Source organism: Streptomyces sp. A0592 (genome assembly GCF_004795115.1).
GTDB lineage: Bacteria > Actinomycetota > Actinomycetes > Streptomycetales > Streptomycetaceae > Streptomyces > Streptomyces erythrochromogenes.
Map to the genome: position 1 here is coordinate 114,980 of NZ_SSBM01000015.1, position 56,660 is coordinate 171,639.

The window sequence follows — 56,660 nt, forward strand, 5'->3', positions numbered from 1 at the left end:
AGGCGAACATCCTCAACTGCGAGTTCCGCACCCTGGGCGTCGGCGCCCACTTCGCCGCCGGCGGCCCCTGGTGGACCCAGGACTTCGGCTTCTGACGGCAGGGGTCAGACGGACGCGGGCGCCAGCGCCGCGCGGCCCGCGACGACGATGCGGGTGTGCTCGGCCACGCGGCGGCCCAGGTGCTCCGCGGTCGCGATGTCGGCCTTGTGGACGGCGTCCGCGCCCTCGTCGGAGTTGGACTGGGCGGCCGCGCCGGAGAAGAAGCCCAGCCGGTTGAGGTCGTTCTCGGAGGCCGTGCTGGAGTTCCAGCCCGGCTTCAGGCCGAGGTTGACCCAGTTCATGCCGTGCTGCGCGGCCAGCACCTGGAAGAACTGCAGCGTGTGCAGCTTGTCGCCGCTCTTCGAGGCGGAGTTGGTGAAGCCCGCCGCGACCTTGTCCTGCCAGGCGTCGCCGAACCAGCGCTTCGAGGAGGCCTCGGCGAAGACGTGGAAGGCGCCCGAGGCGGTGCCCATGTACGTCGGAGAGCCGAAGACGATCGCGTCGGAGGCGTCCAGCAGCTCCCACTGCGCGTCGTCGATCTCGTCGACCTTGATCAGGTGGACGGTCGCCCCGGCGTCGACCGCGCCGCTGCGGACCGCGTCGGCGACGACGGCGGTGTGGCCGTAGCCGGAGTGGTAGGCGATCGAGACGACGGGGGTGTGCGTGATACCGGACAAGACTGATCTCTCCCTCGGGAAGGCTCCCGTCGCAGCACGGGGCGTGGCGCGACAACCAGAAGAGAATCACTAACTTTTCGAAAGCGCAAGCTACGAGTTAGCGCTGCCTGCGGGTACGCTTGTTCTATGGAGACCCCTGCCTGTACCGAAGCCGAAACCGAGCACAGCGAGCTGCCGTTCGACGTGTTCGCCCGCTCCTGCCCGTCCCGGGAGACGCTGGAGCACGTCACCGGCCGCTGGGGAAGCCTCACCGTGGGCGCTCTGCGCGAGGGTCCCGTCCGCTTCAACGAGCTGCGCCGCCGGGTGGAGGGCGTGAGCGAGAAAATGCTGTCGCAGACCCTGCACGCGCTGGAGCGCGACGGGATCGTCCACCGCGAGGCGCAGCCGACCAACCCGCCGCGCGTGGACTACGAACTGACCCCCCTCGGCGTCGAGGTGGCGGACCGGCTCCTCGCGCTGATCCACCACCTGGAGGGGAGCATGCCGGCGGTGCTGTCCGCCCGGAACTCCTACGACGCGACCCGCGGCGGCCGCTGACAGCGCGGGCAGAAGTAGCTCGACCTGTTCATCCACGGCCGCCGCCGCATCGGGGTGCCGCAGCGCCGGCAGGGCTCGTCCTCGCGCCCGTAGGCGTCGAGCGAACGGTCGAAGTACCCCGACTCCCCGTTCACGTTGACGTACAGGCTGTCGAAGCTCGTGCCGCCCACGGCGAGGGCCGCGTTCATGACGTCCCGGACATGGCCGAGGAGTTCCGCACTCCGGGGCCGCGTCAGGTTGGCCGTCGGGCGCTCGTAGTGCAGCTTCGAGCGCCACAGCGCCTCGTCCGCGTAGATGTTGCCGACCCCGCTGATCAGCGACTGGTCCAGCAGCGCCCGCTTGACGGTGGTCCGCTTGGCGCGCAGCGAGAGGTGGTAGGCCGCCTCGTCGAACAGCGGGTCCAGGGGGTCGCGCGCGATGTGCGCGATGACGTCGGGCAAGCCCTCGGCGCTGTCGGCCACGGTCTCGTGCAGCGAGAGCCCGCCGAAGGTCCGCTGGTCCACGAAGCGCAGCTCCGTCCCGGCGTCGTCCCCGAAGCGCACCCGGATCCGCAGGTGCTTCTCGTCCGGGGCGTCCTCCGGCTGCACGAGCAGCTGCCCGCTCATGCCCAGGTGCCCGAGCACCGACAGGTCCCGCCCCGCCAGGGGCAGCCACAGGTACTTCCCGCGCCGCTGCGGCACCCCGAGGGTCTCCCCCCGCAGCCGCGCCGCGAAGTCGGCCCCGCCGCCCGGATGGCGCCGCACCGCACGCGGATGCAGGACCTCGACGGCCCCGACGGTCCGGCCGGCGACCCAGCGTTCGAGCCCCCGCCGCACGACTTCGACTTCGGGCAGCTCGGGCACGGGGAACCTCCGGTGGGTGCGGATCTGGGCGCTGCCGCGAGCGTACCGGCCGCCCGGAAACGGCATCGCCCGCCCCTGCAGTGCAGGGGCGGGTGATGGAAATACCCGAAGGAAGGTCAGGCGTCCGGCGCCGGATCGGCGGGCGTCGGCACCCCGCCGTCCACGGTCTCGGCCGAAGCCGGGACCTCTGCCGGAGCGGCGGCCGCTGCCGCCGCGATCCGCTCGTCCGCCGCGGCGCGGATCCCGCGCCATGCGGACTCCGCGGCCTGCTGTTCCGCTTCCTTCTTGCTGCGGCCGGTGCCGGTGCCGTACGAGACACCACCGACGCGGGCGGCAGCAGTGAAGGTCTTCTCGTGGTCCGGACCGGTCTCGGTGACCAGGTATTCCGGTACGCCAAGACCTTCGGCCGCCGTGAGCTCCTGGAGACTGGTCTTCCAGTCCAGGCCGGCCCCGAGGTTCGAGGACTTCTCGATGAGCGGGTCGAAGAGCCGGTGGACCAGCTCCGAGGCCGCGTCGAGGCCCTGGTCGAGGTAGACCGCGCCGATGACCGCTTCAAGCGTGTCGGCGAGGATGGAGGCCTTGTCCCGGCCGCCCGTGCCCTCTTCGCCCCGGCCGAGCCGGATGAAGGAGCCGAGTTCGAGGCCGCGCCCGACCTCCGCCAGTGCGCGCGAGTTGACCACCGCGGCCCGAAGCTTGGCCAGCTGGCCTTCGGGGAGGTCCGGGTGGGTCGTGTACAGCGTGTCCGTGACCACCAGGCCCAGCACGGAGTCCCCGAGGAACTCCAGCCGTTCGTTGGTGGGCAGACCGCCGTTCTCGTACGCGTACGAGCGGTGGGTCAGTGCACGCACCAGAAGGGCGGTCTCGAGTCGGTACCCGAGCCGCCCTTCCAGAAGCGTGTGGGACGAGGCCGCGTTGTTACTGTCTGCCTGCTTCTCAGCGTTGGACAGCTCAGACATTGCGCCTCTCACCAGCCGCTCAGACCTCGAGGACCTGGCGCTTGTTGTAGGTGCCGCAGCTCGGGCACGCGATGTGCTGGAGCTTCGGCTCCTGGCAACGCTCACACGAAACCAGGGTGGGGACCGCAGCCTTCCACTGCGACCGGCGGTGGCGCGTGTTGCTGCGCGACATCTTCCGCTTCGGAACAGCCACGGCTACTTCTCCTGCTTCTCGGCGGCGCTCTGAACTCCGTCAGACGCAGTGCCGCTCATGTTGTCCTTCTCATCGCCCTGATCGGTGACGAGTCCCTGCAATGCCGCCCAACGGATGTCGACGGCGTCGTGGTGGTGGTCCGGGTCGTCGTTCAGGCCGGCCCCGCATTCGGGGCACAGTCCGAGACAGTCCTCCCGGCACACCGGCTGCATCGGCAGTGCGAGCACCACCGCGTCCCGCAGCACGGGTTCGAGGTCGAACAATCCGTCCTCGAGGAAGAGCGTGTCCTCGTCGTCCTCGGCGTCGTCGGCCGGCTCCGCTTTGGCGCGGCCCCGGTCGTCGGCGTCAGGGTACGAGAACATCTCCTGGAAGTCCGCCTTGAGCTCACGCTCGACGGTCTCCAGACACCTTACGCACTCCCCCGTCGCCGATGCACGGACGGTGCCTGTGACAAGCACCCCTTCCATGACCGACTCGAGGCGGAGGTTGAGCTTCACCGGGGCGCCTTCCGGCACTCCGATCACGTCGGCCAGACCGAGGTCGGCCGGTGCGTCGATCTCACGGGACAACCGCTGCATGGCACCAGGACGCCGACCCAGCTCGTGCGTGTCGAACACGAGGGGGTTGCGGTGGTCGAGGCGGGTGTTCAGGGCCGTTCCTGCTTTCACAGATCGCTGAAGATCAAAGATTCCGCCGCTCACGGGCAGCATGGATCGCGACGCATACGCGCGACCGAAGAGCCAGGATACCCGGCCCGGAGCCGTGCGCCCAATCCGGCCTCAGCGGCCCTGTTCGTACTGGCGCAGCTGGTCCAGGTTGATCATGCTCGTGTCGAAGAAACTGGTCTCGTCGAGCGAGGGCTGCTGGCCCTGCTGCGGGTGCTGGGCCTGCTGGGCCTGCTGCGGCTGCTGGTAGGCGGCGTACGGGTCGGGCTGCTGCTGGTAGGCCGAGTACGGGTCCGGCTGCTGCTGGTAGCCCCCGTACGGGTCCTGGTAGGCGTACGCGTCCTGCTGCTGGGCCGCGGGCTGCTGGTAGGCGTACGCGTCGTACAGGGGCTCCGGCTGGGCCGGGATCGGCGCCTGCACGCGCGCGGGCTCCGGTTCCGCGAGGCCCGCCAGGAAGTCCGAGTCGCTCGCGGAGCGGGAGGACTGGCCGGCCGCCGCGTCCTGGGCGGCCATGTGCACGCCCAGGTCGTCCGTCGGCACCCGGCCGAGCAGCTTCTGGCGGCCGCGGCCCACGGCCTCCAGGGTCTTGGAGAGCACCGCCTCGAAGGTCGCGAGCTTGGTGTCGACGTAGGCGTCCGCCTGCTGCCGCTGCGTCTCGGGGTCGTGGCTGCGCTCGGGTGCGTCCGCGTCCGGGTAGCCGTCCTCGTCCAGGCCCGGGCCGCGGCCCAGCAGCTTCTCCCGGCCGCGGTCCACCGAGCCGATCGTCTTGGTCAGCACGACCTCGAAGTTCGCGAGCTTGCTGTCGACGTAGTCGTCGGCCTCGGCCCGGATCTCCTCGGCCTCCCGGCGGGCCTCCTCCACGATGCGGTCCGCCTCGGCCTGGGAGCGCCGCGCGATCTCGGTGTCGGCGATCAGCGAGCCGCGCTGGTTGTGGGCCGCGTCGATGATCCGCTCCGCCTCCCGGCGGGCGTCCTCGACCATCTGCTCCCGGCCGCCGATGAGCTCCTGGGCCTGTGCGAGCGAGCCGGGGAGCGCCTGGCGGACCTCTTCCAGCTGGGCGAGGAGCTCGGCGCGGTTGATCACGCAGGAGGCCGACATGGGCATGGAGCGGGCGCCGCCGACGGCCGCGACGATCTCGTCGAGCTTCTTCTGCACGTCCATGGGGGCTCGCACTCTCTCGGCCTCGGGCGGTTCCTGAGACGGACGGATCGACTGTAAGGCCACCGGGCGGGCCCCCGACACCGACTGACGGCCTGTCAGATGGTCAGCGCTCGCGCAGCCGCTCCATGAGCGCCGTGTGCACGTGCTCCGGCAGCAGGTGGGCGACGTCCCCGCCCCAGGTCGCGACTTCCTTGACCAGCGAGGAGGACAGGAAGCTGTAGGAGGGGATGGTCGGGACGAACAGCGTCTCGACGCCCGACAGGCCCAGGTTCATCTGGGCCATCTGGAGCTCGTAGTCGAAGTCGCTGACCGCGCGCAGGCCCTTGACGATGGCCGGGATGTCCCGCTGCTTGCAGAAGTCGACGAGCAGCCCGCGGAAGGCCTCCACCTGGACGTTGCCGTAGTCCGCCGTCGCCTCGCGGATCAGCTCGATCCGCTCCTCGACGGTGAAGAGGCCCTGCTTCGACTCGTTGATCCCCACAGCGACGTGCACGACGTCGTACAGCCTGGAGGCGCGTCCGATGATGTCGAGGTGTCCGTTGTGGATGGGATCGAAGGACCCCGGACAGACGGCGCGGCGCAACTGAACTCCCTCGTTCATGAGTCTTCGCTGGTGAAAGCGGCGCGGCCGTACCAAAGGGTGCCCTCGCCGTACTTGCGCGACCGGAGCGGCTCGAAGCCCTCGGGCCACGGGAAGGCGCCGCTCCTGGTGCTGCGCTCCACGGTGACGAGCGCGTCGTCCGTGATCCAGCCATTGGACCGGAGTGTGAGGAGGATCTCGCGCAGGTCCGCGCTGTCCACGGCGTACGGCGGGTCCAGGAAGACGACGTCGTACGGGTCCCCGGCCGCGCGGGCCGCCACGATCTGCTCGGCCTTGCCGGCCCGGAACTCGGCGCCCGGCAGGCCCAGCGTCCTGATGTTGTCCCGGATCGCCTTGGCGGCCTTGGGGTCCGCCTCGACCAGGAGGGCGTGGGACGCGCCCCGGGAGAGGGCTTCCAGGCCGACGGCGCCGGAGCCGCCGTACAGGTCGAGCACCCGGGCCCCTTCGACCCCGTGCAGCGACTCCCAGGTGGAGAAGAGGCCTTCGCGCATCCGGTCCGAGGTCGGCCGGGTGCCGGTGCCGGGGGGCACGGCCAGCCGTCGCCCGCCGGCGCTGCCGGCGATCACGCGGGTCATCTGGGGTCCTTCGGTACGGCGGTAGGGGGGCGCGCGGCGGACTGCCGCGGCACTCCAACGATAGGTCGTGCCGCTCAGCCCTTCTCCAGGTACTGCTCGCGCTCGGTGTCGAGCAGGGCGTCCAGCGCGGTCCGCAGGCCCGGCAGCCGCTCCAGCGCGGGGTCCTCGGCCACCACGCGGGTGGCCTCCTCCCGGGCCTGGGCGATGACCTCCTCGTCCTCGATGACGGCGAGCATGCGCAGCGAGGAGCGCACCCCCGACTGGGCCTGGCCCAGGACGTCGCCCTCGCGCCGCTGCTCCAGGTCGATGCGGGAGAGCTCGAAGCCGTCGAGGGTTGCGGCGACGGCGGCGAGCCGGGCCCTGGCGGGGCTCGCCTCGTGCATCTCGCTGACCAGCAGGCACAGGCCGGGGGCGGAGCCGCGGCCGACGCGGCCGCGGAGCTGGTGGAGCTGGGAGACGCCGAAGCGGTCCGCGTCCATGATCACCATGACGGTGGAGTTCGGGACGTTCACACCGACCTCGATGACGGTGGTGGCGACCAGCACCTTCACCTCGCCGGCCGCGAACCGGCGCATGACGTCGTCCTTGTCGGCGGGGTCCATCCGGCCGTGCAGCACCTCGACGCTCAGCCCGGCCAGCGGTCCGCGGCCGAGCTGCTCGGCGATCTCCAGGACCGCGAGCGGCGGCCGCCTGTCGGCCTCCTCGGCGGCCTGCTTCTTCTTGGGGTCGTCCTCCCCGTCGCCGATGCGCGGGCACACCACGTACGCCTGGTGGCCCTTCTCCACCTCCTCGCGGACGCGCTCCCAGGCCCGGGCGAGGAAGTGCGGCTTGTCCTTGGCCGGCACCACGTGGGTGGCGATCGGCGAGCGCCCGGCGGGCAGCTGGTCCAGGACGGAGGTCTCCAGGTCGCCGAAGACGGTCATGGCGACGGTGCGCGGGATCGGGGTGGCCGTCATCACCAGCAGGTGCGGGGGCTGCTTGCCCTTGGACCGGAGCGCGTCGCGCTGCTCCACGCCGAAGCGGTGCTGTTCGTCCACGACGACCAGGCCGAGGTCGTGGAACTGCACCTTGTCCTCGATCAGGGCGTGCGTGCCGATGACGATCCCGGCCTCACCGGTGACCAGGTCGAGCAGGGCCTGGCGGCGCGCCGGCATCCCCATCGACCCGGTGAGCAGCACGACCTTGGTGCCCTGGTCGGAGCCGCCGAGCATGCCGCCCTCGGCCAGTTCGCCCATCATCTCGACGATGGAGCGGTGGTGCTGCTGGGCGAGCACCTCGGTGGGCGCGAGCATCGCCGCCTGCCCGCCGGCGTCCACGACGGCCAGCATGGCCCGCAGGGCCACCATCGTGTTGTGCGTCACGGTGAAGTTGTCGGTCACGTATGCGTGGCTCGGATGCTCGACGCTGATGCACTGGACCGGCTTGGGGCCCACATGCTCCACGGCCCGGATACCGCGCCGGAAGGTGTTGTACTTCGGCCCCGGTCGCATGCGTGCCGCCTTGCGCGGCAGCCGGAACGGCTCGAACTCCTCGGGCAGCGCGACGGAGACGTTGTACGCCGCCCTCCTGGGCGCCACACGAGCGCTCCCACCGAGAGAGCGCACGAGCCAGGCAACGTCCTCCGCCAGCCGCAGGGAAGCCGAGCAGAACGACATGCTCATTCCGTTCGCGTGCAGCGTCCCGTCCGTGTCCATGAGCCCTTGAAGGACCGCCAAGCGGTCCTTGACCGGTGCGTTCTTGTAGACGTCCGGGACGAACTTGTCGTGTGAGGTCGCGCCCCACAGCCCCAGATCCCGCACTGCCTGGATGACGGGATTGCGCCGGGTGCCGCCTCTCGGACCGCGCATCCGAATCGTGTAGTCGCAGGCGGATCCGGGCACGGCTGCCATCTCGCAGTGCGGGGCGACCGCCGCCTCGACCGCAGCCAGGATCTCGTCGTCCACGGTCGACAGTCTCAGGTTGTGCCGGAATGAGCCGTCACCGATGAGCACGCCCATCAGGTAGGGATCGAGCGGTTGGCGGTCACCGTTCCCGAGGTCCACGGGGACGGCCACCGGCAGATACCACTTGGAAGATCCATTGGCCTTGTGGAGGTCTGTCCTGATCTCCCTCGTGGTCAGAACCTCGGGCTCCTGGTCACGATCCCATCCGCGGCTTGTCCCGACGATCCACAGGTGTTCGTCATCGCACTCGACAGCGCTCCCGTCCGAGAGCACGACCCGCCACACATCGCGTTCTCCTTGCGGGAAGACACCCCCCACGAGAGCGATCTCGCCGGACGGCACCACCACCTCGTCCCCCACCTCGATGTCTCCCATGGGTCGGAAACCCGTGGGCGTCAGCACCAGTGAGTCGAGGGGCTGGGCCTTGCCCGAGCCGACCTCGCCCTGGAGGAGGCGGTGCATGGGGTGGCTGGTGGCGAGGTCGTCGAAGATCTCCTTCGAGACCTTCTGCTGGCCCTCGGTGAGGGTGAAGGGGAGTTTGGCGTCGAAGGCGTCGAGCAGGCCGCCGGGGGCGGGGCGGCGCGGAACGGCCGGGAGCTGGGCGTCGGCGTGGCGGCGGCGTGCCAGGGCGACCTGGAGGACGAAGGCCTCGTCCCACTTCAGGCGTTGGCGGGCGTCCTCGATGTCGGCCTTGGTGGACGGCCGGTGGATCTTCAGCAGGGCCTCGGTGAGCGGGACGAGCCCGCGGCCCTCGCGCAGTGCGGGCGGCAGCGGGTCCACGGCCTCCCGGGCGCTGGGCAGTACGGCGTCCACGCACTTGGCGATCTTCCAGGACTCCAGCTTCGCGCAGGCCGGGTAGATCGGGATGAGCTGGTTGGCGAAGGCGGTGGCGGCGTCCCGGTCGGAGGCGTCCGCGCCGAGCGGCTCGTACGCCGGGTGCGCGAGCTGGAGCTTGTGGTTGAACTTGGAGACCTTGCCGGCGAACATCGCGCGGCTGCCGGGGAGCAGTTCCTTGTGCGGCTTGTGGACCCCGGCGCCGAAGAAGACCAGCTGGAGGCGGCCGCTGCCGTCGGTGATGGTCACCTCCAGCCGCTTGCCCCGGCCCCCGTTGAAGGTCAGGATGCGGGCGTCGGCGACCTGCGCGACGACGGTCACGTGCTCGTCGATCTGGTCGGCGAGCTCGGCCAGCGAGGTCAGCTCACCGCGCTCGGCGTACCGCCTCGGGTAGTGGTGGAGCAGGTCCAGGGCCGTGTGCAGGCCGAGCTGCTCGGCCAGCACCTTGGCGGTGGCGGGGCCGAGCGTCTTCTTGAGGTCTTCGTCGAGCGCGGGCACGTGTTCCATTGCACACCATGGCGCTGACAAGCCCGCTATTCCACCCCGATGAGCAGGGGTGCCGAGTACCTGCCGCCCCGGTAGGTGACGGTGTCCACGGCCAGGTGGCCGGACTGCACGTGGGCCTGGAGGCGCTCGGCGACGGCGTCGGGCACCTCCGGCCCGAGGACCAGGGTGACCAGTTCGCCGCCCGAGCCGAGCATCCGGTCCAGCACCGCCTCGGCGGTCTCGGTCAGGCCCGCGCCGATCACGGCGACGTCGCCGTCGATGAGGCCGAGCACGTCGCCCGCCTGGCAGATGCCGGCCGAGGTGAAGGACTGGCGTTCGGCGACTGCCAGTTCCCCGTAGCGGGTGGCGCCGGCGGCCGCGGTCATGGCCACCACGTCCTCGTCGAAGCTGCCGTCCGGGTCGTGCACGGCGAGCGCGGCCAGGCCCTGGACGGCGGAGCGGGTGGGGATCACGGCGACCCGCACGCCCTCGGCCCGGGCCTGTTCGGCCGCGGTGGCCGCCGCCGCGCGCAGTTCGGTGCCGCCCGGCAGGAGCACCACCTCGCGGGCGTGGGCGCGGCGGACGGCGTCGAGGAGTTCGGCGGTGGCCGGGAGCTCGCCGGGGCGCACGAGCACGGTGGTCGCCCCGGCCTCGGCGCACAGGCCCGCCAGTCCCTCGCCGGGGACCACGGCGACCACGGCCCGCTGGGCGCGCTCGCCGCGGCCGCGGCGGCGCTCGTCGCCGAAGTGCGTGATCCGTATCCGGTACGGCCGCCCTGCAACGACCCCCGCCTCCACGGCCGCGCCGGGGTCGTCGACGTGGACGTGGACGTTCCACAGCCCGTCGCCGCCGACCACGACCAGGGAGTCGCCGAGGCCGTCGAGTCGGGCGCGCAGTTCCGCGACCGCCGCCTCCGAGGCCTCCAGCAGGTAGATGACCTCGTACGCGGGCCCGTCCTCGTGCTGCTCGCACGGATCGTCCGGCCGCGCCGCGGGCGGCGCGGTCCGGCCGGCCACGGGATCGGCGGCCGGCTCCTGCCCGGACAGCGCCTGCCAGAGTGCGCCGAGTACGGCGACCAGCCCGCAGCCGCCGGCGTCGACCACCCCGGCCCGGCCCAGCGCGGCGAGCTGCCCAGGGGTCTCGGCGAGCGCGGCGCGGGCGCCGTCGTAGGCGGCGCGGGCCACGTCGGCCGCAGTGCCGGCGGCCGCCGAGGCCGTTTCGCCGGCCCGCGCGGCGGCGCCCGCGACGGTGAGCATGGTGCCCTCCACCGGGTGCGCGACGGCCGCGTACGCCTCCTCCGCGGCCCGGGTGAGCGCGTGCGCCAGCAGCCCGCCGGGGCCGGTCCGCCGGCCTTCGGGCTCGGCGCCGAGTACGTCGGCCACCCCGCGCAGGAGCTGCGCGAGGATCGTCCCGGAGTTCCCGCGGGCCCCGACGAGCGCGCCGTGCGCCCAGGCACGTACGGCCTCGGGCAGGGAGGTCGGTGCCGCGGCGGCGCGGGCGGCGCTGTCGAAGGCCTCGGCCAGCGCGCGGTCGGCCGACTCGGCGGTGAGGTAGAGGTTGGTGCCGGTGTCCGCGTCGGCGACCGGGTATACGTTGATCGCGTCGATGTCCTCGCGGGCCCGGCCCAGTGCGGCCAGGGCGAGCGAGCTCCAGGTGCGCACGGCCTCGGCGTCGAGCTCGTCGGCGGGCTGCGGCTGCGGCTCGTGCGGCACCGGGCGTTCCTCCTTGTGCGGGCCAGGGTTCACCGCAGGGTAACGAAGGACCGCGCCCCCGGGGCCCGGACCGCGGGGCGGGGGCCGCGGCCGTCATGGTAGTTTTCTTGGACGGGCGCAGTCGTTGTATGCTGCTCCGGTTGCCCGATGAGAGTCGGGTCTTTCCCCCGGCAAACCACTTCAGACCTCTGATTCCGGTGCGCCGGATTCACTGTAATTGCATCTGAAGTCTTTGGAGTGACCTGTGGCTGCCAACTGCGACGTTTGCGCCAAGGGGCCGAGCTTCGGCAACAACATCTCCCACTCGCACCGCCGCACCTCGCGTCGCTGGAACCCGAACATCCAGCGCGTTCGTGCCGTGGTCAATGGGACGCCGAAGCGCCTCAACGCCTGCACCTCGTGCATCAAGGCCGGCAAGGTCTCGCGCTGACGCCCGTCGTAGCGCAGCCCCTTCCGGTTGCCAAAAAGGCCGGTTCACCTCTGGTGAACCGGCCTTTTGCCTTGTCCGGGAGCTTCCGGGTGCCGGGATTCCGGCACCCGGGGCGGGGTCAGCGCAGCCGCCAGGCGTGATCCACCGGGCCGATGCCCCCGCCGAGTGCGAAGCCGGCGGCGATGCCGCCCGTCACGTACTCCTTGGCGGCCGTGACGGCCTCCGGGACGGCCAGCCCCCTGGCCAGGCCGGCCGCGATGGCGCTGGCGAGGGTGCAGCCCGTGCCGTGGGTGTGCCGGTTGGAGTGGCGCGGGGCGCGCAGCCACCGCTCCGCGGTGCCGTCGGTGAGCAGGTCCACGGCCTCGTCGCCGTGCGCCGCGAGGTGGCCGCCCTTGATCAGCGCCCAGCGGGGCCCGTGGCCGAGGATCGCGTCGGCGGCCCGGCGCATGTCGTCCTCGGTCTCCACGACGATGCCGGTGAGCTGGGCGACCTCGTCCAGGTTGGGCGTGGCCACGGTGGCCCGCGGCAGCAGTTCCGTGCGCACGGCGTCCAGTGCCGAGGCGGCGAGCAGGGCGTCCCCGTGCTTGGAGACGCCGACGGGGTCCACGACGGCCGGGGCCGCGGTGTCGGCCAGCAGCGCGGCCACCGTCTCCACCAGGACTGCGGAGGAGAGCATGCCGGTCTTCACGGCGTGCACCCCTATGTCGTCCACGACGGCCCGGTACTGGGCCGTGACGGCCTCGGCGGGCAGCTCCCAGGCTCCCCGTACCCCGAGTGAGTTCTGCGCGGTCACGGCGGTCACCACGCTCATGCCATGGACCCCGAGCGCCAGCATGGTCTTGAGGTCGGCCTGGATGCCCGCACCGCCGCCGGAGTCCGATCCGGCGACGGTCAGGCACAGCGGCGGCGCCGTGTTCACGCTGTGCCCTCCTGGGCGGCCGGGTCGGCCCCGAAGTGGTCCCAGCCGCCGGTGCTGGTCCAGGGCGCGCCGTCGACGGTCACCTGGGGCAGCGCGGAGCGGTTGAGGACCTCGCCGATGACCTTCCAGCGGGCGGGGAGCTTCACGTCGGGCGGGAAGGTTGCCACGATCGCGTGGTCCTCTCCCCCGGTGAGCACCCACTGGAGCGGGTCCACGCCGACGGCCTGCCCGATGTCGTGCATCTGCGTCGGGATGTCGACGGCGGCCGAGCGCAGGTCGATCCGCACCTTGCTGGCCTCGGCGATGTGCCCGAGGTCGGCGATCAGGCCGTCGCTGACGTCGGTCATGGCACTGGCGCCGAGCCCGGCGGCCGCGGGGCCGGCGTGGTACGGCGGCTCGGGGCGCCGGTGGGCCTCGACGAAGGCCCGCGGGGAGCGGAAGCCGCGCGAGAGCACGGCGAAGCCGGCCGCCGACCAGCCGAGCCAGCCGGTGACGGCGACGACGTCGCCGGGCTGGGCGCCGGAGCGCAGGACGGGTTCGTGGTTGCGCAGGTCGCCGAGGGCGGTGATGGAGACGGTGATGGTGTCCCCGCGGACCACGTCCCCGCCGACCACGGCGGCGCCGGCGACCTGGCACTCGTCGCGGATGCCGTCCATGAGCTCGGTGGGCCAGGTGACCGGGAGTTCGGCGGGCACGACGAGGCCGAGCAGCAGCGCGGTCGGCACCGCGCCCATGGCCGCGATGTCCGCCAGGTTCTGCGCGGCGGCCTTGCGGCCCACGTCGTAGGCCGTGGACCAGTCGCGCCGGAAGTGCCGGCCTTCCAGCAGGATGTCGGTGCTCGCCACGACCCGCCGGTCGGGGGCCGACACCACGGCGGCGTCGTCGCCGGGTCCGAGCCGGACCGCCGGGGTGGTGGTGAGACGTGAGGTGAGCTCCCTGATCAGCCCGAACTCCCCCAGCTCGCCGACAGTGCCCTTCATCGCTGTGCCCCTTCTTGCCCAGTCCGCTTGCGGTCGCGAGCCGTCACAGCTCTGGGTACCGTCAACAGATACGTCAACTTCTGCTCTCCGTACGCCCCGCTGTGCGTGGCGCCGGGCCCGCAGGTCTCCCCGTGGCGCACGGCGACGCGGTACCGTGGCGTCCCTTCTTCCCCCGGCCCTGTCCATCGTGTGGGGTCCACCCGAAGATTAGGGGAAATGATCCTCGTGGCCGCCCTGGAGGTTCCGTGGTACAGGCGTACATCCTTATCCAGACCGAGGTGGGCAAGGCGTCGTTCGTCGCCGAGTCCATCGGCCAGATCCCGGGGGTGATCCAGGCCGAGGACGTGACAGGTCCGTACGACGTGATCGTGCGCGCCCAGGCCGACACCGTGGACGAGCTCGGCCGCATGGTCGTGGCCAAGGTCCAGCAGGTGGAGGGGATCACCCGCACCCTGACCTGCCCGGTGGTCCATCTGTAGCCCCCGTCTACTCTTGGCCGGTGATGTCCCTCCACCGCCGGCCCGTCCGTGTCCTGGCCATGCCCGTCGCCCTGGCCGTGTCCGCCCTGGCGGCGTGCTCCCCGGGCGGTTCCGAGGCCCGGGTGGACCCACCGCCCGCGCCGCCGACCGACGTCGCGGGGTTCTGTGCGGCACTGCACAAGGAGCTCCCGGAGACGGTGGCCGGCCTGGCCCGGACCCGGACCGAACCGGAGTCCGACCTGACCGCCTCCTGGGGCGGCTCGGCGATCGTACTGCGGTGCGGTATCCCCAGGCCCCCCGAGATGCTGGATCCGAAGCAGGGGGGCGTCGAGGTGAACGGCGTGTCCTGGCTGCTGGAGAAGCGTGGCGACGGCGGATTCCGTTTCACCACCGGGCTGCGGCTGGCTTACACGGAGGTCCTGGTCGACAAGGAGCATGCCACGGACGCGGGGATGCTCGTCGGTCTGTCCGCGGCGATCGCCGCGACCGTGCCCGCGGGCATCGCCTCCTACTGAGCTCCGGCACACCGCCGCCCGCCGGCCGCCCCGTGGAGGGGGCGGCCGGCGGGCGGCGGCCTTACGTGGTGCTAGCGCAGCCCCGTGGAGCGGCGCAGGGCGGCCTGGATCAGGCGGTCCACCAGCTCCGGGTACGCGATGCCGGTCTTCTCCCACATCAGCGGGTACATCGAGATCGGCGTGAAACCGGGCATCGTGTTGATCTCGTTGATGACGAAGTCGCCGTCTTCGGTGAGGAAGAAGTCGGCGCGCACGAGACCCTCGCACGACGCGGCCTCGAAGGCCTCGATCGCGAGCCGCTGCACCTCGGCGGTCTGCTCCGGGGTGAGGGGGGCCGGCACGATCCCGGAGGCGGAGTCGATGTACTTCGCCTCGAAGTCGTAGAAGTCGTGGCTGGACACCGGCGGGATCTCGGCTGGCACGCTCGCGCGCGGGCCGTCCTCGAACTCCAGGACGCCGCACTCGATCTCGCGGCCGCGCAGCAGCGCCTCCACGATGATCTTCGGGTCGTGGCGGCGGGCCTCCTTCACGGCGGCCTCCAGGCCGGAGGCGTCGTCGACCTTGGTGATGCCGATCGAGGAGCCGGCGCGGGCGGGCTTCACGAAGAGCGGCCAGCCGTGCTCGGCGGCGAAGTCCAGGATGCGGGCCGTGGCGGCGTCCCGGTCGGCTTCCCACTCGCGGGGGCGGACGGTCACGTACGGGCCGACGCTCAGCCCGAAGGACGTGAACACCCGCTTCATGTAGTCCTTGTCCTGACCGACGGCGGAGGCGAGGACGCCCGAGCCCACGTACGGGATGCCCGAGAGCTCCAGGAGGCCCTGGAGGGTGCCGTCCTCGCCGTAGGGGCCGTGCAGCACGGGGAAGACGACGTCGACATCGCCCAGGGCCTTCGGGACGGCGCCCGGCTCGGTGTAGACGACCTGGCGGCTGGCCGGGTCGACCGAGAGCACGACGGCGCCGTCCTCGGACTCGGCGAGCTCCTCGACGCTCGGGAGCCTGCGGTCTGCGATGGCCATCCGCGCGGGCTCGTCGGCGGTCAGCGCCCACCGGCCGTCCGTGGTGATGCCGATGGGCAGCACCTCGTACTTGGACCGGTCGATGGAGCGCAGTACGGCGCCCGCCGTGACGACCGAGATGGCGTGTTCCGAGCTGCGGCCGCCGAACACGACGGCCACGCGGGGCTTGCGGCCCTGCTGCTCAGGGGTCTGGGGGAGGTTCTCGCTGCTCATATCGGCATGAGAGTACCCGCTCAAGCGTCCGGAAAGGAGTTAGCGACGTTCCGGTTTGGCGCTGCGGCCCATCAGTTCCTTCAGGGCCACGAGGGTCGGCTTGCCGTGGTGGACGATGTCCACGACCGTCTCGGTGATCGGCATGTCCACCCCGTGGCGGCCCGCCAGATCGGCCACCGACTGGCAGGACTTGACTCCCTCCGCGGTCTGCCGGGTGACCGCGATGGTCTCCTCCAGGGTCATCCCGCGGCCGAGGTTGGTGCCGAAGGTGTGGTTGCGGGAGAGCGGCGAGGAGCAGGTGGCGACCAGGTCGCCGAGGCCCGCGAGGCCGGAGAAGGTGAGCGGATCGGCGCCCATGGCCACGCCCAGGCGGGTCGCTTCGGCCAGTCCGCGGGTGATGAGCGAGCCCTTGGTGTTGTCGCCGAGGCCCATGCCGTCCGCGATGCCGACGGCGAGGCCGATGACGTTCTTGACGGCGCCGCCGAGCTCGCAGCCGATGACGTCGGTGCTGGTGTACGGGCGGAAGTACGCGGTGTGGCAGGCGGCCTGGAGGCGCTGGGCCACGGCCTCGTCCACGCAGGCGACGACGGAGGCGGCGGGCTGGCGGGCGGCGATCTCGGCGGCCAGGTTGGGGCCGGTGACGACGGCGATGCGCTCGGCCGGGACCTTGGCCACCTCCTCGATGACCTCGCTCATCCGCTTGGCGGTGCCGAGTTCGATGCCCTTCATGAGGGAGACGAGCACCGTGTCGGGGGCCAGCAGCGGGGTCCAGGCGGCGAGGTTGTCGCGCAGGGTCTGGGAGGGGACGGCCAGGACGGTGAAGTCGGCGCCCGCGGCGGCCTCGGCCGGGTCGTTGGTGGCCCGGATGTTCGCGGGCAGTTCGACGTCGGGGAAGTAGTCCGGGTTGGTCCGGCCGGTGTTGATGGCGTCGACGACCTCGCTGCGGCGGCCCCACAGGGTCACCTCGCAGCCCGCGTCGGCGAGCACGATGGCGAAGGCCGTGCCCCAGGAGCCTGTTCCGAAGACGGTCGCCTTCATGGGACGTGTCACTTCTTGCCCTCCCCTGCGGCCTTGCGCCGCTGTTCCGCCCTGGCATTGCGATGGTCGTACGGCTGCGCGGGCGCGGTCTCCCCCCGCACCTCCTCCAGGAGGCCGGTGATGGCCGCCATGATGACCTCGGTGACCTCCCTGAGGACCTCCGGGGTGGGCTCCCGGTCGTAGAAGGCCGAGAGGTCCACGGGCGGCCCGGCGAGCACCTGGAGGGTCTTGCGCGGGAACAGGCGGACCTTGTTCTCCTTGGCGTACGGCGGCATCGCGAGGTTCGCGCCCCACTGGGCCACCGGGATGACGGGCGCCCTGGTCATCAGTGCGACACGGGCGGCGCCGGTCTTGCCGGCCATCGGCCACATGTCGGGGTCGCGGGTGAGGGTGCCCTCCGGGTAAAAGGCCACGCATTCACCGCCCTCGATGGCGTCGACGGCGGCCCGGAATGCGTCCAGGGCGTTGGTGCTCTCCCGGTAGACGGGGATCTGCCCGCTGCCGCGCAGGATCGACCCGACAATGGGGACCTTGAAGAGGGCGGCCTTGGCGAGCAATCGGGGGACCCGGCCGGTGTTGTACTGGAAGTGCGCGTAGGAGAGCGGGTCCAGATACGAGTTGTGATTGACGGCGGTGATAAAGCCGCCCTCGGCCGGAATGTGCTCCATTCCCCGCCAGTCCCGCTTGAAGAGCACTACCAGCGGCGGTTTTGCGATGACCGCCGCCAGGCGGTACCAGAAGCCGATTCTGCGGCGGGACACTCGGACACCTTCCTCTAGGACCGGTGCGCGGCTGGGGCACCTCGTCGTCGGCCGGACAAGTGTCACCCCGGGCCCGGTCTCTGTCGAGAACACCGTACGCCCCGCTCACACCGCCGGGCTCCCGGGCTGCCCGGGCGGAGGCGACAATGGGCCGACACATGACCCGGCCATGACCTGGCCTTGGCCCGGGGAGGGGCCGGAGCGAACCGGAGGGAAGGGGTCCGTGACGAACGCCGTCTGGAGTCTGGTGGTTCCGCTGAAGCCTCTGTCGGTGGCCAAGAGTCGTCTCGCGGCAGCGGTGGGGGCCTCCCGTCCGGGGCTCGCCCTGGCCTTCGCCCAGGACACCGTGGCAGGGGCGCTGGCCTGCGCCGCGGTCGCGGATGTGGTGGTGGTCACGGACGACGCCGCGGCCGGTGCGGAACTGGCCAGGCTGGGGGCGCGGATCGTGCCGGACGCCCCGGCGGCCGGACTCAACGCGGCGCTGGCCCACGGCGCGCGGGCGGCGCGGGAGCGGCGGCCCGGCGCCGCGGTCGCGGCGATGAACGCCGACCTGCCGGCGCTGCGGCCCCCCGAATTGCTACGGGTGCTCGAAAGCGCCTCGGTATTTCCGCGGGCATTTCTGGCGGATGCGGCCGGAATCGGGACGACTCTTCTTTCGGCCGCGCCGGACGTGGAATTGGCCCCGTCCTTCGGGGGTCCGTCGCGGGCCAGGCATTCCGCCTCGGGAGCCGTCGAAATCGCACTGGCGGACGTGGACAGCGTGCGGCGGGACGTGGACACCGCGGCGGACCTGCGGACGGCGCTCGCCCTCGGTGTGGGGCGTCACACCGCCCGATACAGTGCGGGTATGCAGGCGACCGCGTACACGTACGACTCCCAGACCCGCAGCGGCAGCGTGCTGCTGGACGACGGCACCCCGGTGTCCTTCGAGGCCCCGGCGTTCGACGCGGGCGGCCTGCGGCTGCTGCGTCCCGGACAGCGGGTCCGCATCGAGACGGACGGCAAGGGCGCGGGCCTGCGGATCACCCTGATCACGCTCCAGACCTTCTGAACCGCTCCGCCGCCACGTCCGCAGGGCGTCCGGCGGCCCCGGAACGCACCGCGGGCCGGCTTCCCCGAAGAGGGGAAGCCGGCCCGGCGTGTGTGACTCGTGCCCCTACTTCTTGCGGGCGGTGGTCTTCTTCGCGGTGGCCTTGCGGGTCGCCGTCTTCTTGGCCGGCGCCTTCGTCGCTGCGGTGACCTTCTTGGCCGCCGGGGCGGTCTTCTTCGCGGCGGCGGTGGTCTTCTTCGCCGTGGCCGTGGCCTTCTTGGCGGTGGTGGCCTTCTTGGCGGCGGCCGTCGCCTTCTTCGCCGTGGCCGTGCTCTTCACCGCCGCCTTCTTGGCGGTCGCGGTGGTCTTCTTCGCCGCGACCTTCTTTGCGACCGTGGTCTTTGCCGCCGCCTTCTTGGCGGTGGTGGCCTTCTTCGCCGCGGCCTTCTTGACCGTGGCGGAGGCACCGCCGGTGAGGCTGCCCTTCGGCGCCTTCTTCACCGACACCTCGCCGCCCTTGGGCAGCTTCTTGGTGCCGCTGACCAGGTCCTTGAAGCCCTGGCCGGCACGGAATCGGGGCACCGAGGTCTTCTTGACCCGGACGCGCTCACCCGTCTGCGGGTTGCGGGCGTAACGGGCCGGACGGTCGACCTTCTCGAACGAGCCGAAGCCCGTGACCGAGACCCGGTCGCCCGCGACGGTAGCGCGGACGATGGCGTCCAGTACCGCGTCGACAGCGTCTGCGGCCTGCTGGCGGCCGCCCAGCTTGTCGGCAATCGCTTCTACGAGCTGCGCCTTGTTCACGTCTTCCCCTTCGGAGACTTCGCCAGAACGAATGTGTTCAAGCTTATTTCGCACGTTAGGCGGATATATACCGCAAATCAAACACGAAACGGGCTAATCACCCTAGTGCCGCAACGCCGGAGGCGGTTACGGAGTTCCTTCGCATCAGTCGCCTTCAGGGAATCGACCCTCGTCGAGGTCCTTCATCAACCTGTCCAGGCGCCTTGCCGCATCGGCGAGATCGTGCTTCGCCGCGGCTGTGACGACCAACAGCTTCCGGGACAGCGCCATCCTTACGCCCTCCGGGACTTGCAGTGAGCGCACCCGTGTGTGTGCTTCTTTCAGCCGGTCCGCGACGAGTTCGTAGAGCTCGAGTTGACTGTCGCGTTCCATGCACAGATTGTGCCATCTGGGGCGAGTTGTCGCCTCACGGGGCCTCAACAAACGGCTGTGCCCCCCGCCGGAGGGCGGGGGGCACAGTGTTGTCGATGTGATCACCCGGGGGTGAATAAGCGCTGATCAGGCAGGAATCAGGCCTGAATCGTGCGCGGCTTGAAGCCCGGGCGAGCGCTTTCGTAGGTGGCGATGTCCGCTTCGTTCTGAAGGGTGAGCGAGATGTCGTCCAGGCCTTCCAGCAGGCGCCAGCGGGCGTTGTCGTCGAGTTCGAACTCGGCCACGACGCCTTCCGCCCGCACCTGGCGGTCGACCAGGTCGACCGTGATCTCGGCGGTGGGGTCGGCCTCGGTCAGCTCCCAGAGCCGGTCGACGGTCTCCTGCGGGAGTACGACGGTCAGCAGGCCGTTCTTCAGCGAGTTCCCGCGGAAGATGTCGGCGAAGCGGGAGGAGATGACCGTCTTGAATCCGAAGTTCTGCAGGGCCCAGACGGCGTGCTCGCGCGAGGAGCCGGTGCCGAAATCGGGGCCGGCGACCAGCACGGTCGCGCCGGCGCGCTCCGGGCGGTTCGTGACGAACTCCGGGTCCTTGCGCCAGGCCTCGAAGAGCCCGTCCTCGAAGCCGTCGCGGGTGATCTTCTTGAGCCAGTGGGCCGGGATGATCTGGTCGGTGTCGACGTTGCTGCGGCGCAGCGGGACGGCCCGGCCGGTGTGGACGGTGAAGGCTTCCATGGTTCAGACTCCGGCGGTCGCGTCGGCGGCGGACAGGTCGGCGGGCGAGGCCAGATGGCCCAGCACCGCAGTGGCGGCGGCCACCTGCGGGGAGACCAGGTGGGTGCGCCCGCCCTTGCCCTGCCGGCCCTCGAAGTTGCGGTTGGAGGTGGACGCGGAGCGTTCACCGGGCGCCAGTTGGTCGGGGTTCATTCCCAGGCACATCGAACAGCCCGCGTGCCGCCATTCGGCGCCGGCCTCCTTGAAGACCTTGTCCAGGCCCTCTTCCACGGCCTGGAGGGCCACGCGGACCGAGCCCGGGACGACCAGCATCCGTACGCCGTCGGCGACTTTGCGGCCCTCGATGATCCCGGCGACGGCGCGCAGGTCCTCGATGCGGCCGTTGGTGCAGGAACCTACGAAGACGGTGTCGACCTTGATGTCGCGCAGCGGCTGCCCGGCGGTCAACCCCATGTACTCCAGGGCCTTTTCTGCCGCGAGGCGCTCCGAAGCGTCCTCGTACGAAGCCGGGTCGGGGACGTCGGCCGACAGCGGCGCGCCCTGGCCCGGGTTGGTGCCCCAGGTGACGAAGGGGGACAGCGCGGCGCCGTCGATGACGACCTCGGCGTCGAAGACCGCGTCCTCGTCGGTGCGCAGGGTCTTCCAGTACGCGACGGCCGCGTCCCAGTCCTCGCCCACGGGGGCGTGGTCGCGGCCCTGGAGGTAGTCGAAGGTGGTCCGGTCGGGGGCGATCATGCCCGCCCGGGCGCCGGCCTCGATCGACATGTTGCAGATGGTCATGCGGGCTTCCATCGAGAGCTGCTCGATGGCCTCGCCGCGGTACTCCAGGATGTAGCCCTGGCCGCCGCCGGTGCCGATCTTGGCGATGATCGCCAGGATCAGGTCCTTCGCGGTGACGCCCTCCGCCAGCGCGCCGGTGACGGTGATCGCCATCGTCTTCGGGCGGGCCAGCGGCAGGGTCTGGGTGGCCAGCACGTGCTCGACCTGGCTGGTGCCGATGCCGAAGGCCAGCGCGCCGAAGGCGCCGTGCGTGGAGGTGTGCGAGTCGCCGCAGACCACGGTGGTGCCGGGCTGGGTCAGGCCCAGCTGCGGTCCCACGACGTGGACCACACCCTGCTCGACGTCGCCCAGCGAGTGCAGGCGCACGCCGAACTCGGCGCAGTTCGCCCGCAGCGTCTCCAGCTGGGCGCGGGACACCGGGTCCGCGATCGGCTTGTCGATGTCGAGGGTGGGGGTGTTGTGGTCCTCGGTCGCGATGGTGAGGTCGAGGCGTCGGACCTTGCGGCCGGCCTGGCGCAGGCCTTCGAAGGCCTGCGGGCTGGTCACCTCGTGCAGCAGGTGCAGATCGATGAAGAGGAGGTCGGGCTCGCCTTCGGCGCGCCGGACGACATGGTCGTCCCAGACCTTCTCCGCGAGTGTCCTACCCATCGCTTTCCCTCCGGCCGGCGGGTTGTGCCGGCGCTTCATAGAGATCTGTGCCACCGGACGCCCGTACCCCACGTCCCGGACGACGGCTCGGACCCAGTGGTTCGTGGACCCGCACATACAGACTCGCTGGTTCTTGGAAAAATTGAACTTGCGTTTCACAGTGTGAGACGCGAATATCGTTTCATGGACAACTCTAGCGGCGTCGGCGTTCTCGACAAGGCAGCTCTGGTATTGAGCGCACTGGAGTCCGGTCCGGCCACCCTCGCCGGGCTGGTCGCGGCGACAGGGCTCGCACGACCCACGGCACATCGCCTTGCCGTGGCACTGGAACACCACCGGATGGTGGCGAGGGACATGCAGGGCCGGTTCATCCTCGGTCCGCGGCTGGCGGAGCTCGCCGCCGCGGCCGGCGAGGACCGTCTGCTGGCCACGGCGGGACCGGTACTGACCCACCTCCGTGACGTGACGGGCGAGAGCGCACAGCTCTACCGCCGTCAGGGAGACATGCGCATCTGCGTGGCGGCGGCGGAACGGCTGTCCGGCCTTCGGGACACCGTCCCCGTGGGCTCGACCCTGCCGATGAAGGCCGGCTCGGCCGCGCAGATCCTGATGGCCTGGGAGGAGCCCGAGCGGCTCCACCGAGGCCTCCAGGGCGCGCGCTTCACGGCGACGGCGCTCTCGGGCGTACGGCGGCGGGGCTGGGCGCAGTCGATCGGCGAGCGGGAGCCCGGCGTGGCGTCCGTCTCGGCACCGGTGCGCGGGCCGTCGAACCGCGTGGTGGCCTCCGTATCGGTCTCCGGGCCGATCGAGCGGCTGACCCGCCACCCGGGCCGGATGCACGCCCAGGCCGTCATCGACGCGGCCGCACGGCTCACGGAGGCGCTGCGCCGCTCCGGCTGACGCCCCGACCCCATCCGTTCACCCCCGGGCCCGGGGGCGCGTTCGACGCCGCACACGTCCGAACACGCGCCTCCGGGCCCGTACTTGTGCCTGCGCCGGCAGGATTCGGCGCAAAGCGAAGAGGCCCTCCGCGATGAACGCGGAGGGCCTCTTCGATGCGTACCCCCGACCGGATTCGAACCGGCGCTACCGCCTTGAGAGGGCGGCGTGCTAGGCCGCTACACAACGGGGGCTTGCTCGTACTGCGCTGGGCTACCAGGACTCGAACCTAGAACAAAGGAACCAGAAACCTTCGTGTTGCCAATTACACCATAGCCCAATGTGGTCTATACCAGACCAGTACCCCCGACCGGATTCGAACCGGCGCTACCGCCTTGAGAGGGCGGCGTGCTAGGCCGCTACACAACGGGGGCCCTAGCGATCCTGCATCAAGACGTCCGGGAGCTACCCAAGAGGAGATCTTGCGGGAAGGATCTGTACCCCCGACCGGATTCGAACCGGCGCTACCGCCTTGAGAGGGCGGCGTGCTAGGCCGCTACACAACGGGGGCAAAGCACTGCGTTACTGCTGCACTGCGCTGGGGTACCAGGACTCGAACCTAGAATAAGGGAACCAGAAACCCTCGTGTTGCCAATTACACTATACCCCACCGAAAGTCAAGCCCCTGGGGGATTTTCTTTCGAGTGGCGCCTCCGTCCGGCCTTTCGGCCCGCTCCGGCGGCGCAGAAAGAACATTACCGGATGCCTGACCGTGCTCCAAAACGGGTATCCCGCGCCAGCAGCTCGGGCAGCCGGTCAAGGCCTTCGATCCGGTGCGCCCCTTCGGGACCGGGTCCCCGGCCGCCGTCCCGGTCGATCCAAATGGCGACCAGCCCGGCGTCACGGGCCCCGCGCGCGTCGATCTCGGGCTGGTCCCCCACGTACGCCACCTCCGCAGGCGGCAGTCCGAGCGCCTCGCACGCGGCGAGGAACGCCTCCGCCTCGGGCTTGCTGACCCCGAGCTCGACGGCGCAGACCAGCACCTCGAAGCGTTCGCGCAGGCCGAGGTGACGCAGTTTGGGGTCCTGGTTGGCCGTGGAGGAGTTGGAGAGCACCCCGTGGCGGTAGCCGGCCGCGAGGGCGTCGAGCGCGGGCACGACGTCGGGGAAGACGGTCCAGGCGGCCTTGTAGTGCTCGACGTAACTGTCGAACCAGGCGTCGGCCTCGGCCGCGGTCATGCCGGGCTGTTCGAGGAACTCCCGTACCCGCTCCTGGCGCTGCCCCTGGAAGGTGCCCACGCCCGCGGCGAAGTTCGCCCAGTGGCGGTCGGTGATCTCCCGCCAGCGCGCGAGCGCCTGCGCGGGGGTCCCGTACCGTTCGGCGAGCCGGACGGCCTCCAGCTGCGCCGCGAGACCGGCCGCGTCGGCACCCGTGTAGTCGAAGAGGGTGTCGTCGATGTCCCACAGCACGGCGCGGATCGGCATGTGCCCGAGCCTATGCCGAAGCGCCCTCCCGCGGGGGCACGACGAAGAAGTCCGTGACGAAGCAGGTGACCCGGACTTCGGCGCGGCAGCGGCCCGGGGCGACGCTCACGGTGAACGGCACGGCGGAGCCTCCGGAGCGCGGGACAGGGCGGTGCCGCCGGCAACGCCGCAGGGGGCGGCGGCCCGGGGTCGGGCGCCGCCCCCTGCGGGACGTGACGGTGCTGCTGCGGTCAGCCGGCCAGCCTGGCCAGGGCCGCGTCGATGCGGGCCAGTGAGCGCTCCTTGCCCAGGATCTCCAGGGACTCGAAGAGCGGCAGGCCGACCGTGCGGCCGGTGACGGCCACGCGGACGGGGGCCTGGGCCTTGCCGAGCTTGAGGCCGTGGGCCTCACCGGCGGTCAGGACGGCCTGCTTGAGGGACTCGGGGTCCGACCAGTCGGCGTCGGCGAGCTTCTCGCGGGCGGTGGTCAGCAGGGCCGCCGGCTCGCCCTTCATCGCCTTGTCCCACGAGGCCTGGTCCTCGACGGGCTCCTTGCGGAACAGGAAGTCGACGTTGGCCGTGATCTCCGACAGGACGCCCACGCGCGTCTGGGCGTACGGCGCGATGCGCTCCCAGGCCTCGGCGTCGAAGTCCTCCGGCGCCCAGTTGGCGTGCGGGGCCTGCAGCCACGGGGCGCAGCGGTCCGCGAAGACCTTCGGGTCGAGCAGGCGGATGTGGTCGCCGTTGATCGACTCGGCCTTCTTCAGGTCGAAGCGCGCCGGGTTGGCGTTCACGCCGTCGATGTCGAACTTCTGGACCATCTCCTCGATCGAGAAGACGTCCTGGTCCTTGGAGAAGGACCAGCCGAGGAGCGAGAGGTAGTTCAGCAGGCCCTCGGGGAGGAAGCCGCGCTCGCGATACAGGTTGAGCGAGGCCTCGGGGTCGCGCTTGGAGAGCTTCTTGTTGCCCTCGCCCATCACGTACGGCAGGTGGCCGAAGGCGGGGGTGCCCTTGGCGACGCCCAGCTCGATCAGCGCCTTGTACAGGGCGATCTGGCGCGGGGTCGAGGAGAGGAGGTCCTCGCCGCGCAGGACGTGCGTGATCTCCATCAGCGCGTCGTCCACCGGGTTGACCAGGGTGTAGAGCGGGGCGCCGTTGGCCCGGACGATGCCGAAGTCCGGCACGTTGTCCGGGGTGAAGGTGAGCTCGCCGCGCACCAGGTCGGTGAAGGTGATGGGCTCGTCGGGCATCCGGAAGCGGACGATCGCGGGGCGGTTCTCGCCCTGGTACGCCTCGATCTGGACGGTGGTGAGCTCGCGGCAGTGGCCGTCGTAGCCGGAGGGCTTGCCGGCGGCGCGGGCGGCGGCGCGGCGGGCGTCGAGCTCCTCGGTGCTGCAGTAGCAGTGGTAGGCGTAGCCGCCGTCCAGCAGCTTCTGGGCGACGTCCTTGTAGATGTCCATGCGCTCGGACTGGCGGTACGGGGCGTGCGGGCCGCCGACCTCGGGGCCCTCGTCCCAGGTGAAGCCGAGCCAGCGCAGCGAGTCGAGCAGCTGGCCGTAGGACTCCTCGGAGTCGCGGGCCGCGTCGGTGTCCTCGATGCGGAAGACGAACGTGCCGCCGTGGTGGCGGGCGAACGCCCAGTTGAAGAGGGCGGTCCGTACCAGGCCCACGTGGGGGTTGCCGGTCGGGGAGGGACAGAAACGTACGCGGACGGGTCCGTTAGCCACGCTTGATCACCTTGTTGGTGAGAGTGCCGATGCCTTCGATGGTGACGGCGACCTCGTCGCCGACGTTGAGGGGGCCGACTCCGGCCGGGGTCCCCGTGAGGATGACGTCGCCGGGGAGCAGCGTCATGGCCTCGGTGATGTGGACGATCAGGTCCTCGATGGAGCGGACCATGTCACTGGTGCGGCCCAGCTGGCGCTGCTGGCCGTTGACCGTGCACTGGATGGTCAGGTCCGCCGGGTCCAGGTCGGTCTCGATCCAGGGGCCGAGGGGGCAGGAGCTGTCGAAGCCCTTGGCCCGGGCCCACTGCTTCTCCCGCTGCTGGACGTCGCGCGCCGTGACGTCGTTGGCGCAGGTGTAGCCGAGGATGACGTCCTTGACTCGCTCCTTGGGGACCTCCCGGCACATGCGGCCGATGACCACGGCGAGCTCCGCCTCGTGGTGGAGGTCCTGGGAGAAGGAGGGGTAGGTGATCGGGTCACCCGGGCCGACCACCGAGGTGGACGGCTTGAAGAAGGTGATGGGGGCGTCCGGACGGCCTTGATCGTCAAAGACGGTGTTGCCGAGCTCCGCCGCGTGCTCCGCGTAGTTGCGGCCGATGGCCACGACCTTGTTCGGGAGCACGGGCGGCAGGAGCCGGACCTTGCTCAGCGGGACCTTCGTACCGGAGAGCTCGAAGTCCGCGAACGGGATGCCCTTGATGATGTCGAGCACGAGCGACGCTTCGTTGCCGGGGGCGGCGTCGCCCTCGACCGCGCCGAACGCGACATTGCCGTCGATCGAGAACCTGGCGATGCGCACGTGTTGCGTCTGCCCCTCTGTATTTCCGCTGGCTGGAGTCTGCGGTCCCCAGGCTAACGCGGCGGGCAGCGGCGGTTCACGTTCAGTGCGGGGCGGCCTACTGCGCGGCGGCGGCGACCGGCGCGTCCATGAGGACCGTGCGCCGGGGGTTGGCGGTCTGCGTCGGCAGCTCGACGGCGTGCTCCTGGGTGGCCGGGGCCGCCTGCAGCTCCTCGGCGTCCTTGAGGTGCGCGAGGGTGGTGCGGCGGGGGTTGGCTATGTTGCGGAACATCGTCGTCGTCTTCATCGGAGTTCGGGGTCCTCGGTTCGGTCTGCGGATGTCGGCCGGCGCGCGCACCAGCCCGTGCGCCAACCCTTCAAGGGGCAAGGCTAAACATCTGAATCCCCCGCCGAACCGGGAAGTAATGGCCATGGCTATGTGAGTTTGCTCACCCGTGACCAGACATTACTTCCATAACGGACAGCCAGCGAGATCCGTCGAAACGGACATTGCGCCACTGAATGCGCCATTCCGCTCCTGATCATCGCGACTGGGACACCTTGCCAGCCATGTTGTTTGGATGGCGTAAGTCCGATTTCAACCGAATGCGGTCGCACATCGCGTAGTGCATCTGTCACGTGCCGTGACCGACTCTCCGGGGGAACACGCGCACCTTGTTGGAGATCCGCCACTGTGCTGGAATTCGCGGGACCGCCGCGGGACTCAGTCCGGCGCGCAGGTGGCGCGACACCGCGCCGAGCGGCGGAAAGAAAGGGAGACGCGCCGGTCACCGACGACCACCATGGGGCCGAAAGTGCCCCACGACTCGACACCGTTCCGCCGGTCGCCCGGCGGGACGCCTGGTCCAGAGGTTGCGACGCTAGTGCAGGGACGATTCAAGAGGGATGGCAGCGCTGCGGCGGAGCAGGAGCCGCGCGGCGGGACCGACCGTGGCTCCTCGCCCCAGCACGCCCAGAACCGCGGGCCGGCTGTCGAGGGCGCACGCCCCGACGCTTCCGCAGCGGTGAAGGCCAAGGGCCGCGTGAAGTCCATGAAGGCCAAGTCCAAGGACAAGGCCGGGTCGACCGAGCAGGACGTGGCGATACCGAAGGCCCCCAGTGGGCCCGGCTCTCGCCTCGCCATGCAGAACTGGCGCATCAGCACGCGACTGGTGTCGCTGCTGACCCTGCCGGTCGTCGCCGCCACCACGCTCGGTGGCTTCCGAATCAACGACTCGCTCAACGACATCGCGCAGCTCGAGCACATGCAGCTGCTGACGACGATGACGCGACAGGCCACCAACCTGGCCGCCATGCTCCAGGAGGAGCGCGACCTCTCCGCAGGTCCGCTCTCGCTCTCCGGGGGCAAGAGCAACAGCAGTGTCGACGGCGCCCGCGCGCAGACCGACACCGCCGCCAAGGCCTTCGCCGCCGCGACCGACAAGGTCGACAGCACGGGCGAGAAGGACGACACCCTCAAGTCGATCCGCAACAACGTGCTGCAGATCGGCCGCCAGCTCACGAACATCGAGACGATCCGCACCAAGGCGTACGCCAACGGCGCCCAGCAGACCGTCAGCGAGTACAACGCGATGATCGTGTCGCTGCTCTCGCTCTCCCAGGACATGGCGCAGGCCACCTCCAACCCGGAGATGATCAAGCGCACGCGTGCCCTGGCCGCGTTCTCCGCCGCCAAGGAGTACGCCTCCATCCAGCGCGCGATCATCGCCGCCTCGCTGCCCGAGACCTCGGACAAGCAGGGCAAGCTGCAGGAGAACGACCGTCTGTACGCCCTCTCCGCCCAGAAGGGCGAGCAGCAGTCGAAGACGACCTTCGAGCTCGTCTACCAGGGCCGCACCGAGGAACTCCTCGCGGGTCTGGGCGACAGCAACTCCGAGATCTCCAGCGCCGACCACTACGCACGCCGCGTGCTGGCCAGCCAGGACGCCTTCCTCCGCGAGAAGAACCGGTCCTGGCTGGACTGGTACGACGCGGACGGCACCAAGCTCCAGGCGATGAAGGTCATCGAGCTGACCCTGCTCGAGGAGATGGAGCAGAAGGCCCGTGAGCTGAAGAACGAGGCCCAGCAGGACGCCATCATCAACGGTGCGCTGATCCTCCTCGTCCTCGGTGTCTCCCTCGTCGGCGCCTTCGTCATGGCCCGCTCGATGATCCGCTCGCTGCGCCGCCTCCAGGACACCGCGACCCGGGTCGCCCAGGACCGTCTGCCCGAGCTCGTCAAGCAGCTCTCCGAGTCCGACCCCCAGGACGTGGACACGTCCGTGGAGTCGGTCGGCGTGCACACGCGGGACGAGATCGGCCAGGTGGCCGCGGCATTCGACGACGTGCACCGCGAGGCCGTCCGCCTCGCCGCCGAGCAGGCCCTCCTGCGAGGCAACGTCAACGCGATGTTCACCAACCTCTCGCGCCGCTCGCAGGGCCTCATCCAGCGTCAGCTCTCGCTCATCTCCGAACTGGAGTCGCGCGAGGCCGACCCGGACCAGCTGTCCTCCCTCTTCAAGCTCGACCACCTCGCGACCCGCATGCGCCGTAACGGCGAAAACCTCCTCGTCCTCGCGGGCGAGGAGCCGGGCCGCCGGTGGACCCGCCCCGTCCCGCTCGTCGACGTGCTCCGCGCCGCCGCGTCCGAGGTGGAGCAGTACGAGCGCGTCGAGCTGGCCTCGGTGCCCGGCACCGACGTCGCCGGCCGCGTCGTCAACGACCTCGTGCACGTGCTCGCAGAGCTGCTGGAGAACGCCACCTCGTTCTCCTCCCCGCAGACCAAGGTCAAGGTCACCGGTCACGCGCTGCCCGACGGCCGCGTGCTCGTCGAGATCCACGACACCGGCATCGGTCTCTCCCCGGAGGACCTCGCCGCGATCAACGAGCGACTCGCGTCGCCGCCCACCGTGGACGTCTCCGTCTCCCGGCGCATGGGTCTGTTCGTGGTCGGCCGCCTGTCCCTGCGACACGGCATCCGCATCCAGCTGCGCCCCTCCGACTCGGGTGGTACGACGGCCCTCGTCATGCTCCCGGTGGACGTCGCCCAGGGCGGCAAGAAGCCGGGTCCGACGCCGGGTCAGGGCGGCCCGGGCGGTGCCCAGGGCGCTCCCGGTGCCCAGGCCTCCGTGCCCGGTCCGGGCGGACGGCCCTCCGTGGGCACGGGCCCGCAGCGCGGTCAGGTCGCGGGGGGTGGCCAGCGCGCCGCCCTTCCGGGACGCGACGGCGCCCCCGGTCAGCAGCGTCCGCAGGGCGGCCGGTCCCCGCAGCAGGGCGGTCCGGGTGCTCCCGGTCCCCGTCCGCAGCAGGGTCAGACCACCGCGGGACAGGGCCAGGGGGGCTTCGGCGTCGGCGGCCCGCTGCCGACGCGCGGTCCGGTCCCCAGCGTCGGCTTCGGCGGTGGCGCGCAGTCCCGTCCGGCTTCCACCGGCGCTGCGGGCTTCCAGCAGGGCAACGGCTTCGAGCGGCCCCAGCCGCAGCAGCCCCAGCCCCAGTCCCAGCAGGCCCAGCAGCAGCCGACCGGTCCCGCGGCTCCGGCCCCGGGCGGCCAGCGGCCGCAGCTGCCGCCGCGCGGCGGCGCCGCAGCCCGTCCGGAACTGCCCAGCCCGCAGACCACCAGCTGGGGCTCCGACCAGGCCCGCGGCCACGACGAGCTCTCGGGCCCCGGCTCGACGGCCGAGTTCGCGCGCCCGGACTTCAACGCGCCGATGCCCCAGGGCGACGGCGCGGCCAGCACCACCGGTCAGTTCGAGCGTCCGGACGTACGGGGCCCCATCGACCCGTCCAGCACCGGCCAGTTCGAGCGCCCGGGCTACCAGCCCCAGCGACCGGGCGGCCCCGGCGTCGGCGGGTTCGCCCGCCAGCCGCAGGCCCCGCAGCAGCCCCAGCCGCAGCACATGCAGCCGCAGGCTCCGCAGCCGGGCGGCGAGTACGCACCCGTACCGCCCGCGCGGCCCGAGGCTCCGCGGCTGCCGCAGGCCCACCGGCCCGAGGCGCTGCCGCCGGCCCAGAGCTCCGGCGACGCCCGCAGCCCGATCTTCGACACGCTGGAGTCGAACTGGTTCCGCGAGGAGGGGCAGCAGCCCCCCGCGCAGGTCCCGGCCGTACCCCAGCAGCCGCAGCAGTCCGCTCCGTCGGCCCCGCAGCAGCACCAGCTGCCGCAGCGCGGCCAGGAGCACGCGGCCGAGCCCGCCCAGACGGCGACCGGCAGCATGCCGACCGTCAGCTGGAAGTCCTCGCCGAACGACGAGCTGATGCGCCAGGCCGAGCGCGTGCGCCAGCCCGCCGCCGGCGGCATCACGACGTCGGGGCTGCCCCGCCGGGTCCCGCGGGCGAACCTCGTGGCCGGCACCGCGCAGCAGCAGGCCGACGCACAGGCGGGTCCGCAGGTCTCGCGGGCGCCGGACGACGTCCGCGGCCGTCTGACCAACCTCCGACGCGGTATCCAGCAGGGCCGTCAGGCTGGCAACAACAGCCAGACGACCGGCAGTTACCACATCGACCCCACTTACCAGCAGGAGCGTTAGTTGAGTTCGATGAGCCAGGCGGCACAGAACCTGAACTGGTTGATCACCAACTTCGTGGACAACACCCCCGGGGTGTCCCACACGGTGGTGGTCTCCGCCGACGGCCTCCTTCTGGCGATGTCCGACGGATTCCCCCGCGACCGCGCGGATCAGCTGGCGGCCGTGGCCTCCGGTCTGACCTCGCTGACCGCCGGTGCCTCCCGCATCTTCGAGGGCGGCGCCGTCAACCAGACCGTGGTGGAGATGGACCGGGGATTCCTCTTCCTCATGTCCGTCTCCGACGGATCCTCGCTGGCCGTACTGGCGCACCCGGAGTGCGACATCGGCCTCGTGGGCTATGAGATGGCTCTTCTGGTGGATCGCGCGGGCAGTGTCCTCACCCCGGACCTGCGCGCCGAACTGCAGGGAAGCCTGCTCGGCTGACTTCCCCTCTCCCGGCCGGACGGTACTACCGGCCGGGAGACCGGGGCCCACGCCCCGGAATCCAGTACCCCCGCCAGGCCGTCATACCGTTCCCCCCACCGGCCGCCCCGTCAGACGGCACGCTGACCACTGCTGTCCAGCCCGGAGGATCCATGACCCCGCCCCCCGCCTACCCCGATGCGTACGGAGATTCGTACTCGGAAGGCGATCAGCCGCTGGTCCGTCCCTATGCGATGACCGGCGGCCGGACCCGGCCCCGCTACCAGCTCGCCATCGAGGCACTGGTCAGCACCACCGCCGATCCGATGCACCTGTCCGGCCTGCTCCCCGAGCACCAGCGCATCTGCACCCTGTGCCGCGAGGTCAAGTCGGTCGCCGAAGTCTCCGCGCTGCTGTCCATGCCGCTCGGTGTGGCTCGCATCCTCGTCGCCGACCTGGCCGAGGCCGGCATGGTGGCCATCCACCAGCCGGGCAATGGAGAGGCCGGCGGCACGCCGGATGTAACGCTGCTCGAAAGGGTGCTCAGTGGCCTTCGGAACATCTAGCGGAGCGGCTCCCCGCTCCACCACCTCCGCGAAGATCGTGGTGGCGGGCGGCTTCGGCGTGGGCAAGACCACGTTCGTCGGAGCCGTGTCCGAGATCAACCCGCTGCGCACCGAAGCCGTCATGACCAGCGCCTCCGCCGGCATCGACGACCTCACGCACACCGGTGACAAGACGACCACCACGGTCGCCATGGACTTCGGCCGCATCACGCTCGACCAGGACCTGATCCTGTACCTCTTCGGTACGCCGGGTCAGGACCGCTTCTGGTTCATGTGGGACGACCTGGTCCGCGGCGCCATCGGTGCGATCGTGCTCGTCGACACGCGCCGTCTCGCCGACTGCTTCCCCGCGGTCGACTACTTCGAGAACAGCGGCCTGCCCTTCGTCGTGGCGCTCAACGGCTTCGAGGGACACCAGCCGTACACGCCCGAGGAGGTGCGCGAGGCCCTGCAGATCGGCCCCGGCGCCCCCATCATCACCACGGACGCCCGCCACCGCGCGGACGCCAAGAGCGCGCTCATCACGCTCGTCGAGCACGCCCTCATGGCGCGGCTCAAGTAGCAGGGCGGCTCCAACTGCCGCACGGGAGGGGCGGGCTGTGTCGTAAGACACGGCCCGCCCCTGTCGTTCATAACGTTTCGACAGAGAATTGAAGCCGGTTGGCAACCGGATGCGTTCGGTCGGTGCCGCTGTGCTCACAACGGGCCCGGCTTTTGCAGCAGGACGCTCTTTATGTCCGGTTTATGTGAGGCATAAGTCTCCAGGACTCACGGATTTCAACTGTTTGGAACAGGGCCGTCAACCGTGCTGGAATTCAACGAACTAGCTAGTAGCACCGCCGAGAGGTTGTTGGTCGAGTGAGGCGAAGCAACGCAAGCCCCGCGGATGAACCCGCGCGCGGCAACTTCACCCCGCCGCCGCGAGCGGCCACGTCGCCCGCCGACGTGCCCGTGGAACCGCCTGTGAAGAGCGGGAGCACCAGCCGGTTCTCTCCCCGCAACTGGCGCGTGCCGACCCGCCTGAACGCCATCCTGCTCGTACCGGCCCTCGTGGGCCTGGTCATGGGCGGGTTCCAGGTGAAGGGCTCCGTCGACACGTGGAACGAGGCCAAGGACGCCGAGCAGATAGCCCGGGTCGTCCAGGCCGCCTCGGAGTACAGCCAGGCACTGCTCAACGAGCGGGACCTGACTGCCGAGCCGCTCCTGAACGGCCTGACCAAGGACGACAAGGTCACCAAGGCCTACGCGGCGACCACCGCGGCCAAGGAGAAGTTCGACAAGGCCGTCCAGGACCTGCCCGAGAACCAGGGCATGGAACGGCGTCTGGAACTCTTCCGCGCCGAGGAGCCCAAGCTGACGGACGTCCGTCAGACGGCGTACCAGGCCGGGATCGAGAGCCCCAAGAAGAACCCGCCCGCTTCGTTCGGCCCCATCCCGACCGAAGAGGGCTACGTCACCGTCCAGCACTACCTGATGCAGTTCGCCAACGAACTCGGTCTCGGCACCGGCAACGTGACCTCGTACGGCCGCATGGTCTACGCGATCCAGCTGGCCAAGGCGGCGAACTCGCTCCAGCGCTCCGTCGGCACGCACCTGCTGGTGCGCCCCAGCAACGACGAGAACACCCGCAAGGCCCAGCTCGTCGCCTTCTCCTCCTACGCCTACCTCGAGGAAATCGCCATCGGCGAGTACGTCGCGGCGGGTACCGAGGAGGACGTGACCCGTCTGAAGACGGTCATGGCGAAGAAGTCCGAGGAGGGCGCCGCCAAGCTCGCCGAGGCGAAGGCCGCCGCCGAGCAGGCCGGGACCCCCTTCAAGTCCCCGCCCGTCTCGCCGATCAACAAGTCGATCCTCACCGGCATGACCGAGGCGATCGCCAGCGGTGAGCCGAAGAAGAAGGTCATCGAGGGCGGCACCACGCCGGCGGCGTGGCAGTTCGCCGCCACCTCCAAGTTCGACGGCTACGACGAGGTCGAGAAGGAACTGCTGGAGAAGGCCGTCAACGACGCCGTCGCGGTTTCCGACGACGCCCGCGCCGACGCCATCACCAACGGCGCCATCGTGGTCGTGGCCCTGCTCGCCGCCTTCATCCTGGCCGGCATGATGGCCCGCCAGATGGGCCGTGCGATGAGCCGCCTGCGCACCGCCGCCTTCGACATCGCCGAGCAGCGCCTGCCGTCGCTCGTCGACCAGCTCTCACGCACCGACCCGGGCAAGGTGGACACCCGTGTCCACCCGATCCCGATCGACTCCCAGGACGAGATCGGCGAGGTCGCCCGCGCCTTCGACCAGGTCCACCGGGAAGCGGTCCGGCTCGCGGCCGAGCAGGCCCTCCTGCGAGGGAACGTCAACGCGATCTTCACCAACCTCTCGATGCGCAACCAGTCGCTGATCGAGGGCCAGCTGACCCTCATCACCGACCTGGAGAACAACGAGGCGGACCCGGACCAGCTGGAGAACCTCTTCCGCCTGGACCACCTGGCCACCCGTATGCGCCGCAACGGCGAGAACCTCCTCATCCTCGCGGGTGAGGAGCCGGGCCGCCGCTGGGACCAGCCGGTGCCCCTCGTGGACGTGCTCCGCGCCGCCTCCTCCGAGGTGGAGCAGTACGAGCGCATCGAGCTCTCGGGTGTCTCCGAGGCCGAGATCCACGGCCAGGCCGTGACCGACCTCGTGCACCTGCTCGCCGAGCTGCTGGAGAACGCCACCACGTTCTCCTCCCCGCAGACCAAGGTCCGCGTCAACGCCACGCGTCTGCCCGACGGCCGCGTGATGGTCGAGATCCACGACAAGGGCATCGGCCTCACCGCCGAGGACTTCGCGGACATCAACCACAAGCTCGCCAACCCGCCGACCGTGGACGCCGCGATCTCGCAGCGCATGGGTCTGTTCGTGGTCGGCCGGCTGGCGGACCGCCACAACATCCGCGTCCAGCTGCGCCCCTCGGGCGAGGCCGCGGGCACCACCTCGCTGGTCATGCTTCCCGACGCCATCACGCACGGTGGCGGTGGCGAGGGCGTCCCGGACGACGACTTCACGGTCTCGCAGATCATTCCGGAGCAGAAGAGCCAGCAGGCCGCCCCGATGCGCACGGCCGCGGAGCTCGGCTTCGACGACTCGCGCTACGAGCAGGGCGGCGAGGGGTCCGGGATCGACCCGGTCGGGCGTTCGCTCGGCCGCGAGGAGCGGCGTGCCGCGCTGGAGGCCCAGGTCGTCGGCTTCCCGCAGGAGCAGCAGGGCTACTCCGGGCAGGGCGGCCAGGACTATCCGGAACCTCAGCCGGAGCACGGGTACCAGCCGTACCAGGGTTACGAGCAGCAGCCCGAGCAGGGCTACGAACCCGCGTACGACGGACAGGTGGCCCAGCAGGGGTACGAGGCGTACCCGCAGCAGGACTACGCCTATACGGAAGACGGCTACCCGGACCAGCAGGCGAGCACTCAGAGCTACGACGGGGGCTACGAAGCCCAGTCGGGGCAGGCCGAGTGGCCCGAACAGAACACGTATCCGGCTGCCTACCAGCAGGATTACGGGACTGAATCGGAATCCCAGGCCGTCCCCGAACCGGCCGCGGAGCGCGTAGGCTTCGACCGTCCGGGCGCCGCTGCCGACGCCGGTCACCAAATGACCGGAGCGGGCCTGCCGCGACGCGGCAGCCCGCAGCAGCGGCAGTCGGCACAGCAGGAAGCGGAGTCCTCCGGGTCCCTCTTCGAGCAGCGGCCGCAGCGTCAGCGGCAGGCCGCGGCAGCGGAGCAGGACCAGGTCCAGGACGGTGGCACGGCGTGGCGCTCGGGTAACGACGAGCGCTGGCAGCAGGCCGCCAAACTCCGTGAGCCGAAGGCGGGCGGGGTCACCCCGTCCGGTCTCCCTCGGCGCGTGCCCAAGGCCAACCTGGTCGAGGGCGCAGCGGAGACGACCCCGCAGGGCGGCCCCCAGGTCTCCCGCGCTCCGGAGGACGTCCGCGGCAGGTTGAGCAACCTGCGGCGAGGTGTCCAGCAGGGACGCAGCGCGGGAACTGAGCAGTCAAGTAACAGCTATGACCAGGAGCGTTAGTGTGAGCCCGATGAGCCAGGCGGCACAGAACCTGAACTGGTTGATCACCAATTTCGTGGACAACACCCCTGGGGTGTCGCACACGGTGGTGGTCTCCGCCGACGGCCTTCTTCTGGCGATGTCCGACGGATTTCCGCGGGACCGCGCCGATCAGCTGGCGGCCGTGGCCTCCGGTCTGACCTCGCTGACCGCCGGTGCCTCCCGCATCTTCGAGGGTGGCGCCGTGAACCAGACCGTGGTGGAGATGGACCGGGGATTCCTGTTCCTCATGTCCGTCTCGGACGGATCGTCCCTCGCGGTGCTGGCGCACCCGGAGTGCGACATCGGCCTCGTGGGCTATGAGATGGCTCTTCTGGTGGATCGTGCGGGCAGTGTCCTGACCCCGGACCTGCGCGCCGAACTGCAGGGAAGCCTTCTCAACTAGCAAACAGGCAGTGCGTTTCGCGCCATCGCACCGTAGGGTGCGGTGGCGCGGTTCCACAGGGAGTACTGCGTTCTTGGAGTCGGAGGAGGAGACGTGACAACACCCGGAGGACATCCTTATGGCGGCGCGCAGCAGCCGCAGGGTGGGCACGACCAGAACCGCTTCAACTTCCCCTCCGCACCGAGCCGGCCCGTGCCGGAGCAGAACCACTACCAGCAGTACGGACAGCCCCAGCAGCCCCCGATGCCCCCGCAGGCGCCTCCGCGCGCCGCGCGGCAGCCGGCGCCGAAGGCCCACAACCCCCTGGTGCGCCCGTACGCGATGACCGGCGGCCGTACTCGGCCGCGCTACCAGCTCGCCATCGAGGCGCTGGTCAGTACCACGGCGGATCCCGCGCGTCTGCAAGGGCAGTTGCCCGAGCACCAGCGCATCTGCCGCCTGTGCCAGGAGATCAAATCCGTCGCGGAGATCTCGGCACTTCTCTCCATTCCTCTTGGTGTCGCCCGCATCCTCGTAGCCGACCTGGCGGAGGCGGGCCTTGTCGCCATTCACCAGCCCGGCGGCGACGAGTCTGCCGGTGGCCAGCCAGATGTGACACTGCTCGAAAGGGTGCTCAGTGGACTTCGCAAGCTCTAACGGCGGAGCGGCTCCCCGCTCCACCACCTCCGCGAAGATCGTGGTGGCGGGCGGCTTCGGCGTGGGCAAGACCACGTTCGTCGGAGCCGTGTCCGAGATCAACCCGCTGCGCACCGAAGCCGTCATGACCAGCGCCTCCGCCGGCATCGACGACCTCACGCACACCGGTGACAAGACGACCACCACGGTCGCCATGGACTTCGGCCGCATCACGCTCGACCAGGACCTGATCCTGTACCTCTTCGGTACGCCGGGTCAGGACCGCTTCTGGTTCATGTGGGACGACCTGGTCCGCGGCGCCATCGGTGCGATCGTGCTCGTCGACACGCGCCGTCTCGCCGACTGCTTCCCCGCGGTCGACTACTTCGAGAACAGCGGCCTGCCCTTCGTCATCGCCCTCAACGGCTTCGAGGGACACCAGCCCTACACGCCGGAGGAAGTCCGCGAGGCCCTGCAGATCGGCCCGGACGCCCCCATCATCACCACGGACGCCCGCCACCGCGCGGACGCCAAGAGCGCGCTCATCACGCTCGTCGAGCACGCCCTCATGGCGCGCCTGCGGTAGGAGCCGGCCGCGTCCGACAGGCCCCTGTGTCCACGACGCGGGGGCCTTCGCCGTGTGCGGGCCCGACGGCCCACCCGCCCGACTGCCCGGCGGCCCGACGCGGCACGCGCGGCGGCTCCGGGGGCCGTGCGTACGCCGGTACGCCGAAGGCCCCGCACCCTGGACGGGGTGCGGGGCCTTCGGCGGCTTTCGGCGGCTCGGGCAGAGCCCGGGGCTCAGCCCTGCCAGCTGTGCGGGGCGCGGAAGCCCGGGGTGCGCTCCAGGCGGCGCCAGCCGGCCTGGCGCGGCAGGCGGACCGCGGTCTCCTCGGGAGTGGCGGCGGCGCGGGCGAGCAGGATCGCGGTGATCGCGGCCAGCTCCTCGGGCGCGGCGTTGCCCTTCTCGACGCGGAGCAGGGTGTCAGAGGCGTGGGTCATGGGGTGGCAGATCTCCTTCGCGGTTACTGCGGCGGGTTGCCGTGCTTGCGGGACGGCAGATCGGCGTGCTTGTTGCGGAGCATCGAGAGGGCGCTGACGAGCACCTCGCGGGTCTCGGCGGGGTCGATGACGTCGTCGACGAGGCCGCGCTCGGCCGCGTAGTACGGGTGCATCAGCTCGGACTTGTACTCCTTGACCATGCGCGTGCGCATGGCCTCGGGGTCCTCGGCGTCCGCGATCTGCTTGCGGAAGATGACGTTGGCCGCACCCTCGGCGCCCATCACGGCGATCTCGTTGGTGGGCCAGGCGTAGGTGATGTCGGCGCCGATGGACTGGGAGTCCATGACGATGTACGCGCCGCCGTAGGCCTTGCGCAGGATCAGGGAGATCCGCGGGACGGTGGCGTTGCAGTACGCGTACAGCAGCTTGGCGCCGTGGCGGATGATGCCGCCGTGCTCCTGGTCGACGCCCGGCAGGAAGCCGGGGACGTCCAGCAGCGTGATGATCGGGATGTTGAAGGCGTCGCACATCTGGACGAAGCGCGCGGACTTCTCGGAGGCCTCGATGTCGAGGACGCCGGCGAGGTGGGCGGGCTGGTTGGCAACGATGCCGACGACCTGGCCGTCCATGCGCGCCAGGGCGCAGATGATGTTGCGGGCCCAGCGCTCGTGGATCTCCAGGACGTCGCCGTCGTCGACGAGCTCCTCGATGACCTTGTGCATGTCGTACGGGCGGTTGCCGTCCGCGGGGACCAGGTCCAGGAGGACCTCGCTGCGGCGGTCCGCCGGGTCGCTCGTCTCGTGGACGGGCGGGTTCTCCCGGTTGTTCGAGGGGAGCATCGAGATGAGGTAGCGGACCTCGGAGATGCAGGTCTCCTCGTCGTCGTACGCGAAGTGCGCGACGCCCGAGGTCTCGGCGTGCACGTCGGCGCCGCCGAGGCCGTTCTGGGTGATCTCCTCGCCGGTCACCGCGCGGACCACGTCCGGGCCGGTGATGAACATCTGCGAGGTGTCACGGACCATGAAGACGAAGTCCGTGAGGGCCGGGGAGTACGCGGCTCCGCCGGCGCACGGGCCGAGCATCACCGAGATCTGCGGGATCACACCCGAGGCCCTGGTGTTGCGCTGGAAGATGCCGCCGTAGCCGGCGAGGGCGGAGACGCCCTCCTGGATACGGGCGCCGGCGCCGTCGTTGAGGGAGACCAGCGGGGCACCGGCCGCGATGGCCATGTCCATGATCTTGTGGATCTTGGTGGCGTGGGCCTCGCCCAGGGCGCCGCCGAAGATCCGGAAATCGTGCGCGTAGACGAAGACCGTGCGGCCCTCGACCGTGCCCCAGCCGGTGATGACACCGTCGGTGTACGGCTTCTTGTTCTCGAGGCCGAAGCCGGTCGCGCGGTGGCGGCGCAGCTGCTCGACCTCCCTGAAGGAACCCTCGTCGAGGAGCAGTGCGATGCGCTCGCGCGCCGTCAGCTTGCCCTTCGCGTGCTGGGCCTCGGTCGCACGGTCACTCGGTCCACGCCGCGCCTGCTCGCGCAGGGAGTGCAGCTCGGCCACGCGCCCACGGGCGTCCGTCGGCTCGCTCGGGATCTGGTCCACAACGGTCATGTACCGACCTTACGAAGATCGTGATGAAAAACCTCCGTTCATTCCGCACAGTCTCGGGAGTCTTCCGCTGTCCGGCCCGCACAGAACCACCTGTGGAAGTAAGGACTCCGCCAGATGGGGCCATCCCCGGTTGTAGGACCTTCACAGAAATCGCCGACACCCCCACCAGTGGTTGAAATTTGAACGGAATGGTTCTAGTGTCTCTCGTGTCGAAGTCGTTGAAACTTAAACAGCTTCGGCGCCCCCCACACAGCATCACTACCAAGGAGTCAGTCATGGGTCTCTTCAACCGCCGCACCCCGGAGAACACCGCCGCCGTCGCCACCCTGGAAGTGGACCCGGCGCTGGCCGCCCTCACCGGCGACTACGTCATCGACCCGGCGCACAGCAGCATCGGCTTCACCGTCCGCCACGCGATGGTGACCAATGTCCGCGGCTCCTTCGCCGACCACGAGGGCACCCTGCACCTGGACGGTTCCGACCCGGCCCGCTCCACGGCCTCCATCGACGTGAAGATCGCCTCCGTGGACACCGGCATCGCCGACCGCGACGGCCACCTGCGCAGCGGCGACTTCTTCGACGCCGAGACCTTCCCGCTGATGACCTTCCGCTCCACCGAGGCCGCGTTCCTCGGCGGGGACACCTACCGGATCACCGGCGACCTCACCATCAAGGACGTCACCCGGCCGCTCTCCATCGACCTGGAGTTCAACGGCTCCGCCACCGACCCGTACGGCAACCAGCGCGTCGGGTTCGAGGGCAGCACGGACATCCTGCGCTCGGACTGGGGCCTGACCTGGAACGCGGCGCTGGAGACCGGCGGCGTCGTGGTCAGCGACAAGGTGAAGCTGACCTTCGACATCTCGGCCATCAAGCAGGCCTGACCAGCGGCACGGCAACCCGGGGGCGGCGCGGTCTAGAAGCCGCCCCCGTCGAATCCACCGCCGTCGAACCCGCCTCCGCCGCCGAAGTCCCCGCCGCCGAAGTCGGACGGGTTGAAGTCGGCCCCCGAGTAGTCCCCGCCGTCGTAGCCGCCGCCCGTGCCGCCCCCGTAGTCCGCCGCGTAGGCCGGGGTCGACATCATCGAACCGAGCATCGTGCCCACGAGCAGGCCGGGCAGGATGCCGCCGCCGAAGTAGCCGCCGGCCCAGGGGCCGTACGCCGGGCCGGCGTCGTAGTACGGCCGCGGCCCGTGCTCGGTGTCGACCGTGCGCACGGCCGGGTCCAGTCCGTCGCGCAGCCGCACCGCGTCCGCCGTGCAGACGGGCACGGTCCGCGCCGCCCCCGCGGCCGGAGCCCACGTCGCGTCCTCGGTGCTCGGCCCGTGGCGCGGGTCGAAGAAGCACGGAGCGCGGCGCTCCGGCACCGGCTCGCCCTGCCGCCGCGCATCCAGGCAGGCCAGGGCGTACCGCCCGTCCTCCAGTGCCTGGGTCACCCCGGTGACCTCTTCCGGGTACCGGACGGAGGCCATGATCTGCTTGGCCTTCTCGTAGGAGTCGAGCCCCCGCTCGTAGTCCTCGCGCATGGCATCGTCGGCGCCGGGCTCACCGGGGTGGAAGTCGAGGCGCTCCAGCTCCTCGCCGAAGGCCGTGATGTCCTCGTCGACGACCACGCTCAGCCGCTCGACGGCCTCGCGCCGGGCCTCTTCCTTCTTCCTGCGGTTCCGGCGGACCAGCGCGTAGGCGCCGCCGCCACCGATCGCGGCCACCGCGCCGAGGGTGACCAGCCCGCCGACCGGGACGCCCTCGTCGGCGCCGGTGGTGCCCCAGGAGCCGGGGGCACTGCCCCTGGTCTGGGTCAGAGCTTGGTCCACGAAGTTGTTCAGCTGGGTGCTCGCATCGACCGGGGCGCCCGTCTTGACCGCCTCGGTGAGGTTGCGGACGGCATTGGTCGGCATGACCGCCCGGTCGGCGCCGGCGCTGAAGCCGTCGCCGAGCCGGATCGCGTAGAGCCCGGTGATGCCGGTCTCCGCGCGGACCGCGGCGAGCACCTTGTCCTGCGGGAAGTCGGCGGTGGCCGGGAGCACGGCGACGAAGACCGGCTTCCCGGCGTCCTTGATCTTCTTCGCGAGCGCATCGGCCTCGGCCTTCGGCAGCTGCGCCTCGGCCCGCGGATCGACGTAGACGGGACCCTCCTTGAGGGCCTCGGCCACGGCGGCGACTCCGGTGTCCGCCGATGCCTGCGGTGCGACCGCCAGGGCGCTCGCACCGAGGGCCAGCAGCAGACCGGACAGCAACGATCCCCAGCGTATGGATATCAGCCTGGTCCTCATATCCATGACGCTACCCGAACCGGTACTTTCCCGTGTGAGCAGGACATAAGGGAGCTCCGGTCCGGACGCCGAGGCTCCTCGCCCACCCTTCCTGCAAGGGGGTGGGCCGGATGCGGCGGGCGCGGCTGACGGGGACGGCAGTGCTGGTGGCAGCGGGTGTGCTGGCGGGGTGCGGTCCCCCGCGGCACCACCTGATCGCCGCGTACAACGGGGACGACGGCAAGCCGTGGATCATGCTGGCGCCCTGCGGGCGGACCGACATCACGTCGGTGGACGTGTCGAGCCCTTCACCGCCGAGGACCTCGCCGGGCTGGAGCCCGGCGAGGTGTGGGCGGGCGGTCGGGCCAAGACGCGCAAGGAGTTCCGCGAGTACCGCGCCGACAAGTGCTGACGGCGGCTACTCGGCCGGCTCGACGCCCGCGTGGAGGAGGCCGTAGGTGAACGCGTCCTCCAGGGCCTGCCAGGAGGCGGCGATCACGTTCGGGGCGACGCCGACCGTCGACCACTCGCGGACCCCGTCCGTCGTGGCGACGAGCACGCGCGTCGTGGACTCCGTACCGTGCGTGCCCTCCAGGATGCGGACCTTGTAGTCGACCAGCTCGAACTTGGCGAGCTGCGGGTAGAACCGCTCCAGCGCCACCCGCAGGGCCCGGTCCAGCGCGTTGACCGGACCGTTGCCCTCGGCCGTCGCGACGATCCGCTCGCCCTTGGCCCACAGCTTGACCGTGGCCTCGTTGGCGTGGGTGCCGTCCGGGCGGTCCTCGACGATCGCCCGCCAGGACTCGATACGGAAGTACTTGCGGGCCCGCCCCTCGGCCTCGGCCCGCAGCAGCAGCTCGAAGGAGGCGTCGGCCGCCTCGTAGGTGTAGCCCTGGAGCTCGCGCTCCTTGACCCGCTCCACGACGCGGGAGATCAGTGCGCGGTCCCCGCCGAGCTCGACGCCGAGCTCCTTGCCCTTGAGTTCGATGGAGGCGCGGCCGGCCATGTCGGAGACCAGCATCCGCATGGTGTTGCCGACCCGCTCGGGGTCGATGTGCTGGTAGAGGTCCGGGTCGACCTTGATCGCCGAGGCGTGCAGGCCCGCCTTGTGCGCGAAGGCCGAGACGCCCACATAGGGCTGGTGGGTGGAGGGCGTGAGGTTGACGACCTCGGCGATGGCGTGCGAGATCCGGGTCATCTCGGCGAGCGCGCCGTCGGGGAGCACCCTGCGCCCGTACTTGATCTCCAGTGCGGCGACGACGGGGAAGAGGTTGGCATTGCCGACGCGCTCGCCGTAGCCGTTCGCGGTGCACTGCACGTGGGTGGCGCCGGCGTCGACGGCGGCCAGGGTGTTGGCGACGGCGCAGCCGGTGTCGTCCTGGGCGTGGATGCCGAGGCGGGCGCCGGTGTCGGCGAGGACGGTGGCGACGGTCGCCGACACCTGGGCGGGCAGCATGCCCCCGTTGGTGTCGCAGAGGATGACGACGTCGGCGCCGGCCTCGTGCGCGGTGCGCACGACGGCTTTCGCGTACTCGGCGTTGGCCCGGTAGCCGTCGAAGAAGTGCTCGCAGTCGACGAAGACCCGGCGGCCCTTGGCGACCAGGTGGGAGACGGTGTCCCGGACCATCTCCAGGTTCTCGTCCAGGGTGGTGCGCAGGGCGAGCTCGACGTGGCGGTCGTGGGACTTGGCGACGAGCGTGATCACGGGGGCGCCGGACTCCAGCAGGGCCCGGACCTGCGGGTCCTGGTCGGCCGAGCCGCCGGCCCGGCGGGTGGCGCCGAAGGCGACCAGCTGGGCGTTCTTGAAGTCGATCTCCGCCTGGGCGCGGGCGAAGAACTCGGTGTCGCGGGGGTTGGCGCCGGGCCAGCCGCCCTCGATGAAGCCCACTCCGAAGTCGTCCAGATGGCGGGCGATCGTCAGCTTGTCGGCGACCGTGAGGTTGATTCCCTCACGCTGGGCGCCGTCGCGCAGGGTGGTGTCGAAGACGTGGAAGCTGTCGTCCAGGCCCCCGGCGAGCGCACTTGCCGCCTCTGGTGTCGTCGTCATGCTGATCTGACTCCTGTCGGATGAGTTGGTTCCGGAAACCCGCCAATGGGGAAGGCCGCCGTCACTGCCCCCATCATCGCGCGCAGTCCGCTCCCGGCAGGGATGGGCCGGGAAACGAAAAAACCCCTCGCGGGTAGCGAGAGGTCTGCACGCGGGTCCGAGGCACGGTGGCCGCGTCCGCGAAGTTCTTCCACGGTTCAGCGGCCACTGGGGACCGGCGCGCTGCTGGCAATAATCATGAGCTGAGCAGGCACGGTCGCAGTGTGGCACACCGCCCACCGCAGATGGACAGGCGTCTCAGCATGCGGGCGGCACCCGTCCGTGGCGGACCGGCTACGGCCGGACGGCCAAAGTGTCGGTGAGGAACTCCCGTACGTGGGCCAGGATGGCCGTCCGGTCGAGGGTGGGGAGGCCCACCGCCAGCTGGATGCTGAAGCCGTCGAGCAGCGCCCGGATGCGGGTCGCCACGCGCTCGGCGTCCACCGGGCGGAACTCCCCGCGCGAGATGCCCTCGGCGAGCAGGGCCACCAGGTCGCGGTGCCAGGCGCCCTCGATGGCCGCCTGCCGGTCGCGTTCCTGGGGGCCGGCGTTCTGGGAGCGGTTCCACACCTCCAGCCACAGGGTCCAGTGCGGGTCGCGGGCGCGGGTGGGCACGTACAGGTCCACGTACGCCTGCAGGCGCTCGGTCACCGGACCGCGGCGGGCGAGCAGGGCCCGCCGCGCGCTGCCCAGTTCGGCCTCGCTCCACTCCAGCGTCTGGAGCAGGAGCTCGTCCTTGCTGCGGAAGTAGTAGAGGAGGTGGCCGCTGCTCATGCCGACCTCGCGGCCCAGGCCGGCCATGGTCAGGCCTTCCAGCCCGCGCTCGGCGATCGTGGCCATGGCGGCGACGAGTACGTCCTCGCGCGGGGGCGCGTTCTTGCGCGCCGCCCGTACCGGTACTCCACCCGCCGCCATGGGCCACTCCTTCGTGAGGTCCGCCGTAGGTCAGACCTTCGGCTGCTGCTGGGTGATGCAGTGGATACCGCCACCCCCGGCGAAAATCGTACGTGCGTCGACGAGGGTCACGGTCCGTTCGGGGAAGAGGCCGCGGAAGATCTCGGCGGCCTCCTCGTCGCGCGGGTCGTCGAAGGAGCACAGCACGACGCCGCCGTTGCACAGGTAGTGGTTGATGTAGGAGTAGTCGACCCACTCGCCGTCCTCCTCCAGCACGGTCGGGGCGGGGATCTCCACGACCTCCAGCTGCCGGCCTTGGGCGTCGGTGGACGCGCGCAGGATCGCCGCGATGGTCTTGCAGCGCTCGTGGTCCGGGTGGGACGGGTCGGGCTGGGTGTGCACCATGACCACGCCGGGGCGGGCGAAGGCCGCGACGATGTCGACGTGGCCCTGGGTGCCGTAGGTGCCGTAGTCGCCGGCCAGGCCGTACGGCAGCCAGATCGCCCGGGTGGTGCCGAGGTGGGCGTGGATCTCGGTCTCGACCTGCTCGCGGGTCCAGTCGGGGTTGCGGCCCTTGCCCAGCTGGACGGTGTCGGTGAGCAGCACGGTGCCCTCGCCGTCGACGTGGATGGCGCCGCCCTCGTTGACCAGCGGGGTGCTGAACGTGCGGGTGCCGAGCACGTCCGAGACCTGGCGGGCGATCTTCGAGTCGTGGTCCCAGCGGGCCCACTCCTGGGCGCCCCAGCCGTTGAAGGTCCAGTCGACGGCGGCAAGCTCGCCGGCGTCGCTGGTGACGAAGGTCGGGCCGATGTCGCGCATCCAGGCGTCGTCGAGCTCGCGCTCGACCACGTCGAGTGCGTGGCCGTCACCGGCGCCGGCGATCGCCCGGGCGTTCTCGGCGTCGCCCGGGGAGACGACGAGGGTCACGGGCTCGTACGCGCGGACCGCGCGGGCGACGGCGCCCCAGGCCTCGCGGGCCTCGGCGAGCTCCTGCTCGTTGGTGAAGGTCGGGTTCGGGCTGGGCCAGGCCATCCAGGTGCGCTCGTGGGGCGTCCACTCGGCGGGCATCCGGAATCCGTTGTGCACGGGCTTGGCGGTCATGGCAGGCAGGTCCTTACGGGCTGTGCTGGCTTACAGGAAGTACAGGCGGTTGAGGGAGACCGATTCGGCGGCTTCGGAGCGCAGGGGTTCCCCGTCGAGGGAGACGAGTCCGCTGCGCGCGTCCACGTCGACCGCGCCCACCCGGGAGTTGAGGAGCAGGTTGCCGGGGCCGATGCCGCGGGTGCCGCGGACGGCGACCCGGCGGCGTCGGGTCGGCATCTCGTCGCTGCCCAGTGCCGCCGCCGCGGCGGAGACGAACGCGACGGAGATGTCGGCCGCGGTGGCCCCGTACGAGCCGAACTGCGGCCCGAGGACGAGGGGTTCGCAGGTGTCGGTGGCGGCGTTGGGGTCGCCGGTGACGCCGTGGGCGGGGAAGCCGGACTTGAGGACGAGCTGCGGCTTGGCCCCGAAGAACTGGGGGCGCCAGAGCACGATGTCGGCGAGCTTGCCGACCTCGATGGAGCCGATCTCGTGCGCCAGGCCGTGGGCGATGGCCGGGTTGATGGTCAGCTTGGCCATGTAGCGCAGCACGCGGGCGTTGTCGTCGCCCTCGCCGTCGCCCTCCAGCGGCCCGAGCTCGCCCTTCATCTTCGCGGCCATCGCGAAGGTGCGGCGGACGGTCTCGCCGGCCCGGCCCATGCCCTGGGCGTCGGAGGAGGTGATGCCGATCGCGCCCAGGTCGTGCAGGACGTCCTCGGCGCCCATCGTCCCGGCCCGGATCCGGTCGCGGGCCATGGCGGCGTCGCCGGGGAGGTCGGGCTTGAGGTCGTGGACGGAGACGATCATCCCGTAGTGCTCGGCGACCGCGTCCCGCCCGAACGGCAGCGTGGGGTTGGTGGAGGAGCCGATGACGTTGGGCACGCCCGCCATCTTCAGCACGTTCGGGACGTGTCCGCCGCCGCAGCCCTCGATGTGGAAGGCGTGGATGGTCCGGCCCTCCAGCACCCGCAGGGTGTCCTCGACGGAGAGGCATTCGTTGAGGCCGTCGCTGTGCAGGGCGACCTGCACGTCGTACTCCTCGGCCACCCGCAGCGCCGTGTCCAGGGCCCGGGTGTGGGCGCCCATGTCCTCGTGCACCTTGAAGCCGGAGGCGCCGCCCTCGGCGAGGGCCTCGACGAGGGGTGCGGCGTCGGAGGAGGAGCCGCGGGCGAGGAAGCCGATGTTCACGGGCCAGGCGTCGAAGGCGTTGAAGGCGTGCTTCAGGGCCCACGGGGAGTTGACGCCGACGCCCCAGACGGGGCCGAACTCCTGGCCGATGACGGTGGTCACGCCGGCGGCGAGCGAGGCCTCCATGATGCGCGGGGACAGCAGGTGGACGTGGGTGTCCACCGCTCCCGCGGTGGCGATCAGGCCCTCGCCGGAGACGATCGAGGTGCCGGTGCCGACGACGACGTCGACGCCGTCGAGGGTGTCGGGGTTGCCGGCCCGGCCGATCGCGTGGATGCGGCCCTCGCGGATGCCGATGGAGACCTTGCGGATGCCGAGGACGGCGTCGATGACCAGGACGTTGCTGATCACGACGTCGCAGGTCTCGCGGACCGCGGCCGCCTTCAGATGCAGGCCGTCGCGGGCGGTCTTGCCGAATCCCGCCAGGAACTCGTCCCCCGGCTTCTGCGCGTCCGACTCGACCCGGACGGTCAGCCCGGAGTCGCCGAGCCGGACCCGGTCCCCCGCACGGGGGCCGAACACGGCCGCGTACTCGTGCGGATCGATGTGCCGGCTGCCCGGCGCGCAGTGCGCACTGTGGTCGGTGTGCGGTGTCTGCCTGCTCATGCCGTCGTCCCTTCCGGGCGGTCGGCGGGGTCGGCCGGGCCGGCCCCGGTCGGGGTGACTCCCAGGTAGCCGCAGGCCGCGGCGCGGCGCAGGGCCTCCTCCCGGGCCCCGGGGGCGTCGAGCGGGCCGTCGACCAGACCCGCGAAGCCGATCGCGACGCGGTCGCCCCCGAGGGGGACGAGGCCGACGTCGCCCTCGCCGTGCGGGTCGAACCGTACGGACGAGCCCGCCGGTACGCACAGCCGCATGCCGTAGGCCGCGGCGCGGTCGAAGTCCAGGCGCGGGTTCGCCTCGAAGAAGTGGAAGTGCGAGGTGACGCTCACCGGCACGTCGGCGGTGTTGCGCACGTGCAGGTGCAGGACCGGCTCCGGCTGGGGGACGCCGGGGCCGGGAACGACGGCGCCGGGGGCGTCGTCGCCGAGCGGCACCGCGCCCCGGACGGGGGAGGAGACCACGGCGAGGCGGGATCCGTCGTCGAAGACGGCCTCCACGTGCACCTCGGTGACCACGTCGGCGACGCCCGGCAGGACGTCGTCGGGGCCCAGCACGCTGCGGGCCTCCTCGATGGCCTCGGCCAGCCGTTTTCCGTCGCGCGCGGCCTCGCAGACCGTGTCCGCGATCAGCGCGGTGGCCTCCGGGACATTGAGTTTCAGGCCACGGGCCCGCCGGGCCCGGGCCAGTTCCGCAGCGCTGCGGAGCAGCAGCCGGTCGCGCTCCGTAGGGGTCAGCCGCACGCCGATCCACCACCTCTTGAGTCGATGGGTTAGAGCATCACTCTAACTCTTCATTTCCTTGCTGGGAATCATTGACCTGAGCACAGGGCTTGAGTCACATTGAGTGTCGCTCAAACACAAGCGCAACCACCCCCCGCCCTGCCAAGGGAGTCCCCCATGCCCATCGAACAGCGCGGAGTCGACACCATCCCGGAGGAGGAGCGGACCAGCGGTCCCCGTGACCTGATATCGATCCTGCTCGGCTCCAACCTGTGCCTCGGTGTGATCGTCTTCGGCTGGCTGCCCCCGTCCTTCGGACTCGGCCTGTGGCCCTCGGTCACGGCCATCGTGACCGGCACCCTCGTCGGCATCGCCTTCACCGCGCCGCTGGCACTCGTCTCCCTGCGCACCGCGACCAACCTCTCCACCTCCAGCGGCGCGCAGTTCGGCGTGCGGGGACGGCTCGTCGGATCGGTGGTGGGCCTGCTGCTCTCGCTCGGCTACACGGCACTCACGCTGTGGATCGGCGGCGACGTGATGGTCGGCACCCTCGCGCGGCTCACCGGGCTCCCGGACACCGGCCTCTCGCGGGCGGTGATGTACGGCCTCCTCGCCGCGTGTACCGTCGTCGCGGCCGTCTTCGGCTACCGGCTGCTGCTGCGCATGAGCAAGGTGCTGTCCATCGGCATGGTGGTGCTGCTGGCGGTCGGCTTCGTCGCCTACGCACCGGACTTCACCACCGCCGCGCCGCCCGAGACCGCGTACCTGCTCGGCTCCTTCTGGCCGACGTGGCTGCTGGCCGCCGTCGCCGCAGGCCTCAGCGGGCCCGTCGCCTTCATCACCCTGCTGGGCGACTACACGCGCTACATCTCCCCGCGCCGGCACGGCTCGCGCAAGGTCCTGTGGGCCACCGCCTTCGGCCTGCTGATCGGCCTGCTGATCCCGCAGCTCTTCGGCACCTACACGGCGCTGGCCGCCCGGGCGGGCCTGGACTACGCCGGGCCGCTGGTCGAGGCCGCACCCTTCTGGTACCTGCTGCCGCTGCTGGCGGCCGCCGCGGCCGGCTCGGTCGGCAACGCCGGGCTGATGCTCTACTCCATGGGCCTGGACCTCGACGCGATCGTCCCCCGGGCGACCCGCACCACGGCCACCGTGATCGCCGCGGCCGTCGCGACCGCCTTCGTCTTCGTCGGGTCGTTCGAGTGGGACGTGCAGTCCGCGATGACCTCGTTCGTCCTGGTGCTCACCGCGATCGGCACCCCCTGGGCCGTGATCACCCTGATCGGCCACGTGCGCTGCCGCGGGGTCTACGACGCCGACGCGCTCCAGGTCTTCAACCGCCGCTCGGTGGGCGGGATCTACTGGTACCGCTCCGGCTGGAACCTCGCGGCCACCGCGTCCTGGGCGATCGGCGCGGCCGTCGGCCTGCTCGCCGTGACCACCCCCTTCTACGAGGGCCCGCTGCTCGCCCTCACCGGCGGCGTGGACTGCTCCTTCGTCCTCTCCGGCCTCACCGGCGGGCTCGTGTACGCCGCGCTCACCGCCCGCCGCGCTCCCGCCCCGGCCCCGGCAGCCGCCGCCGAGGAGCCCGCGTACGCAGCTGGTTACTGGCCCAGCGGGTGCATCCAGCCGTGGGTGTCGGCGGCCTGGCCGGTCTGGAGCTCCAGCAGCGCCTTGCGCAGGCGCATGGTGACCTCGCCGGGCTCGCCGTCGCCCTGGGTCCAGTCGGCGCGCTCGGACTTGACCGAGCCGACCGGGGTGATGACGGCGGCCGTGCCGCAGGCGAACACCTCGGTGAGGGTGCCGTTGGCGTTGTCGCGCTGCCAGTCCTCGGTGGTCAGGCGGCCCTCCTCGGCGGTGTAGCCGAGGTCGCGGGCGATGGTGAGGAGGGAGTCACGGGTGATGCCGGGGAGCAGGGAGCCGGTGAGCTCGGGGGTGACGATGCGGTCGCCGTACACGAAGTACAGGTTCATCCCGCCCATCTCCTCGATCCAGCGGTGCTCGACGGCGTCGAGCCAGACCACCTGGTCGCAGCCGTGCGAGGCGGCCTGGGCCTGCGCGACGAGCGAGGCGGCGTAGTTGCCGCCGGTCTTGGCCGCGCCGGTGCCGCCCTTGACCGCGCGGACGTAGTCCTCGGAGAGCCAGACCGAGACGGGCTTGACGCCGCCGGGGAAGTACGCGCCGGCGGGCGAGGCGATGACGATGAAGAGGAACTCGTTGGCCGGGCGGACGCCGAGGCCGACCTCGGAGGCGAACATGAACGGGCGCAGGTACAGCGAGGCCTCGCCGGAGTCCGGCACCCAGGCGCGGTCCTGCTTGATCAGGACGTCGCAGGCCTCGATGAAGAGCTCGACCGGCAGCTCGGGCATCGCCATGCGGCGGGCGGAGGCCTGGAAGCGCGCGGCGTTGGCCTCGGGGCGGAACGTGGCGACGGAGCCGTCGGGCTGGCGGTAGGCCTTGAGGCCCTCGAAGATCGTCTGCGCGTAGTGCAGGGTCATGTTCGCCGGGTCGATCGAGAGCGGCGCGTACGGGACCAGCTCGGCGTCGTGCCATCCGCGGCCCTCGGTCCACTTGATCGTGACCATGTGGTCGGTGAAGTGGCGGCCGAAGCCGGGGCTGGCCAGGATCGCCTCGCGCTCCGCGTCGGACAGCGGGTTCGAGGAGGGCTTGAGCTCGATCGTGGGCGTCGTCATGAGTGCTTGTCCTTCACCGGTTGTGTATGGCGGACCGCGCTCACGGCGTACTAGGACGTCCGAGCTTCCCCGCATTCCGCGGCCTCGCGTTCGATTATCGCGCGTGGGCGGGCTGCGGAGAAGCGGGGGATTGCGGCCCAGGGGAGATGGTGGCACCCGGGGCCGCACAGGAAAAGCCGCCAGGTCCCATTGTGACCCGGCGGCTTCCTGAGGTGGAGCGGCCGGGTCAGCCGGCTACTCGCGCGGCGAGGGCGTCGCCGATCGCGTCCGTGGAGCGGAAGGTGCCGTCGCGCTCGGCGAGGTCGGCGGAGACCGCGTCCTCGATGCGGACGGCCTCGGCCTCGTAGCCCAGGTGGCGCAGCAGGAGGGCGACGGAGAGGATCGTCGCGGTCGGGTCGGCCTTGCCGGTGCCGGCGATGTCCGGGGCCGATCCGTGGACGGGCTCGAACATGGACGGGAAGGCGCCGGTCGGGTTGATGTTCCCGGAGGCGGCCAGGCCGATTCCGCCGGTGACGGCCGCGGCCAGGTCGGTGAGGATGTCACCGAAGAGGTTGTCCGTGACGATGACGTCGAAGCGCTCCGGCTGGGTGACGAAGAAGATCGTCGCGGCGTCGACGTGCAGGTAGTCGGTGGTGACCTCGGGGTACTCCTGGCCGACCTTGTCGAAGATGTTCTTCCACATGTGGCCCGCGTACACGAGGACGTTGTTCTTGTGGACCAGCGTCAGCTTCTTGCGGGGGCGGGAGTTGGCCCGCTCGTACGCGTCACGGACGACGCGCTCGACGCCGTAGGCGGTGTTGATGCTGACCTCGGTCGCCACCTCGGCGGGGGTGCCGGTGCGCAGGCTGCCGCCGTTGCCGGTGTACGGGCCCTCGGTGCCCTCGCGGACCACGACGAAGTCGATGTCCGGGCGGCCCGCCAGCGGGGTGGCGGTGTTGGAGAACAGCTTCGACGGGCGCAGGTTGATGAAGTGGTCGAAGGCGAAGCGCAGCTTCAGCAGCAGGCCGCGCTCCAGCACGCCGGACGGGACGGAGGGGTCGCCGATGGCGCCCAGCAGGATCGCGTCGTGGTGCTTGAGGGCTTCGAGCTCCGCGTCCGGGAGGGTCTCACCGGTGCGGTGCCAGCGCTGGGCGCCGAGGTCGTATTGCTTGGTCTCCAGCTTCACATCCTGGGGCAGGACCGCGGTAAGGACCTTGAGTCCCTGAGCCACGACTTCCTGGCCGATGCCATCACCGGGGATCACTGCGAGATTGATGCTGGTCGACATGGCGAAACCGTACTCCGTGTCCAGCCCTCAGACATTTCACGTCCACGATGTGGACGCGAAATGTCCCGGGCGGGCGATGGGCCAGGACGGGTCAGTGGCCGGTCGAGCCGCCGTTGTCGCGGCGGTCGAGGGCGCGCTGCAGGGCGGCGGCGGCGTTCTTGCGCTCGTCGGCCGAGGCGGAGGCGTGGCGGACGCGGCGGGTGGTGGTGGTTGCGGTCATGGTGATCGACTCCTTGAGATCACGGCGTGGCGGGGCCACGGATGAGGGGTTCCTTCAAGGCGCCGGAAGAGGCGGGGAGCTGTGCGCCGCAGGGGTTGCCTGCCAGGGGCGCGCGCTCTCGACCGCCATTCGCCTGATCGGCGAGACGTTCGGCTCCTACAAAGCTAGGGCAGGTCCCGCTGTATGTCTCGGCAGTTACTCGGACTTCCTACTATCTGAGACGCGAATCCCCTCGGAAAGCCGCCTCCAGAGGGTCCGCTTCAGCCTCTCTCGGAGCGAAGTTCCCTGATCAGGGCCCTGATGGCGAGGGTGGAGGCAGCTTCCGGCGTAGTGACGTATCCCACCTGCCTCAGCGGCCCCTGCGGGCCCAATCCGGTGATCTCCACCGCCTCGGTCGCCTCCTTCAGGGAGAGCTCGGGCATGATCGCCATGCCGAGCCCGCGGCCGACCATGGTCAGCACCATCGCGTCGTCCTCCGCCTTGACCGTCGCCCGCGGGATCCAGTCCTGGGCCCGCCACCAGGCGCGGGTGTAGGAGCCGCAGTTCTCGTCCCAGTCCATGAGGGGCAGCGACCTCGGGTCGGGATGCCCCGCCGGGTGCACCAGGTGGTACGCCTCCTGCGTGAGCACCCCGGTCAGCAGGCCGGGCGGCGCCGCGTCCTGCGCGCCGCCCAGGGTGGCGATGCCCAGGTCCGCACGGCCCGCCGCCACTTCCCCGGCCGCGCCGGCACCGATCTCGCGCACCACGCGGACCTCGGGGCGGATGCCGGGATGCCGGGCGGTCAGCCGTTCCAGGGCGGGGGGCAGCAGGTGCAGGGCCGCGCTGCGGAACGCCGCGATCCGCACTACGCCGCCGAGGGTGTCGCGGCCCCCGTCACGGCCTGCGCCGCGCGCCTCCGCGCCCATGGCCTCGTACAGCCGCAGGATGCGGCGGGCGTGGCCGACCGCCCGCTCCCCCGCCGGTGTGGGCGACGCCCCGGACCTCCCGCGCTCGAAGAGCACCGCGCCGAGCTTGGCCTCGCTCCCGCGCACCGAGTGCGACACGGCCGACTGGGTCAGGCCGAGCACCGCGGCCGCGGCGGAGAAGCCGCGGGCTTCCGCGACGGCGACCAGGATCCGCAGTTCCTGCGGGAGGAGATCGGACACCCGGGGCCCCCACCTCGTTGTATGAGTGACGTTCATGGACTCGTGACTTCCATGAACCCAACCCCCTGCCCGGCCACGGGATTCCTTCCTAGCGTTCGGGCCATGACCACGAACACCGCTCGCGCCGTCCACCAGATCGCCCGCCCCGACGGCTTCCCCGCCGCCTCCGACTTCGCCTACGTCGCCTCCGCGGTCCCCGAGCCCCGGCCCGGCACCGCCCTGGTGGAGAACCTGCTGCTCTCCGTGGACCCGTACCACCGCGGCCTGATGGACGGCGGCGAGGGCGGCTTCGAGCTGAACACCCCGCTGGAGGGCCGCTCGGTGGGCCGGGTGATCGCCTCCCGCGACCCGGGGCTGCGCGAGGGCGACCTGGTCTTCCACCGCGCGGGCTGGCGCACCCATGCCCTGGTCACGCTCGGCGTGGACGGCACCCGCACGCTGCGGGGCCACGCGGGCGTCCCGCTGGAGGCGTACCTGTCCGTCCTGGGCGGTACGGGCCTGACGGCGTACGCCGCGCTGACCCGGACCGCGGGACTCCGCAAGGGCGAGGACCTGTTCGTCTCCGCCGCCGCGGGCGGGGTCGGAACCGCCACGGGGCACATCGCCCGGCTGCTGGGCGCACGGCGGATCATCGGCAGCGCCGGCTCGGCGGCGAAGGTCCGCCACCTCACGGACGTGCTCGGCTTCGACGCGGCCTTCGACTACCACGACGGCCCGGTCGGCGAGCAGCTGGCGCAGGCTGCTCCGGACGGCATCGACGTCTACGTGGACAACGTGGGCGGCGAGCACCTGGAGGGCGCGATCGGCGCGCTGAGGGAGTTCGGCCGGATCGCCTGGGTCGGCGCCGTCTCGACCTACAACGGGGACCGCTCCCCCGCCGCGCCCCGCAACCTCTTCGAGGTCGTGCACAAGTCACTGCGCCTGGAGGGCGTATTGGTTCGACACCACACCAATCTGCAGGACGAGTTGGAGGACTTCCTCGTCCCCCATCTGCGCACCGGCCGGATCGGCACCGACACCACCGTTGTGCAGGGCTTCGAGCACACGGTGGACGCCTTCCGGGGCATGCTCCGCGGAGAGAACACGGGCAAGATGCTCGTGCGGATCGGCGGCTGATTCCGGCCACCCGGAAGTTCACCGAACTCTTACCGCACGGCTGTAGACCTTTGAAGGCACCCCCGCCACCCTTGCCGTCGATGTGCCACCGGGGCACCACAGTTGGAGGCGAGGGGCCAGTGACACCGATCAGCCGAAGAGGTTTCGTGGGAATCGGCGCCGGGCTGATGGCGGGAGCGGCCCTGCCCGCCGTGGCGCCCTCGTCGGCGGCCGCGGCCGCCGCGAGCGGCACCATCACCGACGTGAAGCACGTGGTGGTCCTGATGCAGGAGAACCGCAGTTTCGACCACTACTTCGGCAGGCTGAAGGGCGTCCGCGGGTTCGGCGACCGAGCCGCCGGCAACATCCCGGGCGGCTGGGGCACGTTCAACCAGCCCAACTGGGGTGCCCGGCAGTACCCGTGGAAGCTGTCCGCCACCCCGCCTGCGGGCGGCGCGGACGGCGCGACCCTGGCCCAGTGCAGCGGCGACCTCCCGCACAGCTGGACCTCGCAGCACGCGGCCTGGAACAAGGGCCGGATGGACAACTGGGTCCTGGGCGTCGGCAACACCCGCACCCTCGGGCACCTGGACCGTGCCGACATCCCCTTCCACTACGCCCTCGCCGACCACTACACGATCTGCGACGCGTACTTCTGCTCCGCCCTCAGCGCGACCGGCCCGAACCGCACGTTCCTGTGGAGCGGCAGGATCGACGCCGCCAGCAAGGACGGCGGCGACGAGTCGGGGCTGACCTGGGAGACGTACGCGGAGGCCCTGCAGCGCGCCGGGATGACCTGGAAGGTCTACCAGAACGGCCAGGACAACTACGGCGACAACGGTCTCGCCTACTTCAAGAACTTCACCGACGCGGCCCCCGGGAACCCGCTGTGGGACCGGGGCATGGGCTCGGTCCCCAAGGCCACCGGCTCCACCCCGGACGACATCGCGGCCGCGATCCGCGCCGATGTCGTCGCGGGCACCCTCCCCCAGGTGTCCTGGGTCGTCGCGAACGAGGCGTTCTCCGAGCACCCGTACGCCCCGCCCGGCGACGGCGCGCATTTCGTGGACCTCGTGTACCGCGCCCTCGCCGCCGACCCCGAGGTCTTCGACTCCACCGTCCTGTTCCTCAACTACGACGAGAACGACGGCTTCTTCGACCACGTGCCGCCGCCGATCGCCCCGCCCGGCACCCCCGGCGAATACCTGGACGGCATGCCGATCGGGCTCGGCTTCCGCGTCCCCATGCTGGTCATGTCCCCCTGGACGCGCGGCGGCTGGGTCAGCTCGGAGGTCTTCGACCACACCTCGGTGCTCCGCTTCATGGAGACCTGGACCGCCGCCCTGGGCACCTCTGCCACCTGCCCGAACATCAGCGCCTGGCGCCGCCGGGTGGTGGGCGACCTGACCGGCGTCTTCGACTTCGCGCATCCGGTGTACGGGA

Annotated in this window: 53 protein-coding genes, 5 tRNA genes and 2 pseudogenes (2 of these 60 running past the window's edge); 20 read left to right on the top strand and 40 right to left on the bottom strand. The window is 71.0% G+C overall.

Going from position 1 to position 56,660, the window contains the following annotated elements; translation table 11 throughout:
- Positions 1-95, top strand: partial view of a CAP domain-containing protein gene (locus E6U81_RS22015; RefSeq protein ID WP_136231817.1) — the final stretch only. The gene continues 868 nt to the left of window position 1, outside the view; 95 of the gene's 963 nt are visible here — the last part of the coding sequence; the start codon falls outside the window, past its left edge; the stop codon is at positions 93-95.
- Between the two features lie 9 nt (positions 96-104).
- On the opposite strand, the gene E6U81_RS22020 is transcribed toward E6U81_RS22015, so the two are convergent.
- Positions 105-716, bottom strand: coding sequence for a flavodoxin family protein (locus tag E6U81_RS22020; protein WP_136231818.1), 612 nt, complete (start codon positions 714-716; stop codon positions 105-107).
- Between the two features lie 126 nt (positions 717-842).
- Between E6U81_RS22020 and E6U81_RS22025 the strand changes: the two genes are divergently transcribed.
- Positions 843-1,253 (top strand): helix-turn-helix domain-containing protein, encoded by a 411-nt coding sequence (locus E6U81_RS22025; RefSeq protein WP_136231819.1) that lies wholly within the window; start codon positions 843-845, stop codon positions 1,251-1,253.
- On the opposite strand, the gene mutM is transcribed toward E6U81_RS22025, so the two are convergent.
- The 9 genes from mutM to E6U81_RS22070 form a co-directional block, all read right to left on the bottom strand.
- A complete protein-coding gene (mutM, locus tag E6U81_RS22030; protein WP_136231820.1) occupies positions 1,226-2,095 on the bottom strand; it encodes a bifunctional DNA-formamidopyrimidine glycosylase/DNA-(apurinic or apyrimidinic site) lyase in 870 nt (289 codons plus the stop codon). The genes E6U81_RS22025 and mutM overlap by 28 nt on opposite strands.
- Positions 2,096-2,211: 116 nt before the next feature.
- Positions 2,212-3,051, bottom strand: a complete 840-nt coding sequence (rnc, locus tag E6U81_RS22035; RefSeq protein WP_136231821.1) for a ribonuclease III — start codon at positions 3,049-3,051, stop codon at positions 2,212-2,214.
- 19 nt (positions 3,052-3,070) lie between these two features.
- Positions 3,071-3,244, bottom strand: coding sequence for a 50S ribosomal protein L32 (rpmF, locus tag E6U81_RS22040; protein ID WP_003965982.1), 174 nt, complete (start codon positions 3,242-3,244; stop codon positions 3,071-3,073).
- A gap of 2 nt (positions 3,245-3,246) precedes the next feature.
- On the bottom strand, positions 3,247-3,945 hold the full coding sequence (locus tag E6U81_RS22045; protein ID WP_240803948.1) for a DUF177 domain-containing protein: 699 nt from the start codon (positions 3,943-3,945) through the stop codon (positions 3,247-3,249).
- A gap of 78 nt (positions 3,946-4,023) precedes the next feature.
- On the bottom strand, positions 4,024-5,070 hold the full coding sequence (locus tag E6U81_RS22050; RefSeq protein ID WP_136231822.1) for an ATP synthase F0 subunit B: 1,047 nt from the start codon (positions 5,068-5,070) through the stop codon (positions 4,024-4,026).
- A 103-nt stretch (positions 5,071-5,173) separates the two neighbouring features.
- Positions 5,174-5,653 carry a pantetheine-phosphate adenylyltransferase gene (gene coaD, locus E6U81_RS22055; RefSeq protein WP_206309996.1) on the bottom strand — a complete coding sequence of 160 codons (480 nt, stop codon included), beginning with the start codon at positions 5,651-5,653 and terminating at the stop codon, positions 5,174-5,176.
- 14 nt (positions 5,654-5,667) lie between these two features.
- The gene (gene rsmD / locus E6U81_RS22060; protein ID WP_136231824.1) at positions 5,668-6,246 is read right to left on the bottom strand and encodes a 16S rRNA (guanine(966)-N(2))-methyltransferase RsmD; all 579 of its coding nucleotides are present in this window, start codon (positions 6,244-6,246) and stop codon (positions 5,668-5,670) included.
- A 74-nt stretch (positions 6,247-6,320) separates the two neighbouring features.
- Positions 6,321-9,530, bottom strand: a complete 3,210-nt coding sequence (locus E6U81_RS22065; RefSeq protein ID WP_136231825.1) for a helicase-related protein — start codon at positions 9,528-9,530, stop codon at positions 6,321-6,323.
- Between the two features lie 26 nt (positions 9,531-9,556).
- Entirely contained in the window at positions 9,557-11,221 is a 1,665-nt protein-coding gene (locus E6U81_RS22070) for a DAK2 domain-containing protein (RefSeq protein WP_136231826.1), read from the bottom strand.
- A 244-nt stretch (positions 11,222-11,465) separates the two neighbouring features.
- Between E6U81_RS22070 and rpmB the strand changes: the two genes are divergently transcribed.
- The gene (gene rpmB, locus E6U81_RS22075; protein WP_007266795.1) at positions 11,466-11,651 is read left to right on the top strand and encodes a 50S ribosomal protein L28; all 186 of its coding nucleotides are present in this window, start codon (positions 11,466-11,468) and stop codon (positions 11,649-11,651) included.
- 118 nt (positions 11,652-11,769) lie between these two features.
- On the opposite strand, the gene thiD is transcribed toward rpmB, so the two are convergent.
- A complete protein-coding gene (gene thiD, locus E6U81_RS22080) occupies positions 11,770-12,570 on the bottom strand; it encodes a bifunctional hydroxymethylpyrimidine kinase/phosphomethylpyrimidine kinase (RefSeq protein ID WP_136231827.1) in 801 nt (266 codons plus the stop codon).
- The gene (locus E6U81_RS22085; protein ID WP_136231828.1) at positions 12,567-13,550 is read right to left on the bottom strand and encodes a thiamine-phosphate kinase; all 984 of its coding nucleotides are present in this window, start codon (positions 13,548-13,550) and stop codon (positions 12,567-12,569) included. The genes thiD and E6U81_RS22085 overlap by 4 nt, the downstream gene beginning before the upstream one ends.
- Before the next feature lie 245 nt (positions 13,551-13,795).
- On the opposite strand from E6U81_RS22085, the gene E6U81_RS22090 reads away from it, so the two are divergent.
- Positions 13,796-14,029, top strand: a complete 234-nt coding sequence (locus E6U81_RS22090) for an Lrp/AsnC ligand binding domain-containing protein (RefSeq protein WP_030028650.1) — start codon at positions 13,796-13,798, stop codon at positions 14,027-14,029.
- Between the two features lie 23 nt (positions 14,030-14,052).
- Complete coding sequence (locus tag E6U81_RS22095) at positions 14,053-14,544, top strand: DUF3515 domain-containing protein (protein WP_136231829.1); 492 nt, start codon at positions 14,053-14,055, stop codon at positions 14,542-14,544.
- A 71-nt stretch (positions 14,545-14,615) separates the two neighbouring features.
- On the opposite strand, the gene E6U81_RS22100 is transcribed toward E6U81_RS22095, so the two are convergent.
- Genes E6U81_RS22100 through E6U81_RS22110 form a run of 3 tightly spaced genes read right to left on the bottom strand, consistent with a single transcriptional unit; the run spans position 14,616 to position 17,572 of the window.
- Positions 14,616-15,773: a D-alanine--D-alanine ligase family protein gene (locus E6U81_RS22100; protein ID WP_136231830.1), complete on the bottom strand. Its 1,158-nt coding sequence runs from the start codon at positions 15,771-15,773 to the stop codon at positions 14,616-14,618.
- Between the two features lie 39 nt (positions 15,774-15,812).
- Positions 15,813-16,823, bottom strand: coding sequence for an NAD(P)H-dependent glycerol-3-phosphate dehydrogenase (locus E6U81_RS22105; RefSeq protein ID WP_136231831.1), 1,011 nt, complete (start codon positions 16,821-16,823; stop codon positions 15,813-15,815).
- A complete protein-coding gene (locus tag E6U81_RS22110) occupies positions 16,820-17,572 on the bottom strand; it encodes a lysophospholipid acyltransferase family protein (RefSeq protein WP_136231832.1) in 753 nt (250 codons plus the stop codon). Before E6U81_RS22110 ends, E6U81_RS22105 begins: the two co-directional genes overlap by 4 nt.
- A 223-nt stretch (positions 17,573-17,795) precedes the next feature.
- Between E6U81_RS22110 and cofC the strand changes: the two are divergent.
- A pseudogene (gene cofC, locus E6U81_RS22115) lies at positions 17,796-18,419 on the top strand (2-phospho-L-lactate guanylyltransferase); the annotation flags it as partial.
- A gap of 309 nt (positions 18,420-18,728) precedes the next feature.
- Here the strand turns inward: cofC and E6U81_RS22120 are convergent.
- The 4 genes from E6U81_RS22120 to leuC form a co-directional block, all read right to left on the bottom strand.
- Positions 18,729-19,406 (bottom strand): HU family DNA-binding protein, encoded by a 678-nt coding sequence (locus E6U81_RS22120; RefSeq protein WP_136231834.1) that lies wholly within the window; start codon positions 19,404-19,406, stop codon positions 18,729-18,731.
- Positions 19,407-19,550: 144 nt separating this feature from the next.
- Complete coding sequence (locus E6U81_RS22125; protein WP_030009267.1) at positions 19,551-19,778, bottom strand: hypothetical protein; 228 nt, start codon at positions 19,776-19,778, stop codon at positions 19,551-19,553.
- A 137-nt stretch (positions 19,779-19,915) separates the two neighbouring features.
- Entirely contained in the window at positions 19,916-20,509 is a 594-nt protein-coding gene (leuD, locus tag E6U81_RS22130; protein ID WP_136231835.1) for a 3-isopropylmalate dehydratase small subunit, read from the bottom strand.
- Positions 20,510-20,512: 3 nt separating this feature from the next.
- The gene (gene leuC / locus E6U81_RS22135; RefSeq protein ID WP_136231836.1) at positions 20,513-21,937 is read right to left on the bottom strand and encodes a 3-isopropylmalate dehydratase large subunit; all 1,425 of its coding nucleotides are present in this window, start codon (positions 21,935-21,937) and stop codon (positions 20,513-20,515) included.
- A 183-nt stretch (positions 21,938-22,120) separates the two neighbouring features.
- Here leuC and ndgR point away from each other — a divergent pair, with 183 nt between their 5' ends.
- A complete protein-coding gene (gene ndgR, locus E6U81_RS22140; RefSeq protein ID WP_007266782.1) occupies positions 22,121-22,837 on the top strand; it encodes an IclR family transcriptional regulator NdgR in 717 nt (238 codons plus the stop codon).
- A 160-nt stretch (positions 22,838-22,997) separates the two neighbouring features.
- Here the strand turns inward: ndgR and E6U81_RS22145 are convergent.
- The 9 genes from E6U81_RS22145 to E6U81_RS22185 form a co-directional block, all read right to left on the bottom strand.
- Positions 22,998-23,070 (bottom strand) — tRNA-Glu (locus E6U81_RS22145).
- A gap of 14 nt (positions 23,071-23,084) precedes the next feature.
- A tRNA-Gln gene (locus tag E6U81_RS22150) sits at positions 23,085-23,156 on the bottom strand.
- A 21-nt stretch (positions 23,157-23,177) separates the two neighbouring features.
- Positions 23,178-23,250 (bottom strand) — tRNA-Glu (locus tag E6U81_RS22155).
- Between the two features lie 64 nt (positions 23,251-23,314).
- A tRNA-Glu gene (locus tag E6U81_RS22160) sits at positions 23,315-23,387 on the bottom strand.
- A gap of 27 nt (positions 23,388-23,414) precedes the next feature.
- Positions 23,415-23,486: transfer RNA gene (locus tag E6U81_RS22165), tRNA-Gln, on the bottom strand.
- A gap of 85 nt (positions 23,487-23,571) precedes the next feature.
- Positions 23,572-24,300 (bottom strand): HAD family hydrolase, encoded by a 729-nt coding sequence (locus tag E6U81_RS22170; protein ID WP_136231837.1) that lies wholly within the window; start codon positions 24,298-24,300, stop codon positions 23,572-23,574.
- A 230-nt stretch (positions 24,301-24,530) separates the two neighbouring features.
- Positions 24,531-26,006: a glutamate--tRNA ligase gene (gltX, locus tag E6U81_RS22175; RefSeq protein WP_136231838.1), complete on the bottom strand. Its 1,476-nt coding sequence runs from the start codon at positions 26,004-26,006 to the stop codon at positions 24,531-24,533.
- Positions 25,999-26,805: a fumarylacetoacetate hydrolase family protein gene (locus E6U81_RS22180; RefSeq protein ID WP_136231839.1), complete on the bottom strand. Its 807-nt coding sequence runs from the start codon at positions 26,803-26,805 to the stop codon at positions 25,999-26,001. Before E6U81_RS22180 ends, gltX begins: the two co-directional genes overlap by 8 nt.
- A 97-nt stretch (positions 26,806-26,902) precedes the next feature.
- On the bottom strand, positions 26,903-27,091 hold the full coding sequence (locus tag E6U81_RS22185) for a hypothetical protein (protein WP_136231840.1): 189 nt from the start codon (positions 27,089-27,091) through the stop codon (positions 26,903-26,905).
- 577 nt (positions 27,092-27,668) lie between these two features.
- Here E6U81_RS22185 and E6U81_RS22190 point away from each other — a divergent pair.
- The 8 genes from E6U81_RS22190 (at position 27,669) to E6U81_RS22225 (ending at position 37,956) form a co-directional block, all read left to right on the top strand.
- Positions 27,669-31,310 (top strand): nitrate- and nitrite sensing domain-containing protein, encoded by a 3,642-nt coding sequence (locus tag E6U81_RS22190; protein WP_136231841.1) that lies wholly within the window; start codon positions 27,669-27,671, stop codon positions 31,308-31,310.
- Positions 31,311-31,319: 9 nt separating this feature from the next.
- Positions 31,320-31,733, top strand: a complete 414-nt coding sequence (locus E6U81_RS22195; protein WP_030846990.1) for a roadblock/LC7 domain-containing protein — start codon at positions 31,320-31,322, stop codon at positions 31,731-31,733.
- A gap of 152 nt (positions 31,734-31,885) precedes the next feature.
- Positions 31,886-32,278, top strand: a complete 393-nt coding sequence (locus E6U81_RS22200) for a DUF742 domain-containing protein (RefSeq protein ID WP_030037344.1) — start codon at positions 31,886-31,888, stop codon at positions 32,276-32,278.
- Positions 32,259-32,840: an ATP/GTP-binding protein gene (locus tag E6U81_RS22205; protein WP_046776286.1), complete on the top strand. Its 582-nt coding sequence runs from the start codon at positions 32,259-32,261 to the stop codon at positions 32,838-32,840. The genes E6U81_RS22200 and E6U81_RS22205 overlap by 20 nt, the downstream gene beginning before the upstream one ends.
- 296 nt (positions 32,841-33,136) lie before the next feature.
- Positions 33,137-36,331, top strand: coding sequence for a nitrate- and nitrite sensing domain-containing protein (locus E6U81_RS22210; protein WP_136231842.1), 3,195 nt, complete (start codon positions 33,137-33,139; stop codon positions 36,329-36,331).
- Between the two features lie 10 nt (positions 36,332-36,341).
- Positions 36,342-36,755: a roadblock/LC7 domain-containing protein gene (locus E6U81_RS22215; RefSeq protein ID WP_030037347.1), complete on the top strand. Its 414-nt coding sequence runs from the start codon at positions 36,342-36,344 to the stop codon at positions 36,753-36,755.
- Positions 36,756-36,848: 93 nt separating this feature from the next.
- Positions 36,849-37,391 (top strand): DUF742 domain-containing protein, encoded by a 543-nt coding sequence (locus E6U81_RS22220; protein WP_136231843.1) that lies wholly within the window; start codon positions 36,849-36,851, stop codon positions 37,389-37,391.
- Positions 37,372-37,956, top strand: coding sequence for an ATP/GTP-binding protein (locus tag E6U81_RS22225; protein ID WP_109781528.1), 585 nt, complete (start codon positions 37,372-37,374; stop codon positions 37,954-37,956). The genes E6U81_RS22220 and E6U81_RS22225 overlap by 20 nt, the downstream gene beginning before the upstream one ends.
- 215 nt (positions 37,957-38,171) lie before the next feature.
- On the opposite strand, the gene E6U81_RS22230 is transcribed toward E6U81_RS22225, so the two are convergent.
- On the bottom strand, positions 38,172-38,372 hold the full coding sequence (locus tag E6U81_RS22230) for an acyl-CoA carboxylase subunit epsilon (protein WP_136231844.1): 201 nt from the start codon (positions 38,370-38,372) through the stop codon (positions 38,172-38,174).
- A 23-nt stretch (positions 38,373-38,395) separates the two neighbouring features.
- A complete protein-coding gene (locus tag E6U81_RS22235; protein WP_136231845.1) occupies positions 38,396-39,979 on the bottom strand; it encodes an acyl-CoA carboxylase subunit beta in 1,584 nt (527 codons plus the stop codon).
- A gap of 275 nt (positions 39,980-40,254) precedes the next feature.
- On the opposite strand from E6U81_RS22235, the gene E6U81_RS22240 reads away from it, so the two are divergent.
- A complete protein-coding gene (locus E6U81_RS22240) occupies positions 40,255-40,863 on the top strand; it encodes a YceI family protein (RefSeq protein WP_136231846.1) in 609 nt (202 codons plus the stop codon).
- Between the two features lie 32 nt (positions 40,864-40,895).
- On the opposite strand, the gene E6U81_RS22245 is transcribed toward E6U81_RS22240, so the two are convergent.
- Positions 40,896-42,251, bottom strand: coding sequence for a hypothetical protein (locus tag E6U81_RS22245; protein ID WP_136231847.1), 1,356 nt, complete (start codon positions 42,249-42,251; stop codon positions 40,896-40,898).
- Positions 42,252-42,477: 226 nt separating this feature from the next.
- Here E6U81_RS22245 and E6U81_RS39950 point away from each other — a divergent pair, with 226 nt between their 5' ends.
- A complete protein-coding gene (locus E6U81_RS39950; protein ID WP_168714704.1) occupies positions 42,478-42,642 on the top strand; it encodes a hypothetical protein in 165 nt (54 codons plus the stop codon).
- Positions 42,643-42,648: 6 nt separating this feature from the next.
- Here the strand turns inward: E6U81_RS39950 and cimA are convergent, their stop codons facing one another.
- The 5 genes from cimA to ureA form a co-directional block, all read right to left on the bottom strand.
- The gene (gene cimA / locus E6U81_RS22250) at positions 42,649-44,277 is read right to left on the bottom strand and encodes a citramalate synthase (RefSeq protein WP_136231848.1); all 1,629 of its coding nucleotides are present in this window, start codon (positions 44,275-44,277) and stop codon (positions 42,649-42,651) included.
- 333 nt (positions 44,278-44,610) lie between these two features.
- A complete protein-coding gene (locus E6U81_RS22255) occupies positions 44,611-45,231 on the bottom strand; it encodes a TetR/AcrR family transcriptional regulator (protein ID WP_136231849.1) in 621 nt (206 codons plus the stop codon).
- A 30-nt stretch (positions 45,232-45,261) separates the two neighbouring features.
- Positions 45,262-46,311, bottom strand: coding sequence for an agmatine deiminase family protein (locus tag E6U81_RS22260; protein ID WP_136231850.1), 1,050 nt, complete (start codon positions 46,309-46,311; stop codon positions 45,262-45,264).
- 30 nt (positions 46,312-46,341) lie between these two features.
- On the bottom strand, positions 46,342-48,084 hold the full coding sequence (locus E6U81_RS22265; RefSeq protein WP_136231851.1) for an urease subunit alpha: 1,743 nt from the start codon (positions 48,082-48,084) through the stop codon (positions 46,342-46,344).
- Positions 48,081-48,818, bottom strand: coding sequence for an urease subunit gamma (gene ureA, locus E6U81_RS22270; RefSeq protein ID WP_136231852.1), 738 nt, complete (start codon positions 48,816-48,818; stop codon positions 48,081-48,083). The genes E6U81_RS22265 and ureA overlap by 4 nt, the downstream gene beginning before the upstream one ends.
- 156 nt (positions 48,819-48,974) lie before the next feature.
- Between ureA and E6U81_RS22275 the strand changes: the two are divergent.
- Positions 48,975-50,336, top strand: a pseudogene (locus tag E6U81_RS22275) (cytosine permease); the annotation flags it as partial.
- Between the two features lie 65 nt (positions 50,337-50,401).
- On the opposite strand, the gene E6U81_RS22280 reads toward E6U81_RS22275, so the two are convergent.
- The 4 genes from E6U81_RS22280 to E6U81_RS22290 form a co-directional block, all read right to left on the bottom strand.
- Positions 50,402-51,490 (bottom strand): branched-chain amino acid aminotransferase, encoded by a 1,089-nt coding sequence (locus E6U81_RS22280; RefSeq protein WP_136231853.1) that lies wholly within the window; start codon positions 51,488-51,490, stop codon positions 50,402-50,404.
- Between the two features lie 226 nt (positions 51,491-51,716).
- The gene (locus E6U81_RS22285) at positions 51,717-52,757 is read right to left on the bottom strand and encodes a 3-isopropylmalate dehydrogenase (RefSeq protein ID WP_136231854.1); all 1,041 of its coding nucleotides are present in this window, start codon (positions 52,755-52,757) and stop codon (positions 51,717-51,719) included.
- A gap of 91 nt (positions 52,758-52,848) precedes the next feature.
- Complete coding sequence (locus E6U81_RS41745) at positions 52,849-52,977, bottom strand: hypothetical protein (RefSeq protein ID WP_276615817.1); 129 nt, start codon at positions 52,975-52,977, stop codon at positions 52,849-52,851.
- Between the two features lie 260 nt (positions 52,978-53,237).
- Positions 53,238-54,122, bottom strand: coding sequence for a LysR family transcriptional regulator (locus tag E6U81_RS22290; RefSeq protein WP_240803949.1), 885 nt, complete (start codon positions 54,120-54,122; stop codon positions 53,238-53,240).
- 102 nt (positions 54,123-54,224) lie between these two features.
- On the opposite strand from E6U81_RS22290, the gene E6U81_RS22295 reads away from it, so the two are divergent.
- Complete coding sequence (locus E6U81_RS22295; RefSeq protein ID WP_136231856.1) at positions 54,225-55,238, top strand: NADP-dependent oxidoreductase; 1,014 nt, start codon at positions 54,225-54,227, stop codon at positions 55,236-55,238.
- 119 nt (positions 55,239-55,357) lie between these two features.
- On the top strand, positions 55,358-56,660 hold the 5' portion of the coding sequence (locus E6U81_RS22300; RefSeq protein WP_136231857.1) for a phospholipase C, phosphocholine-specific. The gene runs 725 nt beyond the window's last position; the window shows 1,303 of its 2,028 coding nt (coding positions 1-1,303); the start codon lies at positions 55,358-55,360; its stop codon lies off the right edge, out of view.

Coding starts and splice junctions, on each gene's coding strand:
- E6U81_RS22255 (WP_136231849.1), bottom strand. CDS start 45,231: ATGGCGGCGGGTGGAGTACCGGTACGGGCGGCGCGCAAGAACGCGCCC.
- E6U81_RS22295 (WP_136231856.1), top strand. CDS start 54,225: ATGACCACGAACACCGCTCGCGCCGTCCACCAGATCGCCCGCCCCGAC.
- E6U81_RS22240 (WP_136231846.1), top strand. CDS start 40,255: ATGGGTCTCTTCAACCGCCGCACCCCGGAGAACACCGCCGCCGTCGCC.
- E6U81_RS41745 (WP_276615817.1), bottom strand. CDS start 52,977: ATGACCGCAACCACCACCACCCGCCGCGTCCGCCACGCCTCCGCCTCG.
- rnc (WP_136231821.1), bottom strand. CDS start 3,051: ATGTCTGAGCTGTCCAACGCTGAGAAGCAGGCAGACAGTAACAACGCG.
- E6U81_RS22095 (WP_136231829.1), top strand. CDS start 14,053: ATGTCCCTCCACCGCCGGCCCGTCCGTGTCCTGGCCATGCCCGTCGCC.
- E6U81_RS22280 (WP_136231853.1), bottom strand. CDS start 51,490: ATGACGACGCCCACGATCGAGCTCAAGCCCTCCTCGAACCCGCTGTCC.
- E6U81_RS22235 (WP_136231845.1), bottom strand. CDS start 39,979: ATGACCGTTGTGGACCAGATCCCGAGCGAGCCGACGGACGCCCGTGGG.
- E6U81_RS22260 (WP_136231850.1), bottom strand. CDS start 46,311: ATGACCGCCAAGCCCGTGCACAACGGATTCCGGATGCCCGCCGAGTGG.
- E6U81_RS22050 (WP_136231822.1), bottom strand. CDS start 5,070: ATGGACGTGCAGAAGAAGCTCGACGAGATCGTCGCGGCCGTCGGCGGC.
- E6U81_RS22085 (WP_136231828.1), bottom strand. CDS start 13,550: ATGAAGGGCACTGTCGGCGAGCTGGGGGAGTTCGGGCTGATCAGGGAG.
- E6U81_RS22170 (WP_136231837.1), bottom strand. CDS start 24,300: ATGCCGATCCGCGCCGTGCTGTGGGACATCGACGACACCCTCTTCGAC.
- E6U81_RS22125 (WP_030009267.1), bottom strand. CDS start 19,778: ATGGAACGCGACAGTCAACTCGAGCTCTACGAACTCGTCGCGGACCGG.
- E6U81_RS22265 (WP_136231851.1), bottom strand. CDS start 48,084: ATGAGCAGGCAGACACCGCACACCGACCACAGTGCGCACTGCGCGCCG.
- E6U81_RS22100 (WP_136231830.1), bottom strand. CDS start 15,773: ATGAGCAGCGAGAACCTCCCCCAGACCCCTGAGCAGCAGGGCCGCAAG.
- E6U81_RS22200 (WP_030037344.1), top strand. CDS start 31,886: ATGACCCCGCCCCCCGCCTACCCCGATGCGTACGGAGATTCGTACTCG.
- E6U81_RS22185 (WP_136231840.1), bottom strand. CDS start 27,091: ATGAAGACGACGACGATGTTCCGCAACATAGCCAACCCCCGCCGCACC.
- leuC (WP_136231836.1), bottom strand. CDS start 21,937: ATGGGTAGGACACTCGCGGAGAAGGTCTGGGACGACCATGTCGTCCGG.
- E6U81_RS22065 (WP_136231825.1), bottom strand. CDS start 9,530: ATGGAACACGTGCCCGCGCTCGACGAAGACCTCAAGAAGACGCTCGGC.
- cimA (WP_136231848.1), bottom strand. CDS start 44,277: ATGACGACGACACCAGAGGCGGCAAGTGCGCTCGCCGGGGGCCTGGAC.
- rsmD (WP_136231824.1), bottom strand. CDS start 6,246: ATGACCCGCGTGATCGCCGGCAGCGCCGGCGGGCGACGGCTGGCCGTG.
- E6U81_RS22230 (WP_136231844.1), bottom strand. CDS start 38,372: ATGACCCACGCCTCTGACACCCTGCTCCGCGTCGAGAAGGGCAACGCC.
- E6U81_RS22195 (WP_030846990.1), top strand. CDS start 31,320: ATGAGCCAGGCGGCACAGAACCTGAACTGGTTGATCACCAACTTCGTG.
- E6U81_RS22025 (WP_136231819.1), top strand. CDS start 843: ATGGAGACCCCTGCCTGTACCGAAGCCGAAACCGAGCACAGCGAGCTG.
- E6U81_RS22215 (WP_030037347.1), top strand. CDS start 36,342: ATGAGCCAGGCGGCACAGAACCTGAACTGGTTGATCACCAATTTCGTG.
- E6U81_RS22285 (WP_136231854.1), bottom strand. CDS start 52,757: ATGTCGACCAGCATCAATCTCGCAGTGATCCCCGGTGATGGCATCGGC.
- E6U81_RS22245 (WP_136231847.1), bottom strand. CDS start 42,251: ATGAGGACCAGGCTGATATCCATACGCTGGGGATCGTTGCTGTCCGGT.
- ndgR (WP_007266782.1), top strand. CDS start 22,121: ATGGACAACTCTAGCGGCGTCGGCGTTCTCGACAAGGCAGCTCTGGTA.
- leuD (WP_136231835.1), bottom strand. CDS start 20,509: ATGGAAGCCTTCACCGTCCACACCGGCCGGGCCGTCCCGCTGCGCCGC.